Source organism: Pseudomonas sp. 3JA (genome assembly GCF_036961705.1).
Taxonomy (GTDB): domain Bacteria; phylum Pseudomonadota; class Gammaproteobacteria; order Pseudomonadales; family Pseudomonadaceae; genus Aquipseudomonas; species Aquipseudomonas fluorescens_Q.
On the sequence record NZ_JBAMDJ010000052.1, the window covers coordinates 1 to 40,966 of the forward strand.

The following is a 40,966-nucleotide window of genomic DNA, read 5'->3' on the forward strand; positions in this document are numbered from 1 at the left end:
AGGCCTTGGCCTTCTTCGGTTTCAAGTACTTGGTCAGGCCCTGGAACCAGATCACCAGCGCCGGGTTGCCCTTGATCTGGATCGACTTGTCCTGAATCCCCGTCATGAATGCCAGTTGCTTGTTCTTGGCCTGCATCGTGGCGAAGCCATAGGCGGCGTCCTTGAAGGCGATGGCGAATGCAGGCTCCGGGTAGGTGCCGGACTGGCTGGTGATGCGCTGGTTTTTCACGGTGAAATGCCGGGCGACCTTGCCGTCCAGGGTTTGCAGCTGGAACACCAGCTCCTTGTCGCCCAACTGCTGCTGGAACGCCGGATTGGTCCGGCTGGCCTTGCCCATCAACCACCCCAGCATCCACAGCAGAAAACGAAATTTCATGGGCACCGCCTCGTGAGAAAAAGATGAATGGCGGGCAGTTTAGCGATTCTTCGGCGGAACGCCATCATCGGATCGCTTTGTCGGAAGATAAGCCTATTTTCGCGAAAGATGACTGCCAAGTCACAAAACAAAAAGTCAAAAGATCGCAGCCTTCGGCAGCTCCTACACCCATTTCCGTAGGAGTTGCCGAAGGCTGCGATCTTTTGACCTTTTTGCTCTCTTGCTCCTCGGATATTTCCTTCAAAACGCCGGGCTGTTCATGAACTAGGCAGGGCTCTGGTGCGCCGCTAACCTTTGTTCGTCATCGCAAAAAACGGTGACACGGACGTGCAAGTCCGGCGGAGGACACAATTGTCGATGGCAATTCATCGGGCATTTTTTTATGCTCGCGAATCGTTATGGCAGCTGTGTATGGGAGATCTTCGGGTCTGCCGGGTACTCCGACCGGTCTTGCACACCTATGCATAGCTGCCACCTCTCTCGACTGTGCAAGCGAAGCGGTGTTGGCTCCTGAAAACTTCGGAGTACAACTATGGTCAAGCCATCACCTAATCCGCCGCAAAACGGCCACAAATCCCGCGTCCAAGCGCAGGAAGAAAAAAAGCTCGAAGACGCCGCCACCCGCGCCCTCGACTACTACCTCAACCCCCAACCCTCCCCGCCCGAACCCGACAAGAACCAGCTCTTCATCGTCGCCCCCCACATCGACACCGAAACCCTGCTGGCCAACGCCTCCGAAGACCTGCTGTCCATCAGCACCATCGCCGCCGACCTGGCTGACGACGTCGACGACTCACGCCGTTGCGTGGCCCTAGCGATCAGTCGCATGGCCGATGGGGTGCAGTTGTTGGTCGAGCGGGCGTTAGATGATCTGGAAAACAAGGGGATGGCGGCGCCTGACGCCAAGGTGTAGCGCTGGCATTGATGCAGGCTGAGCCGATGCCATCGCGAGCAGGCTCGTTCCCACAGGGACTTTGGTCGAGCGTTAATTTCGACTCCACACAAACCCAACGTGGCGAGGGAGCTTGCTCCCGCTGGCCTGCGAAGCAGGCCCCTGCTTTTTTTCAGCCGGACCGCATGAGCCGGTGTTGCGACTGCTGCGCAGCCGAGCGGGAGCAAGCTCCCTCGCCACGGGTTATGGGTTGTCTGGGCTGGCGCCATCGCGAGCAGGCCCGCCCCGGGGTGTTGCAGATATTTCAGCCAGTACAAAACAACTGTGGGAGCGAGCTTGCTCGCGATAGCGACGGGTCAGTCAACATGGATGCCAACTGAACGGACGCTATCGCGAGCAAGCTCGCTCCCACAAGTTTTGGCTGCTGACCAATGATCAGCAGCCCTCACTCAATCAAACATTCGGGCAAGGAACCGGTGCCCAGTCACCCAGGTCCGGGTTCTTGCACATGCTATTGACCTGAGTGGTACCCGCGCTGGCAACCTGCTTGCTCTCATCCTGCTTGGCCTTGGCGGTCTGCAGGGTTTTCTCGGTGGTCACCGCTTCTTTCGGCACGACTGGCAGGTCTTTCTTCTTGGCCGGCTGCACGATCTTGTTCTTTTTCTTGTTGGTGGTCTGAGCCACGACCGGCGTGGTATCAGCAGTGGCCACAGTCACCACGTCAGTACGCTGCACACCCACCTGCTGCAGGTCTTTCTCATAGGCCTGGGTGTAGTTGTTCAGATCTTCCGAGGCCTTGCCGTTGACCGCGACAATCAGGTCGTTCGACTCTTTCAGGCCAGCGACGATTTCCGCCAGGCGCTTGCGGCCTTCGGTGTCGTTGACGGTCTTGGCCTTGCGGTCGGCAACCAGTTTGCTGAACGCGTTCTGGTAGCACTGCTGCGACGTCTTGGCGTAGGCGGTGCTGCGGTCGATGTCGGAGACGCTTTTGTTGACGTCGGCGGCGTAGGAGGCGATGCGCTGGTTGTCATCGGCGATCTGCTTCTGGCGCTCGGTGTAGTAACCGGCAGCACCACCGGCCAGGGCACCGCCCGCGGCACCGATGGCGGCGTTGCGGCCACGGTCTTCCTTATCGGCGGTCAGAACGCCCAGCAGCGCACCGCCGACCGCGCCAACAGCCGCACCGGTAACCACGGACTTGGTCATGTTGCCTTCGGTGGAGCGCAAGTGCTGCACCGGCTCGTAGCAGTTCGGGTAGTACTCGACCTTGGTGCTCGAGGCGACTTTGGAAGTCGGCGACGTGGCGCAGCCGGTCAGTACGGTGCTGAAGCCGACAGCGACCATCAGCAAGTGACGCTTGGAAACCGAAGCAAAAGGTTTACGGGAGAAAAGCATAGTGGTGTTCTCGTTTAAGTGTTGACCAGCTCAGCGCAGCCCCATTGCCGCCTGAGTCCCTTCCAAGCTCGCTGACAACGAACACTCAAGACCGCTGAGCGTTCGATGCGAGCAATTCCTTCAATATCGCCGCCGGGTCGGCTCGTTTTTGCTGACGATAATCCCCGACATGACGAACGAATAACGTTGCACGCGCCACCAGGCTCTTGCCTAGGACCGGCTTGCGCTCCAATTCTTCCTTGATGCGCTGGAACTGCGCCTGGATCACCGCATCGGTGTAACGCGTGCCGGTGGCCAGGTTGTCGATGTAAATCGCCACCGCGCCGTCCAAGGCGCTGCGGCCATTGTCGATGGCTGTGGCAAACAGCTGGGCGCTGGCCTCGTCCTTGGCGTCCAGGGCGGCTTGCCGGCTGTTCTGCAGATTGGTCAGGCGAATGTTGTAGTTGTTGACGGTCTCGGCCACCAAGGCTGACGACTGGATCAGGTTGCCCGCCGCTTCTTCGCGCTGCTGGGCGATGAGCGAGACGTTGCGCTTGAGTTCTTCGTTGACCAGGCCCAGTTCGGCTTGCAGGCGCGGATCGACACTGGCGGCGATGATGCTGTCCAGGCGCTTGGTCGGGTCGTCGGCGTCGTCGATGGCATCGGTCAGCGACGCGAGCCGGCCCTCTTTCTGCCATTGGGCGAACAACTCCTTGTAGCGCGAACGCGGCGCCGACAACGCCCCGACGGCCACGCGAAAACCGGTGGTTTCGTTGCTCTGCTCGGTGCCGTCGGCGGCGAACAACGGGTATTCGCGGCGCATGCCGGTGAACAGCGTGCCCTCGCCTTCCAGGTAGTTGCCGCCCTTGACCACGAAGCCGCCATAGGCGCCCTGGCGGCGACCGGCGTGCACCAACTGGAAGGATTCCTGGACCATCTCGGCGGCGTTGCCCACCACGTCGAACAGGCCAATCGGGTTCGGCAGCTTGGTGCCGATGGGCATCAACCGCGCCGCCTGGCCGGTGCCACCGGCGACCTGGTTGAACACCGCCCAATCGGCCAGCGGCCCGTCGCTTTCACTGCCTTCCAGGCGCCGCGGAAACAGGCGCCCTTCCAAATCCTGACGGCTCACGGCCTGGCCGCCGCGGGCGGCGAATTCCCACTCGACTTCCGTTGGCAAGCGCACGAAACCCAGCCCGCCATCTTCGGCGGAGGTGCCGCGACCGCTCACCGGCAGCAGGTCCTTGTGGTACTTCATCAGCCAGGCGCTGTACACCGCCGAGAAACGCTCAGCCTCGAACTTCGACAGTTTCACCTTGGGCAAGCGCCCGGCCACGCCTTGGGGCAAATCGGCTTGCAAGGTTTCGCAGGCCGGGGCCGGTTCGCCGCTGGCCAGCGATTGCGCCTGGGCCATGACCTGGGCGTACTGGCGCGCGGTGACCTCGTACTTGCCGATGAAGTACAACATCGGCTTGAGCGGCGTCTTGGCGTCGGTCTTGGGCATCAACGGCGTGATGGTGGTGTTCCAGTCCTTGGGCAGGTCCTTGAGGGTGAACTGGCCGTTGATGAAGTCGCGCCGGTAGCCGGAAATGAACGACTGCTGATAACCCGCCTCGCCTTCGCTGAACGGGTAACCGAGGCTGATCTCGCGGTCGTCCAGGGTGCCCTGGGCGAGGATGTAGACGTAGCGGAACACCATCTGCCCTTCACACGGCAGCGGCAGGCTGACGTCATCGGGCAACGGCTTGGGGTTGTCCAACTTGTCGGTGCCTTCATCGGCCCAGGCCAAACTGGCCAGGCTCAACGCCACGGCGGCGCCCAATAACTTATACATCGCGAATTCCTTCACACGCCTGGATGCGCGCCACCCGCCAGCCACCACAAGCCGCCGCGACAGCGCTGACGCCGAGCACGGCCACCAGGGCCAAGGTGTAGTGACGCACCAACAGATGACTGGCGTATTCGCCGGGCATCTGTGCAAATAAATAATTCAGGCCCGACTGCGCCAGGCCATACAAGCCGGCACTCAGCAGGGCCGCAAAGGTGGCGCTGTAGAGCGCCTGCAACACCACGAACAGCAACAGCGCCGCTGTGGAAACCCCCAGCAGGCGCAAGACTGACAGCTCCCGACGCTTACGCTCCACCGCCGCCAGGGCGCCGGCAAAGATCGCCGCGAACGCGCCGGCCAAGGCCAACCCGGCGATGATCCAGAACACGATCGACAGATTGCGGCTCAGCGATTGCACTTGTGCGATGGTCTGGGCCTGGGTCGAGACCAATAGGTTCTGCCCGGCGAAATACTGACGCAGCGGCTCGACGTCGCCGAGGCTGCGGGCATACAAACGAAACGCCGGGTAGACCCGTTGCCCGGCCACACTCACCGCATCGCCCGGCCAGCCGAACGCGGGCACGGCGCGGCCATCGCGGTAATCCTCGGCGGCCTCCAGCAAGGCCAGCGGTGCAAACAGGCCGTCGCGGGCGAAGGCTTGCAGGGGCAGCACGTGCAAGACCTGCACGCGAGTGCGCTGCGCCTCGCTGCGACCGGCCACCTGCCGACCGAAACTGGCCTGCACCCAATCGCCGGCCTTGGCGCCGAGCTTTTCGGCGGCGGTCTGGCTGAGCACCACTTGATCCAGGCCTTGCGGCACCGGCAAATGCTCGAACAAGGGATCGTTGGCCGCGGTGGGAATCATCTCGACCGTGACGGCCGAAGCATCGCTGCTCAGATCCGCCGTGGCGGCGATCTGACGGGTGCGCGGCAAGGCAAAAGCCACGTCGCTGCGCTGGCTCAATTGCTCGACGAACTCGGCACTGAAGCGACCGCCGCCCAAGGGGATGATTTCCCGGGTGGCCGGGTCGTTCTGCAGGCGTTCGGTGAGGCTGCTGACCAGACCGAATTTCAGTCCGAACAGCACCAGCAACGGCGCCACCACCGCCACCAACGCCAGCACCGAGCAGGCCGACAGCCAGGCATCGTTGCGGTAATCCTGCCAGGCCAGGGAGGCCACCAGCGCGCCACGCATCAGCAAGCCTCCCCGAGGGTGGCGGTGACACCGCCGTCGACATCGCGACGGCAACTGATGCGCCGCACCTGCAAACCGCTGGCACGAGCCAGGGCCTCGTCGTGAGTCGCGACCACACAGCACACGCCGTGCTCGCGCGCCTGGGCCACCAGCAACTGCATGACGCGCTCGGCGTTCAGCGGATCAAGGGCGGCAGTCGGTTCATCGGCCAGCAGCAGGCGCGGCCCATGGGCCAACGCCCGGGCACAGCTGACCCGCTGGCGCTGGCCGACGGATAAGTCCGCCGGCTTCTTGTCCAGTTGATCGGCGATGTCCAACTGCCCAGCCAGGCGCGTCACGCTTGCGTCATCCTTCAAGCCCAGCAATTTGCGCGACAACGCGATGTTGCCGCGCACATCCAGGAAGCCCAACAGGCCGCCGGTTTGCAGAACATAACCCAGGTAACGACTGCGCAGCTCGGCCAAGGTGCCTTGTTGCGACCCACGCCACAATTTGGCGATGTCCAGCGGTGTGTTGGCGGGCGTGAAGTCGAACTGCCCGGCCTGATCCGGCGCCAGCACCAGCGCGAGCAGATCGAGCAAGGTGCTTTTGCCGCAGCCGCTGGGGCCGACCACCGCCAGTTGTTCACCGCCGCGCAAGTGCAGCCGTGGAATCACCAGGCTGTAGCGCTGGCTGCCGGTGCCCCGGCTTTTATGCACTGCGTTCAGGGTCAGCATCACGGCAGCGTCGACAACGGAACGCGGTACAAGGCGTCACCCGGCTCGGCATCGCCGAAACGCACCCAGTTCGCCAGGTCGTTGTGGAAGGTTTCGTAGAGGCGGATTTTCGAATCCAGCTCGTCGATGAAATCTTCCTGCTCGGCCACGCTCAAGGACAACCACAGGTCCTGGGTCATGTTCAGCGACTTGCTGCGGTACGGCAGCCCTTCCAGGTACTCGCCCAGAATGCCGCCGTCGGCCAGGTTGCCGCCCTTGCGCAGGGCCGACGGGTCGCGGCTCATGTAGGCACTGGCGCTGGCGATTTCCTGGAAGAAGTCCTTGGGCGAACTCTGGGTCTTGCGGGCCGCGTCGACGATCAGCTTCAGCGATTGCTGCAGGTCGTTGAGTTGCAGCTTGGTCAGCATCACGCACACCTGGAACGCCGGCAGCGCCGGGTTGGTCAGGTCGCGGTCGGCGGTCCAGGCGCTGACCAGTTGTGGCGCCTGGCTGGCGGATTTACGCCCCAAAAAGTCCATGTGCATCGCGTAGCCGACCGCCGCCGATTTATCCGCCAGGCTCGGCGCGGCGCTCAACAGCGGCACGCTTTGCGCCTTGTTGCTGCGCACCTGATGCACCAGGTCGGCAAACACCGAACCGATCTCGTCGACGCGCTCGCCGAACTTGCGCACATCGGCGCCCGGCACCGGAATGTACAGATCGCCGATCTGCGGGTTGGCGTCGGCAGTCAGGGTGCGGTACTGGCTCTGGGCACCGGCGTGGGTTTTCTTCCCGGCGTCGCTGAGCAGGTGCAAGGCGTAGATCTTGATCTGCTTGCCCAGTGCGGCCTGGCGCACTTCGGCCTCGTTCATTTGCGTGGCGGCAAATGGATCGTTCTTGCGCAGGGCCCCGGCGTCGGTGACCAACAGGATCAAACGCCCGCCGTAACCGGACCAGTCCATGCCTTCGACGGCTTCCATGACCCCGGCAAACGCATCTTCGTTGAACGAATGGCTCGACACCGTCGATGCCTTGATCTGGCGCGCCAGCTCCATGAAGCGTTGCGGGTCGCGGCCCTGCTCCAGGGTGATCAAAGTCTTGGCGACGTATTCCAGGCCCGGGGTTTTCTTGATGCTGCTGCGGAACCCCACCATGCCGAAGCTGACGCTGTCCAACTCGCCGCGCTCGGCAATGCGGGTTTGCAGCTCGTGGACCACGTCGCGCACCTGGTCGATGTAAGGCTGCATCGACACCGTAGTGTCCACTACCAGCACCACGGCGGTGCGGAACGCGTCGGCGTTGGCGGTGGTGATCGGCGTGTTGCTCGACGCCTTGGGGGTATTGCCCGGATCGATCGACGCCACATTCAGCAACTGCACCGGCTGGCCGTTCTCATCGAGGCTCTCGCGGGAATCGAAGATCGGCAACAGGTAGAACTGGCTTTGCGGCACGGCGCTGGCGGCCGGCTCCAGGGCCAGCACTTGCTGGTCGTCCTGCGGGCTCTGCTGGGCCTTGAGCAACACGTTCTTGGCCGCCGATGGGTTAGCCAGGAGCTTTTCCACGTCGCCTGGCTGACGCAGGAACATCACGGGCGCACGGCCAGAACGTTCGGTGAACTTGAGCACCAGGCTCTGCTTCCAGTCGCTGACCTGGGCGGCGGGCAACCAGCCGTCGCTGCGCCCGTCAGTGGCCGCACCGACTCGTACCCACGAACCGCCGTCGACGTCCTTGCGCTGATACACGTACAGCACGGAAAACGCCGGCAGTGCCTTGCCCGGTGCCGCGCCCGGCGCGTCGGCGAGCTTCGCCCCCGGTTTGCTGAGCACGCGCTGGAACAGGGTTTTCTTGCCCGCCATCAACAGCGGACGCTGGCCGCCATCGGCCTCGGTCGCCACGGGTGGCTGAGCCGCAGGGACAACAGGCGGTTTGATCGCCGGCACTTCCGGCGCCTTCGGCGGCTTCACTTCCGGTGGCTTGACCGAGGTGGTCGTGGCCACCGGGGTCTTCACCTCTTTACCGTCATCACCGGACAACCACCAATAACCCGCGCCACCCAACGCCAGCGCCACGGCGACCGCAACGGCGGCCAGGGCGAACACCGGGCCCTTGCGTTGCTCCGACACCGAGGATTGAACCGTCGGTTTTATCGGCGGCGCAACGGGCTTTGGCTGCGATTGTGGCGGCGGTGGTGAGTAAGCCGGGCCGCTGGGAATGTCGATGGACATGGGCGTCAAACCCGCCAAGTCGTCCACCGGTTTCGGCGTCTCCGGCAGTTGCAACGACAACGGCCGAATCAACGTCGCTTGTGCCGACTCGTCTGGCAGGTTATCCAGCGCCCGCAGCAACGCCGCCGCATCCGGGAAACGCTCCGCCGGATCCTTGGCCAGCAGCTTGCGCAGCACGTCCTGGTAACGCCCGTGGTGCACCGGCAGTTCCGGCAACGGTTCGGTCAGGTGCGCCAGGGCCGTGGACAGTGCGTCGTTGCCGGTATACGGCAGTTTGCCGACGAGGATTTCGTAGAGCACCACGCCCAGGGCGTACAGGTCGGCGCGGCCATCGATATCCTGCCCACGGGCCTGTTCCGGGCTCATGTAGCTGGGCGTGCCGACCGCGAAACCGGCCTGGGTAAATTGGGTGCGGTCGTCCAGGGACTTGGCGATACCGAAGTCCGAGAGCACCGCCGTGCCATCGGCACGGAACAGGATGTTGGCCGGCTTGACGTCACGGTGCACCAGGCCCAAGCCGTGGGCATAGCCCAGGGCCGAGGCGATCTGGCGGATGTAGGTCAGGCCCTGCTCCGGCGTCAGGCCCGCGGCGATGCGTTCCTTGAGCGTGCCGTTGGGCAGGTACTCCATCGCCATGTAATACAGCTCACCGACGTTGCCGATGTCATGGATGGTGACGGTGTGCGGGTGCGACAGGCGCGCCAGGGTCTTGCCTTCGCGCAAAAAACGCTCGCAGAAGGTCGGGTCGGCGGCCAGCGCGGCGGCCATCACTTTCAACGCCACCTTGCGTTCCAGCGAACGCTGGGTCGCCAGGTACACGCTGGCCATCGCGCCTTCGCCGATCGGCCCTTCGATGTCGTAGCCGGGGATGACAATGTTCAGGGTCAAGCTCATGACGGCACCTTCACGACCACCACGGTGATGTTGTCCGGCGCGCCGCGCATCAGGCCCAGGGACACCAGGCTGCTGACGATTTCGCCGGGCTCGTCGTGGCTCAATACTTCGCGGATTTCATCGTCTTCGACGGTCTTGGTCAGCCCGTCGCTGCACAACAGGTAACTGTCGCCGGGCACCAGCAGCAGCTCGGTCAGCGCCAGGTTCAGTTGCGCCTCGACGCCAATGGCCCGGGTGACGATGTTGGCCCGCGGGTGCACCCGCGCCTCGGCTTCGCTGAGCAGGCCGCTGTCCTGCAGATCCTGGACGTAGCTGTGGTCCCGGGAGATGCCTTCGAGCACGCCGTCGCGCAAGCGGTACAAACGGCTGTCACCGGCCCACAGGCACATGCCGCGCAGGTCGCGGGCGACCAACACCACCACGGTGCTGCCCATCATCGTCACGCCACGGTTGGCGGTTTCTTCCCGCACGGCGGCGTTGACCCGCAGCAGGTCGCTTTGCAGCGCCGCGACGTATTCGTCCAGCGAACGCCCGACGGCAATGCCGCGCAGGCTGTCGACGATCAGGCTGCTGACGTAGTCGCCCGCCGCGTGCCCGCCCATGCCGTCGGCCACCACCCAGAGGCCGTTTTCCGGCAGGTCCAGGCAGGCGTCTTCGTTGACCTGGCGGACCATCCCGACATGGCTCTTGCTTGCAGACTTGATTGCTTTTCCGGCACTTGGACGCATCTACACAACACCTTCTTGGCCGAGCAAAAATTGCGCAAAATCAGCCGCCGCCGGCAATCCCTGGCAGCGCATCAAACCCGGGGCAATGCGTTCCGATCCCTGGCCCCACCACAGGCTCGCGCCTTCGCAGGCCGCCTCGGCCAGGGCGCTCATGCGCCGCTGCGGGTCGGTGGCGTCGAAGCGATGCAGGCTGGCGAAACGGCTGCTCGGCGTGCGCGGCAGGTGCATCGGGCTACCGAGGGTTTCCAGCTGTTCGTTGAACGCCTCGAAACTGGCCTCCACGCTCAACGTGCTCAGCAACAGGTTCTCGACCCGCTCAAACCACTCGTCCGCACCGCCCACCACGGACGCCGGGTCCGCGTCGGGCTCCAGCAGCACCGCGACGGTCAGCGGGAAATAACGGCCGACCCGGTCAATACTCGGCATCACCACCCCGACGGCGGCGTCCGGGCCACACACACCCGGCGCGACCATGAAGCGCCACAGCGGGCTGACCAGATAAGCATCCAGCCAGCGCTCGCCGAGGCTGGTCTGGCTGGCGAGCAAACCCGCCGCCAACCACGAATCCCACGGGCCGATAAAACTCTGGGGCAAGCCACGGCTGACGAAATCCCCGCGGCTGGCCAACTTTCCATAGAAGCCCGGTGTACTCATAGCCGCTCCGGCAGGCTGAAGCCGCTGAGCACCCGGCTCTTGAATGGATTGAAGGCGCTGTTGGCCCGCAGCTCGTAAGAAGCGCTGGCACCATCGACCCGCAGCCGCAGGTTGAAGCGGTCCGGCGAGTTGCCGGCGGTCAGGTCCGATTGTTCCAGCAGTCGGAACCAGGCCCACGGCCCGTCCAGGGTGATGCCGGAGCGACCATTGGACGACGGCGGCATGATCGAGATCCGCACCACACCGATGCTCCCCGGGTTCGGCCACTGCATGGCGGTCGGGCGGCTCGGGCCGTGGTCGTAGCTCAACTGCTGGCCGTCGAGGTCGAGCAGGAACTGGGTGATGGTCGAGTCCATCGCCACCGGTTTGAGCTCGAAACGCACCATCGGCTGCGTGCCACCGGAACGGAAGAACGCATCGCGGATGGTCGCCGCGCGCTGGAAGGTCTGCAGCACGCCGGGGGCGATGCCGAGCTTCTGCGCCGCGCCCGGCTGCCAGCGCCAGGTCGGCGTCGAAGTGTCGACGTAGGGTTGCAGGTATTTGCGGAAGTAGTTGTCCATCACCCCACCGACGCCAAAGAACTGGCCGAAATCATCCAGGGTCGCGTCCCGCGCACTGCCTGGCGACATCGGATAACGCCCGGCCAGGGACTGGCGATAGATGTTCACCACTTCGCTGGTCCAGGCGGCGTTCAGTTGATTGCGCACCCCGCCCATCATGCTGTTGGTGGTGGAGTTGACCACCGACTTGACCAAACCCTGCACCAGCGGCGGCTGGCGTTCGGCGTTGAGGCTGACGCGCGTAGCGGCGGCCGTGGCCTGGTTCTTGGCTTCGCCAAGCAAGGCGTCGCCGCTGGCACCGACCATGGCACTGACCTGCACGTACAAAGCGTTCATGTCGGCCAGCAAGCCATCGATGGCCGCCGGCTCGCCTTCGCTTTTGCTGACGATGCTGTTGAGCTCGGCGAAGTGCGCGGTGATCGGGTCATCGCTTTGCGCCGGTGCGTTTTGCGTCGCCTGCTCCTGGCCGAGCAAGCTGCCCAGGCGCTCCTTGAGTTTGTCCACGCCGCCTTCTACCGGCGCACCTTGGGCGGCCAGCAGGCGTTCATCCTGTTGCAGGTCGGTTTCCTTCGCCACCGCCACCAACAGCTTTTTCAACGGCGAGGTCGGACCGGAAATCACCCGCAGCACATCGGCGGCCTGGGCCACGCTGGTGATCGGCACAAAGTCGATGTCGGCCAGCAAGGCGTCCCATTGGCGCAGGTAATCCTGGAAGTACAGGCGACGTACATCGGCGGCCAGGCTGGCGACGTTCTGCTGATCGGCCTGCTCAAAGCCCAGCACCCACTGCTCTTCGGCCAGGGTGCCGGTCTGGCTCAGGCTGGTGAGCAAGAAGCCCTGGCGGTAGCCCTTGACGGTGAAGAACCCGCTCAGCGGCTCGCCCAATGGCTTGCCGCTCTTGCGGCTGAACACCAGCGCCGCGTCACGCCCGGCGGCTTCGTTGATGCGGAAGTCCGGGATGCCTTCGGGCAGTTTCTGGCGCTTGATCCGGTCATAGACCCGCTGGGCCACCGGCAATTGCTGCAACTGGCGACGCAGGTCTTCGACCAGGCGCTGGTCCAGGCGCGCGAGGGGCGGACGCCGTTCGAACAGTGCCTGCAAATGCGCGGTCAGGGCCTGGCGCTGCTCGGCTGGCAAGTCTCGCGGCAGGCTGCGGTCCCAATCCAGGGCGATCCAGGCCTTGATGAAGTCGGCATCGTAATGCTCGGTGTCGGCGAGCATCAGGTAGGCCTTCAAGCCTTCGTAGAGGAAATCCGAATTGCCGCCGCTGTGCAGCTGCTCTTCGATGCGCGTCAGCAAGCGTGGCGCGAACACCGCGATCAGCAGCTTGCGGTAGACGCTGCCGGACTCGGCTTCGAGCATGTCGCCCTGGTACAGGCCCAGGCCTTCGGCCCAGCTCGGGGCGTCGTCGGCCAGGTGTTTCACGGCGTTGAGCAATGGCAACACCGCGAGCACATCCCGTTGCGCCGGGCTGAGGTTCTGCACGGTTTGTCCCAACGGCGCGACCTTCTGATCGACCTGGGCAATGTAGGCCTGGTTGGCGCGGTAGCTGACCCACCACAACGTGCTGACCACCAGCACCAACACCACGGTGGAGGCCAGGACGCCGCGGGCGATCCACTTGCGCCGCCGCTCGACTTTCGGATCGACGCCCACCAGCCCGCGCTCGGCGAAGGCCACGGCAGTGAAGAGTTTTTCGATGAAGTAGCTGCGCCCGGTGCCGGTCTGGCGCGCCAGGTGCTGACGGTCCAGGTTCATGCTCTGGGCCATGGAACCGATCAGGCGGTCGATCGGGCTGCCTTCCTGGGTGCCGCTGGTGAAATACACACCGCGCAGCAACACGCGCTCTTCGAAGGCGTTGGGTTTGAACACGCCTTCGAGGAAGCTTTGCAGGCAATCCTTCAGGGCGCCGAACTGCTGCGGGAAGCCGTAGATCAGGTCGCGCCGCGCCGGGTCGCGCTCTTGTTGCAGGCGCTCCACCAAGCGGTCGTTGAGGCGCTGCTCAAGGCCGGTGAATTCGCTTTGCAGGTGCGCCAGCGGGCTGTCGCTGCTCTTGCCATCGTCCAGTGCGAAGGTCATGCCCCAGACCTGGGCGCGCTCTTCCTTGCTCAGGGTATCGAAATACTCCATGAACCCGGGCACCAGGTCGAGCTTGGTCAGCATCAGGTAGATCGGGAAGCGCACGCCCAGTTGGGTGTAGAGCTCCTGGATCCGCAGGCGGATTGCGGCGGCATGGGCGGCGCGCTCGGCGTCGCTGCCCAACAGCAGGTCGGACAGGCTGATGGCGATGAACGCGCCGTCAATCGGGCGCCGGGCCCGTTGTTTTTTCAACAGCCCCAGGAAGCCCAGCCAGGCGGCCTTGTCGATGGTCGCGTCGCTGTCCTGGGTGGTGTAGCGCCCGGCGGTGTCGAGCAGGACCGCCTGGTCGGTGAACCACCAATCGCAATTGCGTGTACCACCGACACCCCGTACCGCACCGGCGCCCAGTTGCGCGGCCAAGGGGAAATGCAGCCCGGAGTTGACCAGCGCGGTGGTCTTGCCCGAACCCGGCGGGCCGATGATCACGTACCACGGCAGTTCATAGAGGTTGCGCCGTTCGTCACCGCCCAGCTTGGCTTTCTTGAGCAGGGCCAAGGCTTCGTCCATGCGCTGGCGCAGGGTTTCGAGCTCTTCGGCAGTGGCGATGCTGGTCGGGTCCGGTGGGGTTTGCGCGGCCAGGCTGCGCATCACTTCGGCGGCCTGACGGCGCGCCTGGATGATGCGGAACACCCGGTAGGCGATCCATACCGCGAACACCAGGATGATCAACGCCCAGCGGCGGCCTTCGGGCACCAGCCAATCGAGCAGCGGGCCAACGAACCAGATGATCAGGCTCAGGGCGATCAGCCCCAGCAATGGGATGACCCAGCGGGTCATAAAACTGAAAAACGCCTTCACTCGACCCCCTCCGCCAATACTGTGATTTCAACCCGACGGTTGCGCGCACGCCCCTCTGGGGTGGCGTTGGATGCCAACGGCTCGGTGTCGCTGCGGCCTTCGGCGCTGAAGCGCTCGGGCTGGCCGGTCTTGGCCGAAAGAATTTGCAGCACCGATTGCGCCCGCGCTTCGGACAACGCCCAGTTGGACGGGAACCGGAGGGTGGCAATCGGCCGATTGTCGCTGTGCCCGGTGACCAGGACCTGGCCCTTGACCTTGCGCACCGCATCGGCGATGCGCAGCATCAGCGGCTGGAAGTCGTCCTTGATGCTGGCGCTGCCCGAGGCGAACAGTTCGTCGCCGCGGATGGTCACCACCGAGCGGTCGACGGCGTCTTCCACGGCAATCCGGTTGGCGCGGATTTCATCAGCCAAAAAGCCTGCCAGGCGTGGGCGCTCGACCACTTTCGGCTGCACCACGGGGCGGTCGATGGTCTGTACCGGGATTTCGCCCAGAAAGTGAATGTTCTTGAACACCGGCTCGGCATCGGAGGCCAGCTTCATGCGCAGGCCGAACAGCAGCGCCAGCAACAGGGCTGCACCGATGGCCACGGCGATCCACGGCGGCATGAATTGCGCCAGTCGATCACGGGCCACGGTGACACCGCGCCAGTGCGGCGACAGCTCGCGCTCGTAATCGCCACGGGCACTGCGGATGACGGCGGCGGTGCGCTCACGCAACGCTTCCAGTTGACTGCGGCCGTCGTTCATCACCCGGTAGCGCCCTTCGAAACCCAGGCACATGCACAGGTACAAAAGCTCCAGCAGATACAGGCGCTCGCGCGGGCTTTGCAGGCAATGCTCCAGCAACTGGAACACCTTCTCGCCGCCCCAGGCTTCGTTGTGCACGGTGATCAACAGGCTTTGCTTGCCCCAATCGCTGGTGCCGCCCCACGGCGTGCTCAACACCGCTTCGTCCAGCGCGGTGCACAAGGCGTAGCGGGCCAGCAACACATCGTTGCGCACCACACCGGCGGCCTCGGCGCGCTCTTCGAACTGGCGCAGGTAAGCCAGCAGTTGTGCGCGCAAACTGGCCGGCGCCGGGTGAGCAATGGTGTTGCGCAGGCGCGTCAGCAGCGCCAACAGCGGGCCGGCGGCGCTTTCCAACGGGTTGAGGCCCTCGGCCTTGCCGGTCAGGACCGGCGCGGCTGGCATCGACAGCGGTGCAGGCGCAGGCGTCGGCTGTGGCCGGCCAGCGTCCGGGCGGAAGGGATCTCCACCACGGCCACCGGGCGTCGGCATGAACTGGGTACGATCGTCGTTACTCATCGCGATTTATCCTCGGATCGCCCAGAAGGCCAGGTTCAGCCCTGGGAACTGGCCGGCGATGTGGAATGCGAAGCCGCCAGAGTTGCTCAGCTGCTGCCAGTGATCGCTGCCGCGGTCGAGCTCGTAGTAAGTGGAGCCGGCGTGGTACGGCAGCTGCCTTGGCGCCACCGGCAACGGCAGCAGGCCGATGCCCGGCAGTTGCAGGTTGACCAGATCGCGGATGTGCTCCACCGAACCGACCTTGCTCTGCTGGCCGAAGCGGCCGCGCAGGGTCTCGGCCGGCACGTCGGCGCGCACCACCAGGATGAAGCTGGCACTGTCGAGCAGGGTCTTGTCGGCCAGCATCGCCACGTGGATGCCGTAGGCTTTCTCGACAATCGGAATCGGCGTCGCCTTGCTGTCGATCAGCATCGACAGGGCTTCGCGCAGGGCCTGCATCACCGGCGCGTAGCTGAGCGCCAGGTCATCGTGCTGGTAGGGCGGGTATGGCTGCGGTCGTCGCCCGGACGCGGTGAACGTGGAGAACTCCCCGGCCAGGCTTACCAGCTCGCTGTAGAAACGCTCGGGATGCAGTGGGCTCAACTGGCTCAGGTGCTGGATCAGCGGTTGGCCGCGGTTGACCAGTTGCAACAGCATGAAATCGGCAATTTCCGAGGCGCCACCGGCGCCGGACGCCACCACCCGCCCGGCCAAGGCTTCGCCGCGTTGATGCAGCAGGCCCAGCAGTTCACTGCGAAACGCCGCCAGCGGTTTGGAGGCGATGACATCCAGCAGTGGCGGGATGTAGGTGTCGTCGAGCACCAGGGCACGGTCGGCGCGTTTTTCCTTGATGCGCACCACACCGATGGCGGCGTAGTCGCCGATGCCATCCTGTTCGGTCAGCAGCCGCAGCGCCCGCGAGCCAAGGGCCACCGGTGCGCGGTTTTCGAACGGTGCGTTGTCGTCGCGCACTTCGCACACCTGGCTCACATAACGCGCAGCGCCGAGGTCTTCGCCTTCGTCCACGGTGTCCCGGGCGCCGGCGCGCTTGAGCGGCAGGGCCAGGTACACCAGGCCATCGCGCAGGTTGTCATCGACGTTCAGCGGGGTGGGCGCCAGGTCATCCTGGGGAATGTTGAAGGGCGTACCGTCCGGCAACAGACCGCGCGCCGAGATGATCGCCAGCTTGCCCTGAGCCAGCAGGCCCTGGTCGATCAGCAATTCGGAAAAACCCCAGGCGCCGGCCGACAACGGGCGGCTGCGTGCGTCGATGAGGTTTTCCAGGTAACGGTCATGCTGTTGGAAGTGCTGCGTTCCAATGAACATGCCTTCCGACCAGACCACGCGATTGTTCCAGGACATGGGGGCTCCGTTTGCTTATTGGGCAGGGCTGGATGGGGGGACAACGACGGCGCTGCGCACGGCGCGCACATCGAGGCTGATCTGGTATTCGGTGTATTCGCGCGCCGGGACATTCATCACCGTGCGCCACAGCGACTGGTCCAGTTCGCGATAGCCCACCAGTATTCCGATATGCCGCGTGGCCGGGTCGAGGTCGCGTTGCAGGCTCAATTGCTGGCCGGGCTGGATCAGCACCTCGTCCTGGTCGATCAGGTCGGCGCCCAGCGTGGCCTGGGCCCGTTCGGCCAGGGCGAAATAATCGGAACGGCCAAAGGTCGCGGCATTTTTCAGTTCGAAAATGCGCACCCGGACCGGGGCCGGCTGGCCGGTGGCGCCGGGGTTGAGGCCGGCAATGGCATGGAAATGCAACTCGATGGCGGCGGTGTCGGCCTCAGCTTCTTCGGGCTGGAGGTTGGCCGCATCCTTGGCGCACGCCGTCAGCAGAAGCGCGGTGGCGACTGCGAGTAAAAACCTGGGAATCATCCTGCGTCCTCAATGACGTTTGAGCTATCCGTTGTTGGCTGATCAATATTGTTATAGGACGGCGCCGCTCAACGGCGTCGCTGTCGTGTGCTGTGTTCTTCGTAGGCGCGACTGAACTCGCGACCGAACAGGTCTTGGAAATCCTCCTGGGCTTCCCGGGAAATGTTGCTGTAGAGCTCGGTGAACTGCTGCCAGTACTGGGCCTGTCGCGAGCCACTGAAAATACCCGAGAGCCCACCGGGCTTGGCCATGCGTTCTTCCAGTTGCGCCGGCTCGAAGCGCCCCAGCAAATGCTTGATGGCCGCTTCCACACCAGCCATTACCGCCAGTTGGTGGGCCCGCAAGTCATCGAAACTGTCACGCACCGCCGCGTCCGGGGCCATGAACGCCTGATTGCCGTGGCGCAACAGCAACAACAGGGCCTCATCGACGTTGGGGGCGAATTTCAGCGGGTTGTTTTCCACCGGCTGGATCATCGTCTGCTGGATGCGGAACTCACCCTTGAGGCTGCTGCGGGCGCGCAATACATCGATCAGGCCTTCGACCATCAACCGGTAACTGCGCCCGATGCTTTCCATCTGTGCTTCGGCGTTGGCCTTGTCCAGGCGCAACTGGTCCAGCCCGGCACCGCGCAGGAAGGCTTGCAGCAAGTCGGGTTGGGCGGCCTCGGCCGGGACAGCCGGAGCAACCGGAGCAACCGGAGCAACCGGAGGTGCGACCGGGGGCTCGACGCGGGTGACCGACGCTTCAGGCACGGGGGCCGGCGGCGGTGCGCTGATTTCAGCAAAAATGTCGGCGAGCGGAGCCTGCGGGGCAGGCGTCGCGACCGGCTCAACCACGGGCGGCAGCGGCACAGGCGGCGGGGTCACGGGCGGCGGGGCCACCGCCACCGGCTTGTCGCTAAAGGGGTCCCAGTCGTCCGGAATCATTGAGGCAGACGGCGGTATCACCGGCTCCACCACGGGCGGCGGGCTCGGTCGGGGAATCGGCGTCGGCGGGCGGAAGTTGTGCTGCTCGGCCGGCACATGGTCAGGCTGGGTGGCCGGCGGGACACTGCTCGGGCTCAAGAAATCGAACAGGTCCGGCAGGGTGTCCATGGCCGACCCGCCCTGGAAATGCGCAGGCGCAGCCACTGGAATCGGCGATGGCGCATGCACCGCGGCGCCCTGGCGCCCCATCAAGGCCTCGAAAGTGCTGGGCGATTCGGCGAACGGGTTGCTGTCGGTGACTGGCAGGCTGAAATCGACGCGCGCCTGGATTTCATAATCACCGATGCGGATCACTTCGCCGTCTTGCAGGGGTTCGCTGTTGCCCTTGCGCAGGCGAACACCGGCCCTGACCAATTCCACACCATTAGTGCTGTTATCGGTTAAGTAATAACGCCCATCTTTGTATTGGATAACGCAATGTTTGCCGGAAACCAGACGCTCAGGGTCCGGCAATACCCAGTCATTATCGGAATTACGGCCAATTGCCATCACCCCCTGATCCATGGACTTTTCAGAACACTGGCCCGGGGTAATCTTGTGATAACTAGTGATAGTCAAACACAGCGGCATCTTGCCTCCTTGCTGAATACTTCGCGCGCGGGCGGGTGAAGTGAGGATTGAGGCCCTGACTACCCACCAACAACCTTGCCAACCACCGCGAAACGGCTTTTTGCCAGCATGATTGCTGATCATAACCGGCTTGCATGACAAAAACCCCACGTCAGTTGCCGCTTCGACCGATGGGTCGAGCAGGCTGTTAAGCGCATCACAACTGTTACAGAGGGGCTACACTGGTGAAATAGCTTACCTTGACAAGCGATAAGTACTACACCAAAAATGCACAACTTCTTGAATATAGATGATGGCACTTTAAAATCACTTAGGATTTAAAAGGCCATTACCGTCAAGGAACATGCGAGTTTCATCCGAAACTTGCGTGTGAACTGCCCGACTTCTTCAGCGGGTGATAGGGAGATCGATCCAAGTGGATGTGCCTTTGTTGCTCGCCGCCGTTTCCGCGACTTCGCCGTGCGGTGAAGATCTGGAATATGACGCGGATTTCTTGCGCCTGGAACGCGACTCTCGGGGCCAGCCCGAGCGCAGCATGGGCGATTCGATCTTGCCTGCCGAGCCTCCTGAGTGGCGCAGCATCCAGCAGCAGAGCCTGGACTTGCTGCAACGCAGCAAAGACCTGCGCATCACCCATTTCCTGTTGCAAAGCTCCCTGGCCCTCGAAGGCCTGCCGGGCATGGCCCGTGTGCTGACGCTGATCAGCGAACTGCTCAAGCAATACTGGCCCGAGTTGCATCCGCGCCTGGACGCCGATGACGACAACGACCCCACTGTGCGCATCAATGCCCTCGCCGGCCTGACGTCCGACGTCACCATTCGCTTGCTGCGCGAAAGCATCCTGGTCCGCTCGCGGACCTTCGGCGCCGTCAGCCTGCGCGCCGCCGCCAACGCCAGCGGCCTGCAAAGTTTCCCGGATGAGAACCTCGGTGCCGAACAGCTCGCCGGGGCCTTGCTCGACAGCGACCCCGAACAGTTGGAAATCATCCGTGCCGCCCTGCAGGAAGCCCGCAGCGCCGCCGAAACCATCGAACAGCAGGTCAGCGACCAGGTCGGTTCCGCCCAAGGTGTGGACCTCGGCCCGTTGAAGCAACCGTTGAAGATGGCCCTGCAGATTCTCGGCCAGTTCGCCCCGCAGAGTGGCGACAGCGCCCAGGCCGATTCCGTCAGCGACAACAGCCCAGCGCCCAGTGAGCATGCAAATGTCACAGGCTCACCGCGCAACACCAATAACAGCACCAGCACCGTCAGCGGCGACATCAACAACCGCGACGACGTGCTGCGCAGCCTGGACCGGATTCTCGCTTACTACACCCGTCATGAGCCCTCCAGCCCGCTGCCGGTGCTGTTGAACCGGGCCAAGAATCTGGTGCACGCCGACTTCGCGGCCATCGTGCGCAACCTGATTCCCGACGGCATGAGTCAATTTGAAAACCTGCGCGGCCCAGACAGCGAATAAAAAGCGAGCGGATCACGCAGTCACGTCACCGGCACCCCCGATGACGCCAACACCGTCGCTCAAGCGACCAGGAGCAGCAACGTGGCGAAGCAAAGTTCTCAGAAATTCATCGCGCGCAACCGCGCGCCTCGAGTGCAGATCGAGTACGACGTCGAGCTCTACGGCGCCGAAAAAAAGGTCCAGTTGCCCTTCGTCATGGGGGTAATGGCCGACCTCGCCGGCAAGCCCGCCGAACCTCTGGCCCCAGTGGCCGATCGCAAGTTCCTCGAGATCGACGTCGACAATTTCGACTCGCGCCTCAAGGCCATGCAACCGCGCGTGGCGTTTCATGTGCCTAACGAACTGACCGGCGAAGGCAACCTGAGCCTGGACCTGACCTTCGAAAGCATGGACGACTTCAGCCCGGCGGCCGTGGCCCGCAAGGTCGATTCGCTGAACAAATTGCTCGAAGCGCGTACCCAGTTGGCCAACCTGCTGACCTACATGGACGGCAAGACCGGCGCCGAAGAAATCATCATGAAGGCGATCAAGGACCCAGCGCTGTTGCAGGCCCTGGCGAGCGCGCCGAAGCCAGCACAGGACCAATGATCATGACTGACAATACAGCCCGCGAAGGCGTGCAGAACCTGGGCGCAACCGAAGAAACCAGCGAGTTCGCGTCCCTGCTGCTGCAAGAATTCAAACCCAAGACCGAGCGCGCCCGCGAAGCCGTCGAGACCGCCGTGCGTACCCTGGCCGAACAGGCCCTGGCGCAGACTGACCTGGTGTCCAACGACGCCATCAAGTCGATCGAATCGATCATCGCCGCCATCGACGCCAAGCTCACCGCCCAGGTCAACCAGGTCATCCACCACCCCGACTTCCAGCAACTGGAAAGCGCCTGGCGTGGCCTGCATTACCTGGTCAACAACACCGAGACCGATGAGCAGCTCAAGATCCGCGTGCTCAACATCTCCAAGACCGACCTGCACAAGACCCTGAAGAAATTCAAGGGCACCGCGTGGGACCAGAGCCCGATCTTCAAGAAGATGTACGAAGAAGAATACGGCCAGTTCGGCGGCGAGCCTTACGGCTGCCTGGTCGGCGACTACTACTTCGACCAGTCGCCACCGGATGTCGAGCTGCTGGGCGAACTGTCGAAAGTCTGCGCGGCCATGCACTCCCCGTTCATCGCGGCGGCATCGCCGACCGTGATGGGCATGGGCTCGTGGCAGGAACTGTCGAACCCACGCGACCTGACCAAGATCTTCACCACCCCGGAATACGCCGGCTGGCGCTCGCTGCGTGAATCGGAAGACTCGCGCTACATCGGCCTGACCATGCCACGCTTCCTGGCGCGCCTGCCGTACGGCGCCAAGACCGACCCGGTGGAAGCCTTCGCCTTCGAAGAAAACACCGACGGTGCCGACAGTTCCAAGTACACCTGGGCCAACGCCGCTTATGCGATGGCGGTGAACATCAACCGTTCGTTCAAACACTTCGGCTGGTGCTCGCGCATCCGTGGCGTGGAGTCCGGCGGTGAAGTGGAAAACCTGCCAGCCCACACGTTCCCGACCGACGACGGTGGCGTGGACATGAAGTGCCCGACCGAAATCGCCATCTCGGACCGCCGTGAAGCGGAGCTGGCGAAGAACGGTTTCATGCCGCTGCTGCACAAGAAAAACACCGACTTCGCCGCGTTCATCGGCGCCCAGTCGTTGCAGAAACCGGCCGAATACGACGACCCGGACGCCACCGCCAACGCCAACCTGGCGGCGCGCCTGCCGTACCTGTTCGCCACTTGCCGTTTCGCCCACTACCTCAAGTGCATCGTGCGCGACAAGATCGGTTCCTTCAAAGAGAAGGACGAGATGCAGCGCTGGTTGCAGGACTGGATCCTCAACTACGTCGACGGAGACCCGGCGCACTCCACCGAGACCACCAAGGCCCAGCACCCGTTGGCTGCCGCCGAAGTGATCGTCGAAGAAGTCGAAGGCAACCCGGGGTACTACAACTCCAAGTTCTACCTGCGTCCGCACTACCAGCTCGAAGGGCTGACCGTGTCGCTGCGCCTGGTATCGAAACTGCCGTCGGCCAAGGGCGCATAAACAACCGTTGAAATGGGCTTTCCTGTGGAGGCCCTTTGTGGCGAGGGAGCTTGCTCCCGCTGGGTCGCGTAGCGGCCCCTTCTTGTGGGCGCTACGCACCCAAGCGGGAGCAAGCTCCCTCGCCACAGGGTGTTCCACAAGGATCTTCATTGAGTTCACAGATTTCGCAAGGTCAGCGTCAACCAAACAATGTGGTTAGAAACCACACAGGGAGAAAACATGGCTGTTGATATTTTCATCAAGATCGGCGACATCAAGGGCGAGTCCATGGACAAGGCCCACAAGGACGAGATCGACGTCCTGAACTGGAGCTGGGGCATGTCCCAGTCCGGCAACATGCACGTGGGCAGCGGCGGTGGTGCGGGCAAGGTCAACGTCCAGGACCTGTCCCTGACCAAGTACGTCGACAAGGCGTCGCCGAACCTGATGATGCACTGCGCCAGCGGCAAGCACATCGACAAGGTCAAGCTGACCGTGCGCAAGGCCGGCGGTGAAAGCCAGGTCGAGTACATGATCATCAACCTGGAAGAAGTGCTGGTTACGTCCCTGAGCACCGGCGGCTCGGGCGGCGATGATCGCCTGACCGAAAACGTCACCCTGAACTTCGCCAAGGTGCTGGTGGACTACCAGCCACAGAAAGCCGACGGCACCAAGGAAGGCGGCCCGGTCAAGTTCGGCTGGAACATCCGTCAGAACGTCAAGGTGTAATCGAACACGCCCCCGGTGCCACGCGCCGGGGGTGTTTGGTGCTTGCTCGAATCCAATCCTTTCCCACGTGGTATCTGAGTCATGGCCAAGCCTTCGTTTATCAATTTGTGGAACAGCTACCCGCCCTACCCGTCCGCCAATCCGGCCTGCGATGGTCCTTACATCAACCAGTGTGCCATCCGGATGAGCATCGCCTTGTGCGGGGAAAAGACCCTGCCGGTCAATTCATCGACTTATACGCTGGATCCTCGGTGCGCCCATGGGCATGCCCGCGGCGCGGAGTCATTGGCAAATTGGTTATGGAAGAAGAACCGCCTCGGTCCGCCGAAAATCTATACCAACAGCGTGACAGACCGCACGGCGCTGCTGGGCAAGACCGGAATCATTTTTTTCAAAGACTGCTACCAGCAAAGTAGCGACACTGCCGGCCGCCCTACCGGGGACCATATCGACCTGTGGAATCGCGGTTTGACCAAAAGCGGCGACCTATTCTCGCGTTCAAAAGCCATTTGGTTCTGGGAGCTTGTGTGATGCGCAGTCCCTTGTTCTTTTCAGCGCTGACCGCAAGCCTCGTCAGCCTGAGTGCATGCGCCGGACAGGACACAGCCGCCACGGCGGCGCCGACCCAGGCAATGTTCGTCGGGCAGCCGGTGAGCCTGACCAACGATCAAGGTCGCTGCACGCTTGTCAAACCTGACCAGAGCCGGCTGCCGCTCGATATGGAATGGCCTTGCCAGTTCAGCTTGGGTCCGGACAAGCAATTGCGAGTGGAGATCTTCAACCAGGTTCCGATCTTCGCCGTTGAACGCAGCGAACACATGCCCGCGCCCAGCCGCGACTGCCTGACCAAACTCCAGGCGGTGCGCCAGATAAAGGGAACAATGGAAGTCGCGGACGTCAGTCAGTTCGCCGCCTGCGGGCCTAGCCACTGGGACCAGAAAATGTACGTAGCGCCATTCACGTGGTAACCGAAATCGCCACCCGCGATCGCCTCCAACCCTCCCTATTGGACCGGTTGACCGACGACGATCCAACCAATCCCAAGGAAAGCGCCGACAAACGCGTGCTGTCCCTGACCCAATTGAAAGCGTCGGTGCTGCGTGACCTGGCGTGGCTGCTCAACACCACCTCATTGCTCGACGCCGATGCCACGCTGCACACCCCGGCGGGCACCTCGGTGGTGAATTTCGGCCTGCCGGCGCTGGCCGGCAACAGCGCGTCGAACGTCGATGTCTCGGCCCTGGAAACCTTGATCCACCAGGCCATTGCCACCTTCGAACCGCGCATCCTGCGCCACACCCTGCGCGTGCGCGCCCGGGCGACGGCGGAGATGAACCACAACGCCTTGAGTTTCGAAATCGAAGGCGATCTCTGGGCCCAGCCGGTGCCACTGCGCCTGATGCTGCAAACCGACCTGGACCTGGAAACCGGTCATGTGCGGGTGGTCAACGCCGACCAGCGGAGACGCTCATGAACCCACGCCTGCTGGAGCTGTACAACCAGGAACTGCACCACGTGCGCGAAAGCGCCGCGGAGTTCGCCAAGGAATACCCGAAGATCGCCAGTCGGCTGACCTTGTCCGGCATGGACTGCGCCGACCCCTATGTCGAGCGCCTGCTGGAAGGCTTCGCCTACCTGACGGCGCGGGTGCAGCTCAAGCTCGACGCCGAGTACCCGACCTTCACCCACAACCTGCTGGAAATCGCCTACCCGCATTACCTGGCGCCGACACCGTCGATGACCGTGGTGCAATTGCAGGCCGACCCGGACGAAGGCTCGCTGAGCAGTGGCTTCCCGCTGCCGCGCGATACCGTCCTGCGTGCCGCCCTGGGGCGTGAAACCCAGACCTGCTGCGAGTACCGCACCGCCCACGCGGTGACGTTGTGGCCGTTGCAGGTCAGCCAGGCCGAGTACTTCGGCAACCCCTCCGCCGTGCTCGGACGCCTGGCCGCCAGCGAGCCGAAAGCCAAGGCCGGCCTGCGCCTCACACTGCGCACCGGCGCCGAACTGCCGTTCAACAGCCTGGCCCTGGACAACCTGCCGCTGTACTTGAGCGGTGCCGACGAACAGCCTTTCCGCCTCTACGAACAACTGCTGGGCAATGCCTGCGCGGTGTTCGCCCGCAAGCCCGGCGGCGACTGGGTGGAACGCCTGCCGCAGGATGCATTGCGCTCGCGCGGCTTCGACGATGCCGACGCCGCGCTGCCGGTGGTGCCGCGAGCCTTCCAGGGCTATCGCCTGTTGCAGGAATACTTCGCCCTGCCCCACCGTTTCCTGTTTGTCGACTTCACCCAGTTGAGCCGCGCGGTCAAGCGTTGCGACGGCCAGGAACTGGAGCTGATCGTGCTGTTCGACCGGCACGATCCGAGCCTGGAAGGCAGCGTCGGCGCTTCGCAGTTCCTGCCGTTCTGCACCCCGGCCATCAACCTGTTCCCCAAGCGCCTGGATCGTATTCACTTGTCGGATCGGGTCAACGAACACCACGTGATCGCCGACCGTACCCGGCCGATGGATTTCGAAGTGCACTCGCTCAACGGCCTCACCGGCCACGGCACCGGGCCGGAGCAGCCGTTCCTGCCGTTCTACGCCGTGCGCGATCCGTCCCGTTATGGCCGCGACCAGGCCTATTACACGGTGCGGCGCGAACCCCGTGTGCTGTCCAGCGACCAGCGGCGCAACGGCCCACGCTCGACCTACATCGGCAGCGAAACCTTCGTCAGCCTGGTGGACAGCCAGCAAGCGCCTTATCGCCACGACCTGCGCCAACTGGGCGTGACCGCGCTGTGCACCAACCGCGACCTGCCGCTGTTCATGAGCGTGGGCAACGGCAAGACCGACTTCACCCTGGCCGACAGTGCGCCGGTTGGCGCCGTGCGTTGCGTGGCAGGTCCCAGTCGCCCACGGGCCAGCCATGCCCACGATGCCAAGGCCTGGCGCCTGATCAGCCAGCTCTCGCTGAATTACCTGTCCCTCAGCGAACAAGGCCAAGGCGCCGCTGCCCTGCGCGAACTGCTGCGCCTGTACGGCGACAGCAACGATGCGGCGCTGCAATTGCAGATCGAAGGCCTGCGCGAAGTCAGCAGCAAAGCCTGCACCCGGCGCTTGCCGATGCCCGGCCCGATCGTGTTTGGTCGGGGCCTGGAGATCACCCTGGAATTCGATGAAAACGCGTTTCGCGGCACCGGAGTGTTCCTGCTCGGCGCCGTGTTCGAGCGCTTCCTGGCACGCTACGTGTCGATCAACAGTTTTACCGAGACGGTGATCCGTACCACCGAACGCGGCGAGATCATGCGATGGAAAGCCAAGCCCGGACGTCGTCCGACCCTGTGAGTACCCTGGAGGCGATGCACCAGGAGCCCTGGGAATACGACTTCTTCCAGGCGCTACGGCGCATCGAGTGCGAATCCCCCGAGCTGCCGCGCCTGGGCCATTCTCTGCGCCTGGCCGATGACCCGCTGCGCCTCGGCCAGCAGGCCGACTGCACCTTCGCCCCGGCCACCTTGGCCTCGGTGCAACCGGGCGGCGACGGTACGCCGGCGCGCCTGGAGCAGTTCTTCTTCGGCCTCGGCGGGCCCAACGGCCCGATGCCGCTGCACATCACCGAATACGTGCGCGAACGCCAGCGCAACAACGCCGACAGCACCAGCAAGCGCTTCCTCGATGTGTTCCACCATCGCCTGCTCAGCCTGTTTTATCGGGCCTGGGCCGAAGCGCGGCCGACCGTCAGCCACGACCGCCCGGACGACGACTACTGGTCGGCGCGCCTGGCCGCCCTCAGCGGTCGGGGCATGCCGAGCCTGCTCAAACAAGGGCTGATCCCCGACACGGCGAAGCTGCACTACAGCGGCCACCTGTCGGCGCAAACCCGCTACCCGGACGGCTTGAAGGCAATCCTCAGCGAGTACTTCGGCCTGCCGGTGGAGATCGAAGAATACGTCGGCCAATGGCTGGAATTGCCCGAACGCAGCCGCGTCGGGGTCAGCGCTCATCAATTGGGCCTGGACTTCTGCCTGGGCCGCTTCGTGTGGGATCGCCAACACAAATTCCGCATTCGCCTGGGGCCACTCAAGCTCGTTGACTACATGGGCATGCTGCCCGGCAGCCAACCGTTCAACGAGCTGGTGGCCTGGGTCGCCGAATACCTGGGGCATGAATTGGACTGGGACCTGAACCTGGTCCTGGCACAACCCGAAGTCCCGGCACTGCAACTCAATGGTCGCTTCCGCCTGGGCTTCAATACCTGGCTGGGTCGCCCCGAAACCGATGCCAACGATCTAATACTGGCCCGGCATTACGCCGAACAGGCCAACACCTCACAGACCTCAAGGAGCCATGAGCATGGGTGAAATCAGTCGCGCCGCGTTGTTCGGCAAACTCAACAGCGTGGCCTACAAAGCCATCGAAGCCGCCACCGTGTTCTGCAAGTTGCGCGGTAACCCTTATGTGGAATTGGCCCACTGGTTTCACCAGTTGTTGCAACTGCAGGACTCGGACCTGCACCGCATCATCCGCCAGTTCAACATCGAGCCGGCGCGCCTGGCCCGTGACCTCACCGAAGCCCTCGACCGTCTGCCACGGGGTTCGACGTCGATCACCGACCTGTCGTCCCACGTCGAAGAGGCTGTGGAGCGCGGCTGGGTCTACGGCAGCCTGATGTTCGGCGAAAGCCAGGTGCGCACCGGTTACCTGGTGCTGGGCATCCTCAAGACGCCGAGCCTGCGCCACGCGTTGCTGGGGCTGTCGTCGGAGTTCGACAAGGTCAAGGTCGAAGCCCTGAGCGAGCGCTTTGATGAATACGTCGGCGACTCGCCGGAAAACGCCCTGACCGCCAGCGACGGTTTCAATGCCGGTGCCGTGCCGGGCGAAGCCAGCGGCGCCATGGCCCCCAGCGCCATGGGCAAACAGGAAGCCCTCAAGCGCTTCACCGTCGACCTTACCGAGCAGGCCCGCAGCGGCAAGCTCGACCCGATCGTCGGCCGTGACGAAGAGATCCGCCAACTGGTGGACATCCTCATGCGCCGCCGACAGAACAACCCGATCCTCACCGGTGAAGCCGGTGTGGGCAAGACCGCCGTGGTCGAAGGCTTTGCCCTGCGCATCGTCGCCGGCGACGTGCCGCCAGCCCTCAAGGACGTGGAACTGCGCAGCCTCGACGTCGGCCTGTTGCAGGCCGGCGCGAGCATGAAAGGCGAGTTCGAACAGCGCCTGCGCCAGGTCATCGAAGACGTCCAGGCCTCGCCCAAGCCGATCATCCTGTTCATCGACGAAGCCCACACCCTGGTGGGTGCCGGTGGCGCCGCCGGCACGGGCGACGCGGCTAACCTGCTCAAGCCGGCGTTGGCCCGTGGCACCTTGCGTACCGTGGCGGCCACCACCTGGGCCGAGTACAAGAAGCACATCGAGAAAGACCCGGCCCTGACCCGCCGTTTCCAAGTGGTGCAAGTGGCCGAGCCGTCGGAAGACAAAGCCCTGCTGATGATGCGCGGCGTGGCTTCGACCATGGAAAAACACCACCAGGTGCAGATCCTCGACGAAGCCCTGGAAGCCTCGGTCAAGCTGTCTCACCGCTACATTCCCGCGCGCCAGCTGCCGGACAAATCCGTGAGCCTGCTGGACACCGCTTGCGCCCGCGTCGCCATCAGCCTGCACGCCGTGCCGGCCGAAGTGGACGACAGCCGTCGGCGCATCGAAGCGCTGGAAACCGAGCTGCAAATCATCGCCCGTGAACACGCCATCGGCGTGGTCATCGGCACTCGCCAGACCCAGACCGAAAGCCTGCTGAGCGCCGAGCGCGAACGCCTGGCCGAGCTGGAAAGCCGCTGGGCCGAAGAGAAAACCCTGGTGGACGAGCTGCTCGCCACCCGCGCCACCTTGCGCGAACGCGTCGGCGTGGTGGACAGCGAAGACGCCAGCGAAGCTGCCGACAACGAAAGCCACGCCCTGCGCGAGAAACTGGTGGACCTGCAACAGCGCCTGACCGCCCTGCAAGGCGAAACCCCGCTGATCCTGCCGACCGTGGATTACCAGGCCGTGGCCTCGGTGGTCGCCGACTGGACCGGTATCCCGGTGGGCCGCATGGCCCGCAACGAACTGGAAACCGTGCTCAACCTCGACCAGCACCTGAAGAAACGCATCATCGGCCAGGACCATGCCCTGCAGATGATCGCCAAGCGCATCCAGACCTCCCGCGCCGGCCTCGACAACCCGAGCAAGCCGATTGGCGTGTTCATGCTCGCCGGCACCTCCGGCGTGGGCAAGACCGAAACCGCCCTGGCCCTGGCCGAAGCCATGTATGGCGGCGAGCAGAACGTCATCACCATCAACATGAGCGAGTTCCAGGAAGCCCACACCGTGTCCACCCTCAAGGGTGCGCCACCGGGTTACATCGGCTACGGCGAAGGCGGCGTGTTGACCGAAGCCGTGCGGCGCAAACCGTACAGCGTGGTGCTGCTGGACGAGGTGGAAAAAGCCCACCCCGACGTGCATGAAATCTTCTTCCAGGTGTTCGACAAAGGCGTGATGGAGGACGGCGAAGGCCGGGTGATCGACTTCAAGAACACCTTGATCCTGCTGACCACCAACGCCGGCACCGAGCTGATTGCCGACGTCTGCAAAGACCCGCAGAACGTGCCGGAGCCGGAAGAAATCGCCAAGGCCCTGCGCCAACCGCTGCTGGAGATTTTCCCGCCAGCCTTGCTGGGCCGCCTGGTGACGATCCCGTACTACCCGCTCAGCGACGAAATGCTCAAGGCCATCACCCGCCTGCAACTCAACCGCATCAAGAAGCGCGTGGAGAGCACCCACAAAGTCGCCTTCGACTACGACGACGCGGTGATCGATTTGATCGTCTCGCGCTGCACCGAAACCGAAAGCGGCGGACGCATGATCGACACCATCCTGACCAACAGCCTGCTGCCGGACATGAGCCGCGAGTTCCTGACCCGCATGCTCGAAGGCAAGGCCTTGGCCGGCGTGCGGATCAGCGCGGTGGATAACGAATTGCAGTACGACTTCAGCGACGCGGCCTGACGGTAAGGAACACTGCAAAACCCTGTGGGAGCGAGCTTGCTCGCGATAGCGCAGTCACATTCAACATCCATGTTGACTGACATACCGCCATCGCGAGCAAGCTCGCTCCCACAGTTGTTCCAATCAGCGCCGCAGCCATTATCACAATGAGATAACCGATGTTATTCAACCAAGCCTCACGCCTGGCCAAGGTCACCAGCCCCCTCGGACCTGAGGTGCTGTTGCTCAAGGACATGGGCGGCGGTGAAGAATTAGGGCGGCTGTTCAACTACGAGTTGCAGCTGCACTCGCTGGACAACGCCATCGACTTGAATCAGCTGCTCGGCAAGCCCATGTGCGTGAGCCTGCAACTGGACGGCGGTGGCGAGCGCTACTTCCATGGCATCGTCGCCCGTTGCAGCCAGAACGTCGACCAAGGCCAGTTCGCCAGTTATCAGGCGACGTTGCGGCCGTGGTTGTGGCTGCTGACCCGCACCTCCGATTGCCGGATTTTCCAGAACCTGACCATCCCGCAGATCATCAAGCAGGTGTTCCGTGATTTGGGCTTTTCCGATTTCGAAGACGCCTTGAGCCAGACGTATCGCGAGTGGGAATACTGCGTGCAGTATCGCGAGACCAGTTTCGACTTTGTCAGCCGGCTGATGGAGCAAGAAGGGATCTACTACTTCTTCCGCCACGAGCAGGGCCGGCATGTGCTGGTGCTGGCCGACGCCTACGGCGCCCACACCAAGGCGCCCGGCTACGGCTCGGTGCCCTACTACCCAAAGAACGAGCAGCAGCGCGAGCGGGATCATATTCACGACTGGCACCTGGCCCAGGAAGTCCAGCCGGGCTCGCTGGAACTCAACGACTACGATTTCCAGCGCCCGAGTGCGCACATCGACGTGCGTGCGGCCATGCCTCGCCCCCACGCGGCCGGCGACTATCCGCTCTACGACTACCCCGGCACCTATGTGCAGAGCCAGGACGGCGAGCACTACGCCCGTACCCGCATCGAAGCCTTGCAGACCCAGCACGAACAGGTCGAGTTATCGGGTAACGCTCGTGGCCTGGGCTCGGGGCATCTGTTCAGCCTCACCGGCTTCAGCCGCCAGGACCAGAACCGCGAATACCTGATCGTCGGTGCCCGCTATTACATTTCCCAGGAAAGCGGCGAGACCGGCGGCGGCGCGCCGTCGGCCCAGTTCGAAAGCAGCCTGACCTGCATCGACGCCCAGCAAAGTTACCGTCCGCTACCGATCACCCATCGACCCATCGTCAAGGGCCCGCAGACCGCGTTGGTCGTGGGCCCCAAGGGCGAGGAAATCTGGACCGATCAGTTTGGCCGGGTGAAGGTGCATTTCTACTGGGACCGGCACGACCAGTCCAACGAAAACAGCTCATGCTGGATTCGTGTGTCGCAGGCCTGGGCCGGCAAGAATTGGGGCTCGGTGCAGATCCCGCGCATCGGCCAGGAAGTGATCGTCAGCTTCCTCGAAGGCGACCCGGACCGGCCGATCGTCACCGGTCGCGTGTATAACGCCGAACAGACGGTGCCCTATGCGTTGCCTGCCAATGCCACTCAGAGCGGCACCAAAAGCCGTTCGAGCAAAGGCGGCACGCCAGCGAATTTCAACGAAATCCGCATGGAAGACAAGAAAGGCGCCGAGCAGCTGTACATCCATGCCGAGCGCAACCAGGACATCGTGGTCGAGGTGGATGAAAGCCATTCGGTGGGCCACGACCGCAACAAAAGCATCGGCCACAACGAAACCGTACGGATTGGCCAAGACCGACTGCGGGCAGTACAGCGCAACGACGCATTGCTTGTCGGTGGAGCCAAGAGCGACAGCATCAGCACCCAATACCTCGTGGAGGCGGGTTCGCAGATTCGATTGGTGTGCGGCAAAAGCGTGCTGGAGTTCAATGCCAGTGGCGAGATCAATATCTCGGGCACTGCGTTCAATATCTACGCCAGTGGCAATGGCAACATCGACACCGGCGGCCGCTTGGACCTCAACTCCGGTGGAGCAAGCGAAGTGGATGCCAAGGGCAAGGGCATCAAGGGTGTGATCGACGCGGCGGTGAAAGCTTTTTTCCCGGCAAAGGCCAAGCACTGAGGTTCATGGCCGGAATAACCGTGGCGAGGGAGCTTGCTCCCGCTGGGCTGCGTAGCCGCCCCTTTTTGTGAGCGCTTCGCACTCAAGCGGGAGCAAGCTCCCTCGCCACGGGTTCATCGTTACCACCCACGCAGAACCTGTGTGCCCGGTGGACCCAGGCATCTTGAAATTTCACTCGTTCGTAAGCCGGTATTGACCGGGCTGCGTCCACGCGACGCGCAAGTACTTGCCGCTCAGCAATTGCTCGTCACGAAGATATTCAAAAACTTCGGAGGGGCACCATTCCTTGCCCGCCGAAAAGGCCACGCCCAATGAACGGAGTGCATCGAATACCTTTGCCTTCTGCGTGTTGTCCGCGACCTGCAAAACGTAGATATCTTTCTCTGGCGCATTCGAAAACCCGATAACGCGCAGGGGTGAGTCCAGCGCTTTATCGATGATTCGAACATGGATCAAATCACCGTCCGCTGTTGCCACATAGGCCCTCAGCACATCATTAACCACTCAGAGATTAGCCGGTACGAAGTCAGGGCCGCCCAGCTTATCCCGAACGACAAGGGCGGTCCGCATCAACGGCCCCCACAGACCGTTCTGGCTGTTCCAGCTGCCACCCGCCCACCGCGTGTCCTGGACAAGCTCAGCCTTGTTGAGCTCAAGCTGCCGCTGGAGGGCCAGCGCCACGGCGCCCATATCAACCTCGAACAAGTCGGCATAAAGCCCCTCGGGTTGTGCCTGTTTTTTGCTCAGGCAAAACCGGTAGTACCAGACCCACGACGCCGCAACATAAATTGCCCGATTACGATCAGGGTAGGTCGCGAGAATCTTGAGCAAAGCCGTCACCCAGCGCACAGGGAACTGGGGATCGCGAGTCTGTTGCCAATAACGCAGCACCAGCAAATCGAAAGCCGCAACGATGTTCTGCGGTTCCTCATAATCATTCTTGGCTTCTTGAAAGTAGAACGGCTCGCCTACGAGGAATTTATCCAGCTCATCATTGGCCAGGGCCAGCAGCAATACATTATCTAGGTTGGCACTCATTGGATTCTCACTACATCCGGGTTCGCGAGCAGGAAATTGATGTCGTTATTGTGTGGGATGGCCACCTTATCCAATACCGCTTCACGCATACCGCCGGGATGGGTCAGGCCGCCAGGGCGCCATAACGGGTTCGCTCCGCGCTCGTTACCGGAGGGCATGACAACCTTGGGATTGTCCAGGTTCATCATGTAAATCTCCTTGCCGGTGAAGCTGCCCGGTTCATAACCCAAAGCGGTCTCCAGAATCGAAAGATCACCGGTTTTCTTAAACTCGGCGACCACACCGTGCAGGTCTGACTTGGCCATGACGTACTTAGTGTCGCTAAAGGTGCCATACATGGGGTTGGCAATGTCATCGGGGGTAAACAGAAACGCACCGCCTTCATCCTGAAAGACTTTGAGGTGCTTGTCGATATAGGAGGCCTCAAGGTAATCGGCAGGGTTGGGCCGGCTTGACTTGGGTATCGCAGCGATATCCTCTGACGTGTAGCCCGGTTTGAAGCTCACCGAGCGCGGCTTGGGCGCCGTACCGATTTTTGCCATTTTCGGGCCCAGGCCCAGAAGCGCCATTCCCGCGACGCCCTGCAGCAGATCCCGGTAACCCGGCCCCAAGCGATCCCCCAGATCCCCCAGCAACGCCATGCCAGCCATCATCGTGCCGCCGATCACCACGAAACCGACCAGAGCGGCCACGCCAGCCATGGCCGCGAGAATCGCTGCGCCCCCCATGGCCAACATTCCCAACGCTTCCAGCCCGGTATGCATCCAGCCTTCAAGATCCAGGACAAACGCCACCGACACCGTCGGCCCACCGATGAACGTATTCGGGCTGCCGGTCTTGATGTGCGCGCCACACACCATTTTGCTGTGCAAGCGTGCGGCGGGTTTGCCGTTGATGAACACCGTGGCGCTGCCTTCGGCGATCAGCACCGGGAAGGGCCAGATCGGATGGTTCATCGGCAGCCCGGTGCAGGAAGATGAAGTGTCTTCACCCGCCCGCATGGCATTGCGACTGTTGATGTAGACGTTGAAGCTGCCCATTATCAACGCCCCCGTGGTGGGCTCGGGCAGGTTGAAGATGGTCGACAGGCCTTTGACGATCTGGAACATCGACAAGCCGCCGGCCGCGATCGAGCCGGCCATGATCGCCAGGGCCACGCCGCCCGTGGCAACCGTCGCGGCAACGACCGCGGCGCCGATCAAGGCACCGGCCACGGCACCGGCAACCATCGCGGCCAACCCGAAGCCATGGGCTATTTCATCACCCAGACGTGCTGCAGCCTGTGCATCCATTGCGAAAATCCAACTTACTGGTTGTATGACTGCACAGGAGAGTTATCGATGACCAGAGATCGCTGGGCACGGTCAGAGCGAACGCAGCGCCGGTCTTGCCGCGTTGTCCTTCAACGAGCAGACGGCGGCGACATGATTCATTGCTCTTGCAGGTAACGCAATGCCCGATGATATTTCGCGGCGCGTTCCAGGTCCTTGTCTCGCACGACGGGCAACCGAGTGAGGTCAAGATTGTCGTGGATGTCCGCTATTTTCACTTTGGTCGCCAGTGGATTGGGACGAATCCGGGCGACGAATTGTTCATAGGACTCGCCCTTGCGCTTGGTCAAGCAGTCGATAGCCGTCACCACAACCTCGGGAATGCCAAGCCCGCGCAGCTCATCCAGCGTGACATCGCCGTCTTCGACCACATCGTGCAACAGGCTGACCAGTTGCTCTTCAAGCCCGTCGAACTTCATCATCAGGCGCAACGGGTGGAGGATGTAGGGCTTGCCGGCCTTATCCACCTGGCCCGCGTGGACCCTTGAAGCCAGGGCGATTGCAGCGTCCAGAATGCTCATTGGCGATCAAAGCCCTTCGCGTATTGTTCTTTGGAAATCTCGCGACCATACAAGACGGCGTCGTTGTACAGCCTGTTGTCCGCGGGAACCGATTGTTCGCTTTCGGCAGCACCGTAAACCTTCCTGAATACGGTCCCGGTGCGAGGGTCCCAACGGAAAGTGACCGCTTCGTAGGCGTAGTCCAGGAACACATCCCGACTGGCGAAGGCACTCAATTCAATTCCCACCGTTCCCCCTGCCCTTCGACGATCAGATGGCGGTGCCGCGGTTCGTTCCCGGTTGGACAATCAATAGCGCGTCCAGCTCACGCTTCCTGCAACGCGCCACAAAAGGCAGCGCCGCATCCGGGTCACGCCTGAACAGTTCGAAGGTCGCCTGATTGATTTCATAATATTCCTCGTAGTCGGCCATGCCGTTGCTGACCGGTATGGAGACATAGAATCGACCCGAATCCTGTTCGATACCCACGCAGAACATGTGTTCGCGACTGACCAGAACATCTTGAAATTTCATGATTTGCCTACCTCTACCGTCATAATGGCGTCCAACTGAAGTCTTTGGGCAAGATGCCCCCGGCATCGATGACCGCCTCGCTGGCACCGGTCGGCAGCTTGCCGCCAGGGATCCAGAATTCGTTGGCGCCGGCCTCGTTACCTGAAGGAATCCGCAGGTTCATGTCTTTAGGCGCGGGGATATCGACCCGCACCAGGGTACTACTTTCCAGGGTATTTTCTGGCAGCCCAAGGGCCTTCTCCAATGCGCGCTTGTCGCCCTTGGCATTGGCAATCAATTGATCGGCTTCAGCCTTGGGCATCAGGAACGTCGTACCGTCGCGCTGGGCGATGCCGTACTTGTCCAGGTTGGCCTTGGTGGTGAAGCGCGAGGCACCGTTCTCGAACTGGGCCAAGTGTTCTTTCACATACTGCGGTGACAGGTACGTGTCGGCATCGGGCCGCGACCCTTTCGGCATGGCCAGGATATCGGCCTCGGTCACGCCAGGCTTGTACTTGGGCGGCGGCAGTTCGGCAGGCTTGGCCGCCTTCGCCATTTTCGGGCTCAGCCCCAGCATGGCCATGCCGGCGACCCCTTGCAGCAGGTCCCGATAGCCAGGCCCCAGGCGGTCACCTAAATCACCGAGAAGCTCCATACCCCCTACGATCAGCCCGCCCACCACCACGAACTCGACGAGCACGGCGATACCCGCCATGGCGGCCATGACCAGCGCAGCACCTGCCGCCAACAACCCCAACACTTCCAGCCCAGTGTGCATCCACCCTTCAAGATCCAGGACAAACGCCACCGACACCGTCGGCCCACCGATGAACGTATTCGGGCTGCCGCTCTTGATGTGGGCACCGCAGACCATTTTGCTGTGCAAGCGCGCCGCCGGTTTGCCGTTGATGAACACCGTGGCGCTGCCTTCGGCGATCAGCACCGGGAAGGGCCAGATCGGATGGTTCATCGGCAGACCGGTGCAGGAAGATGAAGTGTCTTCACCCGCCCGCATGGCATTGCGGCTGTTGATGTAGACGTTGAAGCTGCCCATTATCAACGCCCCCGTGGTGGGCTCGGGCAGGTTGAAGATTGTGGAGAGGCCCTTGACGATCTGGAACATCGACAAGCCGCCAGCCGCAATCGAGCCGGCCATGATCGCCAGGGCCACGCCGCCCGTGGCAACCGTCGCGGCAACGACCGCAGCGCCGATCAAGGCACCGGCCACGGCTCCGGCGACCATCGCGGCCAACCCGAACCCGTGGGCTATTTCGTCACCCAGACGTGCTGCAGCCTGTGCATCCATTGCGCGCATCTACCTGACTGATGTGTATGACTGCTCAGTGGGACGTATGGATGCTCAGATGATCGGAGGCTGTGGCTTGAACGAATGCATCGCCACCTTCCAGGCCGGCTCGTGATAGGCGAAATCGTTCGGTGTGGTGGTCAAAGTGGTGATCACCACGGATGGTTTACGCTCGATGAACACCTGGCGCAGCATCAGGTCGCGCCCCTCGCGTTGCCAGGTGTAGTCCAGCAATGTAGCGGTGTGCCCATGCAGTACGGTGTCCCAGCGCTGAACCAGCTTGAAGCCCGGCAGTTGCTGCTCCGCGCTTTTGAGTTGGCGGTCCACGTACTCGGCAAAAGGAGCATCGCCCTGAGTGGTATCGCGGCTGATGACAAAACTGGCTTCTTTAGCAGGACCGACTGCCGGCAGCTTGAAAATATTGATGCTCTGGTCCTGCCAGGTATCGGGGATTTCGAGATCGGCTTCTTGAATGCGGTAAGAGGTCACAGTAATCGCTTTCCATGGACGTGAGGTGACGCGCGAAGGAGCAGATATTCAAGTAATGCCTGGTAACAATCAAGAACCGGGTTCCTCTGCCTCAAGCAACGAACTACATTATGCGATCAGCGTCACTACTCTGGCGATTTCATGCCTGTGCACGAGCTATCAAAGGGCGCGATCGCTTGATCTTCAACGTCAAAAGCCGGCAATCTTGCGCAGCGTCAAATGGACTGCGGCAGCGATAAGGACAACCGATGCTATTCAACCAAGCCTCACGCCTGGCCAAGGTCACCAGCCCCCTCGGACCTGAGATGCTGTTGCTCAAAGATATGGGCGGTGGCGAAGAATTGGGGCGGCTGTTCAACTACGAGTTGCAGCTGCACTCGCTGGACAACGCCATCGACTTGAATCAACTGCTCGGCAAGCCCATGTGCGTGAGCCTGCAGCTCGATGGCGGTGGTGAGCGCTATTTCCATGGCATCGTCGCCCGTTGCAGCCAGAACGTCGACCAGGGCCAGTTCGCCAGTTACCAAGCCACGCTTCGGCCGTGGTTGTGGCTGTTGACCCGCACCTCCGATTGCCGGATTTTCCAGAACCTGACCATCCCGCAGATCATCAAGCAAGTGTTCCGCGACCTGGGCTTTTCCGATTTCGAAGACGCCCTGAGCCGACCTTATCGCGAGTGGGAATACTGCGTGCAGTATCGCGAGACCAGTTTCGACTTTGTCAGCCGCTTGATGGAGCAGGAAGGCATCTACTACTTCTTCCGCCATGAACAGGGCCGCCATGTGCTGGTGCTGGCTGATGCCTACGGCGCCCACACCAAGGCACCCGGCTACAGCTCGGTGCCCTACTACCCCAAGAACGAACAACAGCGCGAGCGCGACCACATCCACGACTGGCACCTGGCCCAGGAAGTCCAGCCCGGTTCGCTTGAGCTCAACGATTACGACTTCCAACGCCCCAGCGCACGTATCGACGTGCGCTCGGCCATGCCGCGCCCACACACGGCTGGCGACTATCCGCTGTACGACTACCCCGGCACTTACGTGCAAAGCACCGATGGCGAACACTACGCCCGCACCCGCATCGAAGCCTTGCAGAGCCTGCACGAACAGGTGGAACTGGCCGGCAACGCCCGGGGCCTGGGCTCGGGGCATCTGTTCAGCCTCACCGGCTTCAGCCGCCAGGACCAGAACCGCGAATACCTGATCGTCGGCGCCCGCTACTACCTTTCCCAGGAAAGTGGTGAGACCGGCGGCGGCGCGCCGACCGCGCAGTTCGAAAGCAGCTTGACCTGCATCGACGCCCAGCAGAGTTATCGCCCACTGGCGACTACCCACCGCCCCATCGTCAAGGGCCCGCAAACCGCGTTGGTCGTGGGCCCCAAGGGTGAGGAAATCTGGACCGATCAGTTTGGCCGGGTGAAGGTGCATTTCTACTGGGACCGGCACGACCAATCCAACGAAAACAGCTCATGCTGGATTCGGGTGTCGCAATCCTGGGCCGGCAAAAACTGGGGCTCGATGCAGATCCCGCGCATCGGGCAGGAAGTGATCGTCAGCTTTCTCGAGGGCGACCCGGACCGGCCGATCATCACCGGTCGCGTTTACAACGCGGAACAGACCGTGCCCTACGACCTGCCTGAAAACGCGACCCAGAGCGGCATGAAAAGCCGTTCGAGCAAGGGTGGCACGCCAGCGAATTTCAACGAAATCCGCATGGAAGACAAGAAAGGCGCCGAGCAGCTGTACATCCATGCCGAGCGCAACCAGGACATCGTGGTCGAGGTGGACGAAAGCCACTCGGTGGGCCATGACCGCAACAAGAGCATCGGCCACAACGAAACAGTGACCATCGGCAACAACCGCCTGCGCATCGTCAAGCAGGAGGACATCCTCTCCGTTGGCCAGCGCAAGACCGACAGCATCAGCCAGAGCTACGTCATCGAAGTGGGCGAGAACCTGCGCCTGGTGTGCGGTGAAAGCATCCTGGAGCTCAACGCCAGCGGCCAGATCAACCTGAGCGGCGTGCAGATCAGCTTCTACGCCAGCGGCGATGCCGAGTTCAACACTGGCGGCGTGCTGCACCTGAACAACGGCGGCGGCCCCGGTGCCACGCCGGACGGCCAGGGCGTCAAGGGCAGCATCGACGCCAACATCAGCGCCGCGTTCCCCAAGGGCTAACTTCGAGATTTTTGCGCCATGACTTATCGCCTCAATGAATTCCAGCTCCAGCTGCCGCCAAGCGAGTTGCTGGACGCGACGATCAACATCCTCAAGTTCCCCGAACTGGGCACCTCCTTGATCGTCAGCCGCAGCCTGCTGGCCGACGGCGAGACCCTGCAAAGCAACCTCGACGACCAGCTCAAGCGCCTGGAAAAACAGGTCCAGCAACTGCGCTGCCAACCGGGCGCCACCGTGCGCGTGGGCGCCAACCAGGAAGTCGAAGCCGTTGAATTGCGCAGCCAGTTCAACAAGGGCAACGAAAAGGTCTTCCAATATCAGCTCGCACTGGTACTACCCGGCACTCGCAAGATGCTTGCCTTGAGCTACGTGAAAGCCGAGAAGCTGGGTGATGCCGAGGCGGCGCATTGGGCGACGATCAAGGGGTCGCTGGTGTTCGACACCCAACCCTGACCCTTGTGGGAGCGAGCTTGCTCGCGATAGCGGTGGGTCAGCTCGCATGGATGCCGGACAACGATGATGCAGCCCCGGCTGCTGTCGACGTACAACCCTACCGGCAACACACTGATTCCTTTGGCAGGTTTCAACATGGGACTGGAAGACGAATACGTGGGCGATGACGGTTGGCGAAGTTTTGTACGCTTGTATGAAGAGGATTATCTCGATGACAACGCGCGTACGTTGGCCAAGGCCATGGATGAGCACCTTGATTTGGCCGTCGTGCTTTATGGTAAAAGAGGGCTCGAAGAAGGGTTGTGGTGGATGGAGCAAAAAGTGCCCGCGCTAGGTGATCTACGCCCCACCGATTGTCTCAAGAAACCAAAGCTGATCAAGCGCCTGAAAATGGCATTAATGGGCATGCCGTAACCCACAAGGACACCGGCGCAATGGAAGGCACCAAATTGCTTGAACCCACGATCATCCGCCACCCTACCCGCCTGAGCAACGTGCATGTCTGACGCGCTCTGGGCGGCCCGCCTGGGCGATGCACTCAACCATACCTCGATGATGGCCGACATCCTTGGCGGCGTATTGGAGGTGGCGGCCAACATCGCGATCACCGCCCTGGCGACCGCCGCCGTGGTCGCGGCCACGGGCATCACCGTCGCCACCGGCGGCCTGGGTTGCTTCGTCCTGGGT

37 protein-coding genes are annotated in these 40,966 nt (G+C 62.8%); 16 read left to right on the forward strand and 21 right to left on the reverse strand.

Annotated elements, in window-relative coordinates; genetic code table 11:
* Window positions 1–376: helicase (locus V7773_RS27120; RefSeq protein ID WP_336076175.1), on the reverse strand; the 376-nt coding region annotated here is incomplete at its 3' end.
* 532 nt (window positions 377–908) lie between these two features.
* On the opposite strand from V7773_RS27120, the gene V7773_RS27125 reads away from it, so the two are divergent.
* Window positions 909–1,289 carry a DUF6124 family protein gene (locus tag V7773_RS27125; protein WP_336076176.1) on the forward strand — a complete coding sequence of 127 codons (381 nt, stop codon included), beginning with the start codon at window positions 909–911 and terminating at the stop codon, window positions 1,287–1,289.
* 432 nt (window positions 1,290–1,721) lie between these two features.
* Here V7773_RS27125 and tagQ read toward each other — a convergent pair whose 3' ends face one another.
* The 12 genes from tagQ to tagH form a co-directional block, all read right to left on the reverse strand.
* Complete coding sequence (tagQ, locus tag V7773_RS27130; RefSeq protein WP_063323785.1) at window positions 1,722–2,663, reverse strand: type VI secretion system-associated lipoprotein TagQ; 942 nt, start codon at window positions 2,661–2,663, stop codon at window positions 1,722–1,724.
* A gap of 85 nt (window positions 2,664–2,748) precedes the next feature.
* Window positions 2,749–4,476, reverse strand: a complete 1,728-nt coding sequence (locus tag V7773_RS27135; protein ID WP_092148322.1) for a formylglycine-generating enzyme family protein — start codon at window positions 4,474–4,476, stop codon at window positions 2,749–2,751.
* Window positions 4,469–5,665, reverse strand: a complete 1,197-nt coding sequence (locus V7773_RS27140; RefSeq protein WP_336076177.1) for an ABC transporter permease — start codon at window positions 5,663–5,665, stop codon at window positions 4,469–4,471. The genes V7773_RS27135 and V7773_RS27140 overlap by 8 nt, the downstream gene beginning before the upstream one ends.
* Window positions 5,665–6,381, reverse strand: coding sequence for an ABC transporter ATP-binding protein (locus tag V7773_RS27145; protein WP_336076193.1), 717 nt, complete (start codon window positions 6,379–6,381; stop codon window positions 5,665–5,667). The genes V7773_RS27140 and V7773_RS27145 overlap by 1 nt, the downstream gene beginning before the upstream one ends.
* On the reverse strand, window positions 6,381–9,479 hold the full coding sequence (locus V7773_RS27150; protein ID WP_336076178.1) for a serine/threonine-protein kinase: 3,099 nt from the start codon (window positions 9,477–9,479) through the stop codon (window positions 6,381–6,383). Before V7773_RS27150 ends, V7773_RS27145 begins: the two co-directional genes overlap by 1 nt.
* Entirely contained in the window at window positions 9,476–10,207 is a 732-nt protein-coding gene (locus V7773_RS27155; protein ID WP_072348199.1) for a PP2C family protein-serine/threonine phosphatase, read from the reverse strand. The genes V7773_RS27150 and V7773_RS27155 overlap by 4 nt, the downstream gene beginning before the upstream one ends.
* Window positions 10,208–10,861, reverse strand: a complete 654-nt coding sequence (gene tagF / locus V7773_RS27160; protein WP_063323779.1) for a type VI secretion system-associated protein TagF — start codon at window positions 10,859–10,861, stop codon at window positions 10,208–10,210. It lies immediately after the preceding gene.
* Entirely contained in the window at window positions 10,858–14,358 is a 3,501-nt protein-coding gene (tssM, locus tag V7773_RS27165) for a type VI secretion system membrane subunit TssM (protein WP_336076179.1), read from the reverse strand. The genes tagF and tssM overlap by 4 nt, the downstream gene beginning before the upstream one ends.
* On the reverse strand, window positions 14,355–15,665 hold the full coding sequence (locus V7773_RS27170; protein ID WP_063323777.1) for a DotU family type VI secretion system protein: 1,311 nt from the start codon (window positions 15,663–15,665) through the stop codon (window positions 14,355–14,357). Before V7773_RS27170 ends, tssM begins: the two co-directional genes overlap by 4 nt.
* 6 nt (window positions 15,666–15,671) lie before the next feature.
* Window positions 15,672–17,006, reverse strand: a complete 1,335-nt coding sequence (tssK, locus tag V7773_RS27175; RefSeq protein WP_336076180.1) for a type VI secretion system baseplate subunit TssK — start codon at window positions 17,004–17,006, stop codon at window positions 15,672–15,674.
* A gap of 15 nt (window positions 17,007–17,021) precedes the next feature.
* Entirely contained in the window at window positions 17,022–17,528 is a 507-nt protein-coding gene (gene tssJ, locus V7773_RS27180; protein WP_336076181.1) for a type VI secretion system lipoprotein TssJ, read from the reverse strand.
* 68 nt (window positions 17,529–17,596) lie between these two features.
* A complete protein-coding gene (tagH, locus tag V7773_RS27185) occupies window positions 17,597–19,087 on the reverse strand; it encodes a type VI secretion system-associated FHA domain protein TagH (protein ID WP_336076182.1) in 1,491 nt (496 codons plus the stop codon).
* A 415-nt stretch (window positions 19,088–19,502) separates the two neighbouring features.
* Here tagH and tssA point away from each other — a divergent pair, with 415 nt between their 5' ends.
* The 11 genes from tssA (at window position 19,503) to V7773_RS27240 (ending at window position 32,469) form a co-directional block, all read left to right on the forward strand.
* On the forward strand, window positions 19,503–20,546 hold the full coding sequence (tssA, locus tag V7773_RS27190) for a type VI secretion system protein TssA (RefSeq protein ID WP_336076183.1): 1,044 nt from the start codon (window positions 19,503–19,505) through the stop codon (window positions 20,544–20,546).
* 81 nt (window positions 20,547–20,627) lie between these two features.
* Entirely contained in the window at window positions 20,628–21,134 is a 507-nt protein-coding gene (gene tssB / locus V7773_RS27195; protein WP_003177230.1) for a type VI secretion system contractile sheath small subunit, read from the forward strand.
* 2 nt (window positions 21,135–21,136) lie between these two features.
* Window positions 21,137–22,633 carry a type VI secretion system contractile sheath large subunit gene (gene tssC, locus V7773_RS27200; RefSeq protein ID WP_063323773.1) on the forward strand — a complete coding sequence of 499 codons (1,497 nt, stop codon included), beginning with the start codon at window positions 21,137–21,139 and terminating at the stop codon, window positions 22,631–22,633.
* A gap of 219 nt (window positions 22,634–22,852) precedes the next feature.
* Window positions 22,853–23,341 carry an Hcp family type VI secretion system effector gene (locus V7773_RS27205; protein WP_003206927.1) on the forward strand — a complete coding sequence of 163 codons (489 nt, stop codon included), beginning with the start codon at window positions 22,853–22,855 and terminating at the stop codon, window positions 23,339–23,341.
* A gap of 81 nt (window positions 23,342–23,422) precedes the next feature.
* The gene (locus V7773_RS27210) at window positions 23,423–23,872 is read left to right on the forward strand and encodes a type VI secretion system amidase effector protein Tae4 (protein ID WP_003177227.1); all 450 of its coding nucleotides are present in this window, start codon (window positions 23,423–23,425) and stop codon (window positions 23,870–23,872) included.
* Window positions 23,872–24,309, forward strand: coding sequence for a hypothetical protein (locus V7773_RS27215; protein ID WP_072407500.1), 438 nt, complete (start codon window positions 23,872–23,874; stop codon window positions 24,307–24,309). Before V7773_RS27210 ends, V7773_RS27215 begins: the two co-directional genes overlap by 1 nt.
* Window positions 24,303–24,815: a type VI secretion system baseplate subunit TssE gene (tssE, locus tag V7773_RS27220; protein ID WP_058542707.1), complete on the forward strand. Its 513-nt coding sequence runs from the start codon at window positions 24,303–24,305 to the stop codon at window positions 24,813–24,815. Before V7773_RS27215 ends, tssE begins: the two co-directional genes overlap by 7 nt.
* Window positions 24,812–26,671, forward strand: a complete 1,860-nt coding sequence (gene tssF, locus V7773_RS27225; protein WP_003206936.1) for a type VI secretion system baseplate subunit TssF — start codon at window positions 24,812–24,814, stop codon at window positions 26,669–26,671. The genes tssE and tssF overlap by 4 nt, the downstream gene beginning before the upstream one ends.
* Window positions 26,635–27,687: a type VI secretion system baseplate subunit TssG gene (gene tssG, locus V7773_RS27230; protein WP_336076184.1), complete on the forward strand. Its 1,053-nt coding sequence runs from the start codon at window positions 26,635–26,637 to the stop codon at window positions 27,685–27,687. Before tssF ends, tssG begins: the two co-directional genes overlap by 37 nt.
* Window positions 27,680–30,370 (forward strand): type VI secretion system ATPase TssH, encoded by a 2,691-nt coding sequence (gene tssH / locus V7773_RS27235; RefSeq protein ID WP_092148352.1) that lies wholly within the window; start codon window positions 27,680–27,682, stop codon window positions 30,368–30,370. The genes tssG and tssH overlap by 8 nt, the downstream gene beginning before the upstream one ends.
* Window positions 30,371–30,528: 158 nt before the next feature.
* Complete coding sequence (locus V7773_RS27240; protein ID WP_336076185.1) at window positions 30,529–32,469, forward strand: type VI secretion system Vgr family protein; 1,941 nt, start codon at window positions 30,529–30,531, stop codon at window positions 32,467–32,469.
* Window positions 32,470–32,640: 171 nt separating this feature from the next.
* On the opposite strand, the gene V7773_RS27245 is transcribed toward V7773_RS27240, so the two are convergent.
* From V7773_RS27245 to V7773_RS27280, 8 genes are all read right to left on the reverse strand, one after another.
* On the reverse strand, window positions 32,641–32,973 hold the full coding sequence (locus V7773_RS27245; protein ID WP_336076186.1) for a hypothetical protein: 333 nt from the start codon (window positions 32,971–32,973) through the stop codon (window positions 32,641–32,643).
* Complete coding sequence (locus V7773_RS27250) at window positions 32,974–33,507, reverse strand: hypothetical protein (RefSeq protein WP_063323765.1); 534 nt, start codon at window positions 33,505–33,507, stop codon at window positions 32,974–32,976.
* On the reverse strand, window positions 33,504–34,799 hold the full coding sequence (locus V7773_RS27255) for a PAAR domain-containing protein (RefSeq protein WP_092221228.1): 1,296 nt from the start codon (window positions 34,797–34,799) through the stop codon (window positions 33,504–33,506). The genes V7773_RS27250 and V7773_RS27255 overlap by 4 nt, the downstream gene beginning before the upstream one ends.
* Before the next feature lie 137 nt (window positions 34,800–34,936).
* Window positions 34,937–35,359 carry a GTP pyrophosphokinase gene (locus V7773_RS27260; protein ID WP_336076187.1) on the reverse strand — a complete coding sequence of 141 codons (423 nt, stop codon included), beginning with the start codon at window positions 35,357–35,359 and terminating at the stop codon, window positions 34,937–34,939.
* Complete coding sequence (locus V7773_RS27265) at window positions 35,356–35,586, reverse strand: hypothetical protein (protein WP_336076188.1); 231 nt, start codon at window positions 35,584–35,586, stop codon at window positions 35,356–35,358. The genes V7773_RS27260 and V7773_RS27265 overlap by 4 nt, the downstream gene beginning before the upstream one ends.
* A gap of 22 nt (window positions 35,587–35,608) precedes the next feature.
* The gene (locus V7773_RS27270) at window positions 35,609–35,872 is read right to left on the reverse strand and encodes a hypothetical protein (RefSeq protein ID WP_336076189.1); all 264 of its coding nucleotides are present in this window, start codon (window positions 35,870–35,872) and stop codon (window positions 35,609–35,611) included.
* A gap of 19 nt (window positions 35,873–35,891) precedes the next feature.
* On the reverse strand, window positions 35,892–37,157 hold the full coding sequence (locus V7773_RS27275) for a PAAR domain-containing protein (protein WP_063323760.1): 1,266 nt from the start codon (window positions 37,155–37,157) through the stop codon (window positions 35,892–35,894).
* Window positions 37,158–37,211: 54 nt separating this feature from the next.
* Window positions 37,212–37,646 carry a DcrB-related protein gene (locus V7773_RS27280; RefSeq protein ID WP_063323759.1) on the reverse strand — a complete coding sequence of 145 codons (435 nt, stop codon included), beginning with the start codon at window positions 37,644–37,646 and terminating at the stop codon, window positions 37,212–37,214.
* A 248-nt stretch (window positions 37,647–37,894) separates the two neighbouring features.
* Here V7773_RS27280 and V7773_RS27285 point away from each other — a divergent pair, with 248 nt between their 5' ends.
* The 4 genes from V7773_RS27285 to V7773_RS27300 form a co-directional block, all read left to right on the forward strand.
* Window positions 37,895–39,826: a type VI secretion system Vgr family protein gene (locus tag V7773_RS27285; protein ID WP_336076190.1), complete on the forward strand. Its 1,932-nt coding sequence runs from the start codon at window positions 37,895–37,897 to the stop codon at window positions 39,824–39,826.
* An 18-nt stretch (window positions 39,827–39,844) separates the two neighbouring features.
* Window positions 39,845–40,279: a DcrB-related protein gene (locus V7773_RS27290; RefSeq protein WP_336076191.1), complete on the forward strand. Its 435-nt coding sequence runs from the start codon at window positions 39,845–39,847 to the stop codon at window positions 40,277–40,279.
* A 63-nt stretch (window positions 40,280–40,342) separates the two neighbouring features.
* The gene (locus V7773_RS27295; RefSeq protein ID WP_256572063.1) at window positions 40,343–40,693 is read left to right on the forward strand and encodes a hypothetical protein; all 351 of its coding nucleotides are present in this window, start codon (window positions 40,343–40,345) and stop codon (window positions 40,691–40,693) included.
* A gap of 84 nt (window positions 40,694–40,777) precedes the next feature.
* The coding region (locus V7773_RS27300; protein ID WP_336076192.1) for a hypothetical protein at window positions 40,778–40,966 on the forward strand (189 nt) is incomplete at its 3' end.

Coding starts and splice junctions, on each gene's coding strand:
- tssF (WP_003206936.1), top strand. CDS start 24,812: ATGAACCCACGCCTGCTGGAGCTGTACAACCAGGAACTGCACCACGTG.
- V7773_RS27145 (WP_336076193.1), bottom strand. CDS start 6,381: ATGCTGACCCTGAACGCAGTGCATAAAAGCCGGGGCACCGGCAGCCAG.
- tssH (WP_092148352.1), top strand. CDS start 27,680: ATGGGTGAAATCAGTCGCGCCGCGTTGTTCGGCAAACTCAACAGCGTG.
- tagH (WP_336076182.1), bottom strand. CDS start 19,087: ATGCCGCTGTGTTTGACTATCACTAGTTATCACAAGATTACCCCGGGC.
- V7773_RS27295 (WP_256572063.1), top strand. CDS start 40,343: ATGATGCAGCCCCGGCTGCTGTCGACGTACAACCCTACCGGCAACACA.
- V7773_RS27170 (WP_063323777.1), bottom strand. CDS start 15,665: ATGAGTAACGACGATCGTACCCAGTTCATGCCGACGCCCGGTGGCCGT.
- V7773_RS27140 (WP_336076177.1), bottom strand. CDS start 5,665: ATGCGTGGCGCGCTGGTGGCCTCCCTGGCCTGGCAGGATTACCGCAAC.
- tssC (WP_063323773.1), top strand. CDS start 21,137: ATGACTGACAATACAGCCCGCGAAGGCGTGCAGAACCTGGGCGCAACC.
- V7773_RS27250 (WP_063323765.1), bottom strand. CDS start 33,507: ATGAGTGCCAACCTAGATAATGTATTGCTGCTGGCCCTGGCCAATGAT.
- V7773_RS27215 (WP_072407500.1), top strand. CDS start 23,872: ATGCGCAGTCCCTTGTTCTTTTCAGCGCTGACCGCAAGCCTCGTCAGC.
- V7773_RS27125 (WP_336076176.1), top strand. CDS start 909: ATGGTCAAGCCATCACCTAATCCGCCGCAAAACGGCCACAAATCCCGC.
- V7773_RS27210 (WP_003177227.1), top strand. CDS start 23,423: ATGGCCAAGCCTTCGTTTATCAATTTGTGGAACAGCTACCCGCCCTAC.
- V7773_RS27150 (WP_336076178.1), bottom strand. CDS start 9,479: ATGAGCTTGACCCTGAACATTGTCATCCCCGGCTACGACATCGAAGGG.
- tagQ (WP_063323785.1), bottom strand. CDS start 2,663: ATGCTTTTCTCCCGTAAACCTTTTGCTTCGGTTTCCAAGCGTCACTTG.
- V7773_RS27290 (WP_336076191.1), top strand. CDS start 39,845: ATGACTTATCGCCTCAATGAATTCCAGCTCCAGCTGCCGCCAAGCGAG.
- V7773_RS27255 (WP_092221228.1), bottom strand. CDS start 34,799: ATGGATGCACAGGCTGCAGCACGTCTGGGTGATGAAATAGCCCATGGC.
- tssG (WP_336076184.1), top strand. CDS start 26,635: ATGGAAAGCCAAGCCCGGACGTCGTCCGACCCTGTGAGTACCCTGGAG.
- V7773_RS27205 (WP_003206927.1), top strand. CDS start 22,853: ATGGCTGTTGATATTTTCATCAAGATCGGCGACATCAAGGGCGAGTCC.
- V7773_RS27155 (WP_072348199.1), bottom strand. CDS start 10,207: ATGCGTCCAAGTGCCGGAAAAGCAATCAAGTCTGCAAGCAAGAGCCAT.
- V7773_RS27240 (WP_336076185.1), top strand. CDS start 30,529: ATGTTATTCAACCAAGCCTCACGCCTGGCCAAGGTCACCAGCCCCCTC.
- V7773_RS27270 (WP_336076189.1), bottom strand. CDS start 35,872: ATGAAATTTCAAGATGTTCTGGTCAGTCGCGAACACATGTTCTGCGTG.
- tssJ (WP_336076181.1), bottom strand. CDS start 17,528: ATGATTCCCAGGTTTTTACTCGCAGTCGCCACCGCGCTTCTGCTGACG.
- V7773_RS27285 (WP_336076190.1), top strand. CDS start 37,895: ATGCTATTCAACCAAGCCTCACGCCTGGCCAAGGTCACCAGCCCCCTC.
- V7773_RS27135 (WP_092148322.1), bottom strand. CDS start 4,476: ATGTATAAGTTATTGGGCGCCGCCGTGGCGTTGAGCCTGGCCAGTTTG.
- V7773_RS27260 (WP_336076187.1), bottom strand. CDS start 35,359: ATGAGCATTCTGGACGCTGCAATCGCCCTGGCTTCAAGGGTCCACGCG.
- tagF (WP_063323779.1), bottom strand. CDS start 10,861: ATGAGTACACCGGGCTTCTATGGAAAGTTGGCCAGCCGCGGGGATTTC.
- tssK (WP_336076180.1), bottom strand. CDS start 17,006: ATGTCCTGGAACAATCGCGTGGTCTGGTCGGAAGGCATGTTCATTGGA.
- V7773_RS27275 (WP_063323760.1), bottom strand. CDS start 37,157: ATGGATGCACAGGCTGCAGCACGTCTGGGTGACGAAATAGCCCACGGG.